Source organism: Parapontixanthobacter aurantiacus, from assembly GCF_009827635.1.
In the GTDB taxonomy this organism is placed as follows: domain Bacteria; phylum Pseudomonadota; class Alphaproteobacteria; order Sphingomonadales; family Sphingomonadaceae; genus Parapontixanthobacter; species Parapontixanthobacter aurantiacus.
The window spans coordinates 1,435,648-1,493,074 of sequence record NZ_WTYW01000001.1 but is presented as its reverse complement, the minus strand read 5'-3'; the positions used below and the strand labels follow the sequence as shown (position 1 = coordinate 1,493,074).

Genomic DNA, 57,427 nt, shown 5'->3' with positions numbered 1-57,427 from the left:
AAACCGCATAACCATCGAAAGAAGCCGTGGGTTCGTCTGGCCCAAACGCTCCATCTGCAAAGGGAAAGTCTTCACACCAAATACCCCGTTGGGCGATGTGCGCGATGCGACCGCGTGCTGCCATAAGTCGATCTGAGCGTCAGGCGATTTGCTGGCCGCTCCGAGTGGACCGGTCGGTTCGAAATTGAGATATTCGAGCGGAGCCCCGAGGCAGCCGGTGCGCCACAGAAGATGGCTAAGATACGTACTGCCGGTGCGCGGGACCGTTGCAAGAATGTAGGTCTGCCTCGCGCCGTCGAAGGGAGGCCAGTCGAACCTGCGTTCGTGGCCTGTTGTAATACCCTCGATAGACACGCGCAGCCTCCAGATGGCTTCGGAAGTTGTAGTCGTCCGGCAAAGCACGCAAATCGGTCACGTGGAAACTTGAGGTTGGGCGCTTCGCCGGACGCGAATAGTCTTCTGTTGCTTAGATGACAGATCCTGTCGGGGCAAACACACGTAGGTCACCAGTATGGGAAACAGGCCGGCGCGAACGTGTTTGCCGCTTGTAAGATTTTTACCGGTCGGGCTGGAATTTTCCGGCCGAGGCGATAGTTTGCCGCAACCATCTTAATGTTGCGAAGGGGGTTAAATCATGGAGTCGAACGAACGCCTGTTACGGCATGAGTTGAAGAACGCGCAGCAGGAAACCACGGCACTGAAGGGGCTGGTCAAACGAGCCGCCGACAAGCTGGATCAGGTCGTCGAGGAAGACTGCTCGGACGCTTCCGTCATCGATGCTCACCGGACGGCGGAAAGGCTGCGGCGGGCAGTCGATCAGCCGTAATCGTCCTTTTGATAAGGAATTGTCTCTCCATTCTTGAAACGATCGTCGAGACCTTGCCAGTGCCGACGGCGCGCGCGATAACACGCCAAGCCAAACGGAGAGACAGGCATGTGCGAAGAAGGCGAATTCCAACCGAACCTTGTTGACCAGGCAACCGGATGGAGCCGGCGGCAATTCAGCGCGTTAGGCGGGGCGGCTGCGCTCGCTGCCTGCACGAACGGGATGGGAGATGCCGCAAGCGCCGATACGACCGGCGACGAACTGATCGAAAACACGGTTACTTTTCAGACCGCCGACGGGACGCTCGATGGCTTCTTCGTTCGCCCGGCATCGGGCGAGCATCCGGGCGTCATCTTTTGGCCCGATATTGCCGGTCTTCGCGAGGCCAAACGCATGATGGCGCGCCGCCTTGCAGGGCAGGGTTATGCCGTTTTGGTGGTCAATCCCTACTACCGCGACGTCTCTGGCGAACAGTTTGCCGACTTCGCTGCGTTCCGCGAAAGCGGAGGCTTCCAGAAGGTCGGACCGTGGCGTGAGAAACTCACTGCCGAGGCGATCATGCGCGATGCCAGCGCCATCGTGCCTTGGCTCGATGCGCAGCAGGGTGTGGACGAAACGCAGGGGATCGGGACGCAAGGATATTGCATGGGTGGACCGTTCACGGTGTGGACTGCCGCCGCCGTTCCCTCGCGGGTCGAAGCCGCAGCAAGTTTTCATGGCGGGGGTCTCGTCGTCGAAGGCGATCCGATGAGCCCGCATAATCTGCTCGATCGCACGCCCGATACCGACTACCTTTTCGCAATCGCGCAAAATGACGACGAAAAGGACCCGAACGCCAAGACCCTGTTGCGTGAGGCCGCCGACGAGGCAGGAGTGGACGCCGAGGTCGAGGTTTACGGGGCGGACCACGGCTGGACCGTTCCCGACAGCCCCGCTTACGAGCGCGTCGCTGCTGAGCGCGCGTGGTCCGCTTTGACGAGGCTCTATGACAGCGCGCTCCGAGACTGACGCGAAGGTCAGGTTGCAAGCCGTGTAAACATCAATAAGGGTACTGCTCGTTCAGCCTGATTAGGAGCGCGAAATGTCAGAGACCCCCGATAGAATGGATTTCGTCAGTCGGCGCGGTCTGATGAAAGGAGGGGTCGCCGGGGCTGCGATCCTTCCGGCAAGCGCTCGCGCACAGACGGCAAGCTCGTCCGAAGATGCGGACGGCACGGTTCCGCTCCAGCGCATGAACGTCACGCTCGACGTCAACGGGCAGGCGCGGCAACTGACCATCGACACGCGTTCGACGCTGCTCGACGTCTTGCGCCATGACCTCGACCTGACCGGTTCGAAGAAAGGCTGCGACCACGGACAGTGCGGGGCCTGCACGGTTCATATCGATGGAGAACGGCGCCTGTCTTGCCTGACCTTGGCAGCACAAGCCGAAGGCCATGAGATCGTCACGATCGAGGGGCTGGGAAGCGAAAACGCCCTTCACCCGATGCAGCAGGCTTTCGTCGACAACGACGCGTTTCAATGCGGTTACTGCACACCGGGGCAAATCATGTCGGCCGTCGCCTGCATCAGGGAAGGGCATGCCGGAAGCGATGCCGAAATCCGGGAGTACATGTCCGGCAATCTTTGCCGCTGCGCCGCTTATCCGAACATCGTCGCTGCCGTGAAGCAGGCGAAATCCGGCATGGAGGGCTGACCATGAGACCGTTTCGCTACGAACGCCCTGCAACCGCCGCCCGTGCCGTTGCCGCCGCCGGAGGGGAAGCGCATTTTCTCGCAGGCGGCACGACGATGGTCGACCTGATGAAGCTAGACGTCATGCGGCCCGAACGACTGCTCGACATCACCCAACTGGAAGACGGGCGATACGATTTCATCGATTGGGATGGCAAAAGCCTACGGATCGGAGCGCTTACCGCCATGGCAACGCTCGCAGATGACGACGAGGTTCGTCGGCGCGTGCCGATGCTGTCCGATGCTCTCTGGCTGGCCGCAAGCCCTCAGATACGCAAGGCGGCGAGGATCGGAGGGAATGTTCTTCAGCGGACGCGCTGCGCCTATTTCCGCGATACGAGCTATGCGCAATGCAACAAGCGCGAACCGGGTTCGGGCTGTGCGGCGCTCGACGGCGGGGTCACGCGGGGGCATGCCGTCCTTGGGACATCCTCGGCTTGCATCGCGACCTATCCGGGAGATTTCGCGCAGAGCCTCATCGCGCTCGACGCGGTCGTTGAAATCCTTGGCAAGGATGGACCTCGGGCGGTCCGATTTGCCGAACTGCATCGTCAACCGCACTCGCGGCCCGATATCGAGACGACGCTCGAAGAGGGCGACCTCATCGTTGCGTTCTCCATTCCCGACGCCGACTTCCCGCGCTCGCGCTATCTGAAAGTGCGCGACCGCGAATCCTATGCCTATGCCCTCGCATCGACCGCCGGTGCCCTGCGCATGGACGGCGACGTTGTTGCCGACATCCGCATCGCTCTCGGAGGAGTAGCGACAGTTCCTTGGCGGGCCCGAGAGGCCGAAGAGATGCTGAAGGGTTCGTCGATCAGCGAAGACGGCCTCGAACGCGCCGCAGAGGCGGCTTTCGCCGGAGCATCGACGACCGAGGACAATGCCTACAAGGTCGATCTCGGGAAGCGCACGATGGTTCGCACGTTCCTCGAACTCGCTCGGATGGAAGGCTAGAGATATGGCACAAAATTACGATCCGGCCCCCGAAGCGAAGTCCAATATGGGGCAACCGATTCCGCGCTACGAGGCGGTTCAAAAGGTAACCGGCGCGAAGATCTACGCCGACGACCTTCCGGTACCTGGTCGTGCAGCCTATGGGTGGATGGTCACGAGCGCGATAGCGAAGGGTCGCATCACCAGCATCGACTATACTGCCGCGAAAAGCGTGCCGGGCGTGCAGCTCATCTTGACGCACGAAAACCGACCGTCGCTTGCCGACATCAAGACCTTTGCGGGCGGTGGTCTCGGCATCACGGACGTCCAGCCATTGTCCGGACCGGAAGTCCATCATGACGGACAACCGGTTGCCCTGATCGTTGCCGATACGTTCGAGGCCGCGCGAGAAGCATCCTTCAAGCTCGCGATTTCCTATGCTGAAAGCAGTCCGACCGCGACGTTCGGGGACGAGGGAACGGTCGAGAAGAACCTGTCCGAAGTCAATCCACGCTACGAACCGATCCGCTTCAACGATGCCGATGCCGCGATCACCAATTCGGCTCATTCGATCGACGTCGAATATTATACGCCGACGCAGCATCACAATGCGATCGAGCTGTTCTCGACAACGGCTTACTGGGACGGCCCGCGCCTCGTCCTGCATGAGCCGAGCCAGTATGTCTGGGGTCTGCGCAACGCATCCGCAAGCATGATGGAAGTCGATGCCGAGAATGTCCGGGTGAAGTCGCCCTTCGTCGGCGGCGCTTTCGGCTCGAAAGCGGCATTGACCCATCGCACGGCGCTCGCCGCGATGGCCGCGAAGCAACTCGGTCGGCCGGTCAAGCTCGTCGCGATGCGTGACCAGGGGTTCACCCATTCGGGGCACCGGCAGGAAACGCGCCAGCGTGTCCGGCTGGGTTGCGATGCGAACGGCAAGCTTACCGGCTACGATCATCGCCAGTGGGAATTTACGGCCCGCACGACCCCATATTCGAACGGCGGGCTCGAAAAGACGGTCGCAATGTACGATTTCAAAGCCGCACGGACCGACAATTACGTCGTGCAGGGGGACCGTAACGTCCCGACCTTCATGCGCTCTCCCGCAGAGGTACCGACGGTCTATGCGCTGGAAGCGGCGATGAACGAACTGGCGGCGAAAGCTGGCATTGACCCCGTCGAATTCCGCAAGATGAACGATACGCGGGTCAATCCCGTCAATGGCGTTCCATATACCAGTCGCAGCCTCAACGAGTGTCTGGATGCTGCCGCCGAACGGTTCGGCTGGACGGGACGCAACCCGGAAGCGCGCAGTATGCGCGACGGGGACTGGCTGATCGGCTGGGGCTGCTCGATAGCGATGTATCCGACGCAGATGATGCCTTCGACGGCTCGTCTGACCGTACGACGCAACGGTACGGCGTTCATCGAAGTGGCCGCCCATGATGTGGGAACGGGCTGCTACACGATTGCCGCGCAGGCGGCGGGCGAGCGGCTCGGCATCGACCCGCGCCGGATCGACGTGCGCATGGGTGACAGCCGTCTGCCTCCCGGACCGATCTCAGGTGGCTCGATCTCTACGGCCAGCGTAACAAGCGCGATCGCGAAAGCGTGCGATCTGGTGGACGAGCGGCTCGGTGTGGCAAAGGATGCCTCTGCTGAGGAGCGCAGCGCCGCCTTGTCCGGAATGGCAATGCCCGAACTCGAGGTCGTGGGCAGCTGGGTGCCTGCCGGGATGGACGAAAGTGCCATCGAATCCCTCTACAAGGGCGGGGTGCGCATCAGCGGCGGCGCGGGCGAAGAACGCACGATGTTCGCCTTCGGCGCGGAAATGGTAGAGGTTCGTGTTAACGAGCGCACCCGCGAAGTGCGCGTCCCACGCATTGTCGGTGCTTTTGCGGCAGGACGAATCATGAACCCGCGCACGGCGCATAGCCAATATCTGGGCGGCCTCATCTGGGGCATCGGTTCGGCGCTGCACGAGGCGACGGAGATCGATCACAAGCGCGCACGCTACGTCAACGACAACATCGCCGAATATCTCATACCGGTGAATGCGGATATCGAACAGGTCGACATCATCATGGTGCCGGAGGTCGACGAGGAAGTGAATATTCTCGGCGTGAAGGGGATCGGCGAACTTGCGAATGTCGGCACGCCCGCGGCGATCACCGATGCGATCTGGCATGCCACGGGCATCCGCATAAGGGACTTGCCCGTCCGGATCGAGAAGCTGCTCTAGCGCGCTTCGTTTCAGAAGCGAAAAAGCGACAAAAGCGACGCGTTGTCGTCGGTTATCGGCGGCGCGTTCGGTTCTGCTAGTTCGGTCCACTCCTCTTCGGAGTTCGCCGATAGGCGCGTCAGTCGTTCTTCATCGGCAGCGAGCACGATCCAGTCGGATGCGGTCAGTCCGGCGTCGCCTTCGGGTTCGTCCGAGCGCAATCTTGCGCTCCAGCCCATCGCCCCGGCAATTGCGGAGATCGTCGGCTCCAGGTCGATGAAGCGGTTGGATATATGCACGAGCAACAACCCGTCAGGTTCGAGGACGCGTCGATAGCCGGCAAACGCTTCGCGCGTGAGCAAATGAAGCGGAATGGCGTCGGAACTGAAGGCGTCGACCACGAGAACGTCGAATGTGTCATCCGGTTCTTCGCCGAGGCGGATGCGGGCGTCACCGATCACGATGCGACTGTTCGGGGCGCAATCCTCAACGAAGGTGAACACGCCCTCGCGTGAGTAGCGCGCAATTTCCGGATCGATCTCGTAGAACGTCCATTCCTGTCCGGGCTTGCGATAGCAGGCGAGCGTACCGACGCCGAGGCCCACCACTCCGACTCGCGCATCGCTGCCCGCTGCCTCGAGCGCGAGGCCAACCCCGGCGCTGCGTCCGTAGTAGGCGGTCGGCTCGTATTCGCGCCCCTCGACCAGCCATTGTTCGCCATGCATCGTGGTGCCATGGGTCAGCTGCCGCAGGCGGCCGCCCTCCGTTCGCTCGACCGAGTAAACGCCGAAATAGCTGCGTGAGCGGTTTCCTTCGAAGCTCGCCTGAAGGGTCAGGAACCCGCCCAGACCCAGCATGAGCATCGCTAGCGTCGCCGTATAGGCCGCGCGCCGTCCGATGAGGAACAGGCCGACGACCATGATCGCCATTGCCATCCAGAAGATGTCGGCGATGCGCCCTGCCGCTACTGCGCGACCGAGAAACCATGCGAGGACGGCCACTGTCGTAAGGGCGACGAGGATCAGCGCGCTCGATTGCCACCGCTGCAATCGTATGCGCGAAAGAAAGGGAAGAAGCGGGCGATGCGCGCAAAGCGCTCCTGCCATCAAAAGAAGCAGGGCGTGCTCGTACACCCAGTCGAACAGGACAGGCGCGATAAGGGCGACGAAGATACCGCCGCTCGCTCCGCCCACTGCCACCATCAGGTAGAAGAACGTCAGGCGGCGCGGAGCCGGGCGAAGGGCGTAGAGCCTGGCGTGAAGTGCGACGGACAGGACGAAAAGGAGCGCCACCATGGCGAGCGCGATGGCCGGGTTCGACTGCCCTCCCGAGATCATCGCAAGACCTCCGACAAGCAGCAGCAGGATGGGCGCGTAGATGCTCAGGATGCGATGCCAGTGTCCGGAGTCGGTGAAGGCAATGGAAAAGCTCAGCAAATACAGCGACAAAGGAATGACCCATAGCAGCGGCATCGCCATAAGGTCGGTCGTCAGCAGCGTCGTGGTCGAAAGGGTCAGCCCCGACGGGACGGCAGCGAGCGTGATCCACAGGGCGATGCGCCGCTTCGCGAGGCGGGGTGCGCGGACAGCTACTTGCGGCGCTTCGATCGCGTCGGGAAGGCGCCAGCGCAGGACTGCGATCGCTCCGACAAGACAACCGACGAGCGCGAAACCGATCGCCCACAGCACGCCTTGGGTCGCGAGGTTCAGGCGCGGTTCGATGAGGAAGGGATAGGCGATAAGCCCCGCAAAACTGCCGATATTCGAGATTGCATAGAGCCGGTAGGGATCGCCCGCCGCCTCGATACCGCCATACCAGCGCTGGATGAGGGAGGATTGCGCGGACAGCAAAAAGAACACGGGTCCGATGGTCGCCGTGATGAGCGCGGGCACCCACAAGATCTGCCATCCCGGCGCCGGTTCGGGCAGCTCGGCAAGCGCGATCGGCAGGGTGAATGCGGACAGCAGCAGCAACGCAAGATGTACGGAAAACTGCCGTTTTACAGGCATTCTCGCAAGCAGATGCGCGTAGAGATAACCCGCCAGGAGCAGGATCTGAAAGACCACCATCGCGCTGTTCCAGACCGCCGGAGCACCGCCCAAAAGCGGCAAGGCGAGCCGCGCAACGAAGGGCTGGATGACGAACAGGAGGAAGCTGCCGCCGAAGATGGCAGCAGCGAAAAGGAGGCGCAGATACAGCGGAGGTTGGCGGAAAACGGGCACTTGCAGGCTCTTTCAGCGCAGTTTTCGGCACTTTGCAATGAATAGTGCACACTGATGCCAAGAAGGGGTCTAAGCGCACCGAGCATTCATTTTCGGTCGGCTAGAAAAGGGCGAAGCGCATGCGTCGCAACCGCCCCCTGTCACGGTTGAAGACATGCATTCGAGCCCTTAAATTTAACCCGAACGAGGAGTTTTCTTGCACATGTTTCGACCCGACCTGTCCCGACGGACCCTGCTGAAGGGCGCGATGCTTTCGGGCGGCGTCCTGGCCGTTCCCGCATGGGCGCGCGGCCAGTCGATCGGCATGGGCGACGTGCGCCGCGGCTTCGACGAAGCGAGCGGCCCGGCTATCGACCTCCATGTCGCGGAAGGGATGCATACCGTCGGAAAGCGGCGCGGCCATGCGATCGCGGTTAATGGCAGCGTGCCCGGCCCCCTCCTGCGGCTGAAGGAGGGCACGAGCGTCCGCCTTGCCGTTCACAACGGGCTCGACGTCGATACCTCCGTCCACTGGCACGGTCTGCTCCTGCCGTTCCAGCTCGACGGCGTGCCGGGCGTGAGCTTCCCCGGTATCCCCGCCGGCGAAACTTTCGTTGCCGAGTTCCCGGTTCGTCAGTCCGGGACCTATTGGTGGCACAGCCATTCCGATTTGCAGGAACAGTCCGGCCATTACGGCCCGATCGTCGTCGATCCCGCCGGCCCCGACCCGGTTGCGGCAGACCGCGACTACGTCCTTCTCCTGAGCGAGTTCACCCCGATGCACCCGCACGACGTGATGCGGAAACTGAAGACGGGTGAGGAGTATTTCAACTACAAGAAGACGAGCTGGACGGACGACTATCCCATGTCGGGCGAACAGCGCCGGATGTGGGCGCGGATGCGGATGATGCCGACCGACATCCTCGACGTGACGGCGCCTGCCTATACCTATCTCGCCAATGGTCATGGCCCCGACGATGGCCTCGAATACGCGTTCCGCCCCGGCGAGCGCATTCGCCTGAGGATCATTAACGGCAGCGCGATGACGTTCTTCAACATCCGCATCCCGGGCCTCAAGCTGACGGTCGTTGCGGCGGACGGGCAGAATGTCCACCCGGTCGAGGTGGACGAGTTCCAGATCGGCACGGCGGAGACATACGACATCGTCATCGAACCGCAGACCGCCGAAGCATATTCCATCGTCGCGGAAAGCATGGGCCGGTCGGGCATGGCGCTCGCCACGTTGGCGAGCCGTCCGGGGGCACGCGCCGCCGTGCCGCCGCTGCGCGATGCGCCGCTACTGACGATGGCCGACATGGGCATGAACCACGATCTGCCGGGGATGGATCACGGCACCGGCTCTGGTTCGGCAATGGATCACGGTTCGATGGATCATTCCGCGATGGGACACGGGCCGGCGGCTTCGGACACCGGCGGCATGGGCGCGATGGATCATGGCGACATGAACATGCGCGACGTGTCGAAACTTCCGCCCGACGTGAAGGTCTCGCCGGGGCTCGACATGGTCTCGTCCAATCCGGCGGACCGGATGGGCGATCCGGGCGTAGGTCTCGACAATGTCGAGGGGCGGGTGCTGAACTATCGGGACCTTGTCGCGCTGGCGCGGAACGACGATCCGCGCACCCCGTCGCGGCAGATGGAAATTCACCTGACCGGCAACATGGAACGCTATATGTGGTCGTTCGACGGGACGAAGTTCTCCGCCGTCAGCGACGAGCCGATCCGCTTCGCCTATAACGAGCGGGTGCGGGTGAAGCTCGTCAACGACACGATGATGGCGCACCCCATCCACCTGCACGGCCATTTCTTCGAGCTGGTGAACGGCGCGCCCGAAGGTTTCCAGCCGCAAAAACACACGATGATCGTGCAGCCAGGGGGCAGTGCCACCTTCGATCTGACGGCGGACGAGCCGGGGGATTGGGCGTTCCACTGTCACCTGCTCTATCACATGCATTCGGGCATGTTCCAGATCGTCACGGTCGCCTCGCCGGAGGATGCGGCATGAGGCGCTCGGCAATCGCTGTTGCCGCTTCGCTGATCGTGCTCGCTGCGACGCCCGCGCTGGCTCAGCATGAGGGGCATGAGGGGCATGGGGGGGCTCACGCCGGAACGAGCACGGTTGAACAGCCCGAGGCGGACGAGCAGCAACCGATGGACCATTCGGCCCATGGAGCGATGGACCATTCGCAACATCAAGCGATGGATCATTCGCAGATGGACCACTCGCAGATGGACCACTCGCAGATGGACCACTCGCAGATGGACCATTCGCAGCATGCGCAGCCTGCTGACCGACCCGCGCACGACCATTCGCAGATGGATCATTCACAGCACGAAGCGATGGACCACTCGCAGCACGCGCAGCCTGCTAACCAACCCGCGCACGACCATTCGCAGATGGACCACTCGCAGCATCAAGCGATGGATCATTCGCAACACGGTCAGACCGCCGCCCAGCCGACGCATGACCACTCCCAGATGGACCATTCCCAAATGGACCATTCGCAGCACGCTCAGCCCTCTGCTCCGCAGGACATACCTTACGCCCCGCCGCCGCCATCGGCCGGAAGCGGACCCGCCCGCGCGGCCGAAGCGATCTGGGGCGTCGAGGCCATGCGGGAAAGCCGGGAAGAATTGCGCAAGAACCAGGGCGGGCAGTCCTACGGCGCGGTGCGCTTCGACCGCTTCGAATATCGCGCGCGCGAGGGCGAGGACGGTTATCTCTGGGATGCGGACGCCTGGTATGGCGGCGACATCGACAAGCTCTGGCTGAAATCCGAAGGCGAGGGCAGCTTCGGCGAGGATATCGAGCAGGCGGAGGTGCAGGCGCTCTACAGCCGCGCCATCGGACCGTGGTTCGACTTGCAGGCCGGCATCCGGCAGGACTTCGCCGGAGCCGAGCGGACCCATGCCGTTCTCGGCGTGCAGGGACTTGCGCCCTATCTCTTCGAAGTCGACGGGGCGTTGTTCCTGTCGACCGAAGGCGAACTGACTGCCAGCGCCGAGGCCGAACTCGATCAGCGCATCACGCAGCGGTTGATCCTGCAACCGCGCGCCGAGATCTCCCTGTCAGCGCAGGACATTCCTGAAGCAGGGATCGGGGCGGGCATCGACACAATCGAGGCGGGCATTCGCCTGCGCTACGAATTCGTCCGTGAATTCGCGCCCTATGTCGGCATCGAACAGGAATGGAAACTCGGCGACAGCGCCGATTATGCGCGCGCGGCGGGCGAAGATCCCAGCGTCACCAATTTCGTCGTCGGACTACGCTTCTGGTTCTGAGTTCTCGGGCGAGCGCGTCTCGCCCCGTTGCATGACCGGCACGACCCGCGCCGGATCGCGCTCGAACCCCTCCGATCCGACAGCGACGTGAAATGCGACGAAGGAACTGGCGAGCGCGGCTTCGCTGTCGATCAGCGACTGGCGGCTGGCGATGAGCTGGCGCTGCGCGTCGAGGACGTCGAACAGCGATGCCAGCCCCTCGCGATACAGCGCGTTCGACTGGCCGAGTGCCGTCTCGCTTTCCTCGATCGCTTCGCGCAGCGCCTCGTTGCGCTGACGATAGGCCTCGATCGAGACGAGCGCATTCTCCACCTCGCCCAGCGCATCGAGGAAGGTCGCGCGATATTCGGCGAGCCGCGCTTCGGCCTCGAACCGTGCGGCATTCACCTCCGCGCGCCGGCGTCCGCCGTCGAACAGCGGCAGGTCGAGTGCTGCGCCGAGACCGAGCAGGAAGTCGTTGAACAGCCCGCCCAGCGTGCCGTCGCCCGCTGCCAGCGTTCCTGGAATGGTGAGGGAGGGGCGCAAATCCGCGCGCTCGATGCCAATGGTGGCGGCTGCCTGCGCCAGCCTTGCTTCGGCGGCGAGAATGTCGGTCCGTCGCCGCAAAAGGTCGGCGGGAACGCCCGCAACCGGTCCGGCGGCGTAGTCGGGAATGCTCGCCGTCTCGCCGAAGGATGGCGGGACATAGGCTCCGGGTGGTTCTGCCAGCAGGGCGGCCAGCGCATTGGCGGAATTGGCGCGGGCAATGGCTATCAGACCCTGGCGCGCCCGCGTCTGGGCGAGATCGGCGGCAGCGCGGCGGACATCGAGATTGGCCGCCAGACCCGCCTCGAAGCGCAACTGCACGATGCGCAGCGTCTGGCGCTGAAGGTCGGTCGATTCCTCGAGCAGGGCAAGCTGCGCGCCGCTGCGCCGGTATTCGATATACTGATTGGCGATGGCTCCCGCGACGATCCGGCGTCGATCGGCTAGGATATAATCAGCCTCCGCGTAGTCGGCCACTGCGGCGCGGATTTCGGCGGCCAGCCGGCCATTGAGGTCCGGATTGAACAGGCCGAACAGCCCGGCGGCCAAGGTGATCTCGCTGTCGGAGCGCAAGTCCACACCCCCTTCCACCGTGCCATCGACGGACGGCAGGCGGTCTGCCCGCTCGGCCCTTAGCAGCGCGTCCGCCGCGCCGAGCCGGTCGCCAGCGGCGTCGATGTCGAGATTGGCGGCAAGTCCCTGCTCGATAAGCGCGTCCATCACCGGATCGTCGAACCCGCGCCACCATTCTCCTTCGAGCCCGGCGGGCGGCAGGTCAGTCGCATAGGCGAGGGGGCCGGACGTGTCGGGAACGAGGATATCGGGCTCGATGCTCGCGCAGCCCGCGACGCCGAGAGCGCCGGACAGGATCAGCATTTGGCGGATCATGCAGGAGCGACCGTCATGTCTTCGTCGACGTCGTCGATCTCCTCGCGCAGGCGCGACAGGTCGACACTGCGCGGATTGCCGAACCGGGCGACCGCGAGATAGATGACCGGGGTGAGGAACAGGGTGAAGACCCCGGCGATGCCCAGTCCGCCGAAGATGACCCAGCCGATCGATTGGCGCGCTTCCGAGCCTGCCCCGCTTGCAAGGATCAGCGGGACCGCACCGAGAACGGTGGAGATCAGCGTCATGGCGATGGGGCGGAGGCGGATGGCGGCGGCTTCCTCCACCGCTTCGCGCAGTTCGCGGCCCTGATGGCGCAGCTGGTCCGCGAATTCGACGATGAGGATGCCGTTCTTCGCCATCAGTCCGATCAGCATGACGAGGCCGATCTGCGAATAGATGTTGAGCGAGGTGCCCGAAAGGAATAGCGCGAAGATCGCGGCAGCCAGCGCGAAAGGCACGGTCAGCACGACGACGAGGGCGCTGGTCAAACTCTCGAACTGCGCGACGAGCACGAGGAGCACGATTACGAGCGCAAAGGCATAGGTCAGGAGCAAATCGTTCGAAGTCTCCTCGAGGCTTTCCGCTTCGCCCTGCAGCAGCATGTCGACGTCTTCCGCCACGGTCTCTTCCGCCAGCCGCTCGATCTCGTCGACCGCATCGCGCAGCGGCGTGCCGGCGGCGATGTTCGCCTCGACCTCGATCGCGCGGCGTTGTTCCGTCCGGTCGAGTTCGGCGGCGATCCCTTGTTCCTCGATCACTGTGACGGAAGATAGCGGGACGAGCGCACCGTCGCGGCCTCTCACGTTCAGATTGCGCAGGTCCGACGGATTGGTGACGGTTACGGCCTGCGCGGTCAGGAAGATCGGGACCGCCTGATCGCCGACATTGAGATCGATGAGATCGTCGCCGCCCACCATCGCGCGCAGGGTCTGCGCCAGGTCAGCGAGGTCCACCCCGAGATCGGCGGCGCGCTGCCGGTCGATCCTGATCGAGAGCTGCGGCTGCGTCGGCTGATAGGAAATGTCGGGATTGGACAGGATGTCCGAATTCGTGTCGATCGCCTCCGCGAGTGCCTGGGCGGACTGGTAGATCGTATCGTATTCCGCCCCCGTCAGGGCGACCTCGATCCCGTTGCCGCCCCCGCCGAAGCTCAGGGTTCCGCGGCCACGCGCGTTGATCCGCGAACCGGGTATCTCCTGAAGCGGCTCGTTCAGTTCGTCGACGATCTCCGTCTGGCTTTGCGAACGCTCGCTCCAGTCGGCAAGCTGCGCGGTCACGCGCACGCGGTTGGGATCGTAGCGACCGACGATCGAAAAGGTGCTCTCGATGACGCCGCTGTCGAGATAGGGCTGGAGGACGTATTCGATCTCGTCGAGTTCGCCGTCCATGAAATCGATGCCCACCCCGTCCGGGCCGGATGCGTCGACATTGATGACGCCGCGATCCTCGTCCGGAACGAGTTCGTTGTCGAGCTGCGAATAAAGAAGGCCGGCAGCACCCGCGAGCACGACCGAGACGATGCCGACGATGCGCGGGCGGTCGAGGCAGCGTTTGAGCAGGCTCTCGTAGCGGTTGTTGGCATATCCCCCCCAGCGCGACAGGCGGCCTTGCTCCTCGTCCTGGCTCGTCAGGTCGAACTTCGCGGCCAGGGCGGGGACGAGCGAGAGGGCGACGAAGGAGGAGATGATGACCGCGACGGCCAGCGTGAAGCCGAATTCGCGGAACAGGCGTCCGGCTTCGGAAGGCAGGAAGCTGATCGGCACGAATACCGAAATGAGGACGGCGGTGGTCGCGATGATGGCGAAGAACACCTGCCGCGTCCCGACGACCGCGGCGGCGCGCTGTCCCAGTCCCTTGTTCTGCAAGCGCTGGGCGTTTTCGAGGACCACGATCGCATCGTCGACGATGAGGCCCGTCGCCAGCACGAGGGCGAGGAGGGTGAGCAGGTTGATCGAGAAACCCATCAGCCAGATACCGGCGACGACGCCGACGAGTGCGACGGGGATCGTTGCGCTCGGCACCAATGTCGCGCGCCACGAGCGGAAGAAGACGAGCATCGTCGCGATCACGACAGCGATCGTAAAGCCCAGCGTTATCAGCACTTCGCGCACGGAAATGCGGATGAACTCCGCATCGTCGGACACGACCTCGATCCGCAATCCGTCGAACCGCTGGTTGATGCGCTCCACGCCGTCGCGGATCGAACTGGAAATCTCGATCGTGTTCGAACTTGCCTGCCGCACGACGCCGAGGCCGATGATCGGCTGCCCGTCCAGCCGCACGAAATTCGTCGCGTTCGCCGGTGCGAAGCCCGCTTCGGCCACGTCGCCGATGCGTGTCGTCCCGTCGATTACGACATCCTCGATACGCTGCGGATCGGTTGCGCTCGCCTCGGCACGCACGACCAGTTCCTGCGCGTCGGACCGGAACGAGCCCACCGGCACGTCGTAGGGCGCGCTTTCGAGCGCATCCGCCACATCGGTCAGCGTCAGTCCGAAGCGATTGAGCCGCGCCGGATCGACCGACACGCGCATCTGGCGTGGGCGCGTGCCGAACTCCTCGATGCTCGCGACGCCTTCCGCCGTCAGCAATTCGGGCACGATGTCGTTCTCGACGATCCGGGTAAGCTCCGCCTGATCGTAGCGGGTGGAGACGACGGCCAGCGTCATGATCGGCTGCGCGTCCTGATCGGCCTTGACCACGGTTACCTGTTCGACCCGTTCCGGCAATTCGCGCGTCACCCGGCTGACCGCTTCACGCACGTCCGATGCCGCCGTGTCGAGGTCGATGCCGGGATTGAACTCGACCCGGATGCGGGAATTGTTCTCCTCGCTCGAGGCGCTGATCTGCCGCACGCCAGAGACGCGGGCAACGGCATCTTCGAGGACGCTCGTCACTTCGGCATCCATCGTTTCGGGGGCTGCGCCGGGCAGGTTGGCCGTGACCGAGACGATCGGCCGGTCGACATTGGGCAATTCGCGAACTTCCACGCCGAGCAGGGCGGCAATCCCCGCTATGACGATCAGCAGGTTGATAACACCGATCGTCAGCGGTCGCTTGACCGCCAGCATGGGAAGATCGGTTTTGTTATTCATTCGCGTTCTGCGCGTCCGATGCTCTCGCTGCGGAAGCGGTCCCGGCGGGGGCCGGGGTCGCTGCGTTTCGCAGGCGGACATTCTGTTCTCCCGCGCCGCGCTGGCGAACGAGCCTGATGTCCTGCCCCTCGCGAACTTTTTGAACGCCTTCCACGATTACGCGGTCGTCGCGTTCCAACGCGCCGTCGACGAAGACGAGGCCTTCGCGGCGCGACGTGATCGTTACCGGGATCTGGCGAGCCTGTCCCCCGCGAACGACGAAGAGATGCGAACCCTCGCCGCCCCAGACGATGGCTTCCTCGGGCACGGCAGGGCGAACCTCGTCATTGCGGGTAAATTGTACGCGGAAGCTCATTCCCGGTCGCAACTGGTCGTCCCGGTTCGGAATGGCGGCGCGCGCGATGAAATCACGGCTGTCCTGAGAGATGCGGTTGTCGGTCGTCACGATCCGCGCATCGATCGTGCGCGACGGGTCCGAGAAGGGCGTGACCTGCACGACCTGCCCCGGCCTCAGGGCGTTGAACACCGCCTCCGGTGCGGGGAAGTCGACATAGAGCGTGCCGCGCTGGTCGATCTGCGTAATCGGCGTGGCGTCATTGACACGGTCGCCGGGATCGATCTCGGTCAGGCCCACATGGCCAGAAAAAGGAGCCCTGACGGTGCGGTCGGCGAGCGCCGTTTCGGCCTGCTGAAGGGCTACGCGCGCCGAGGCCAGCGCAGTCTCGCCTGCTTCGATCTGGCTTTCGGAGAGGGCGCCGGTATCCTCGATCCGGCGATAGCGGGAGAGGAGCTGGTCGGCTTCTCGCACGTCAACACGCGCCGCTTCCACGGCCAGCCGCTCCTGCCGCGCATCGAGCTGCACGAGCGGCTCTCCCTCCCGGACGAAGTCGCCTGCACTGAACAGGACGCGAGTGACGCGTCCCTCTGTCTCGGCAAAGATTTCGGCTGAGGTTGCGGCCCTGGCAGACCCGATCGCTTCGACCTGCGTCTGTTCGGGAAGAACGCGAATTTCCTGGGCGACGACGGGGACGGGGTCGCGTTCGGGTTCGGGTTCGCTGCTCGCGCAACCGCTGAAGATAAGGCAGCACGCGATGGCAGCGCTGCGAACGGACCAGATTGCCATGATAAACACCTATCGGATTAGCGGTAGGTGTAAAAGGCCTATATCGGCAGCTAACAAACTCTATTCGAACCGGTTGGAGCGCGCGAAAGAGCGCCCTAACAAAGAAACGCCGCCGACCCCGAAAGGCCGACGGCGCTGCTTGTTTCGTTTCATGAAGCGGTCAGGCGAACTTGACGACCGGCTGCTTCTGCTTGCGGGCGCGCATCGCACCGCCGACGAAGCCGAAGCCCAGGAGCATCAATGCCCAGGTGGACGGCTCGGGAACGGCGCCGGTGGGCGTCGTCGCAATGCCGCCGAGGCGAAGCTGGCGGAAGGAATCGATGCCGTTACCGCCCGGAAGGGTGGTGAAGCTGATGCCGGTCAGCGCTTCTCCAGGATCAGCCGTGACGCCGAAGAAATTGTTGCCGTTTCCGGAAAGAGCGAACTCCTGCATCTCACCGGTCGAGAAGGTGAAAATGACCGAAGTCGCTTCGTTCGCATTGTTGCCCGTCAGCGGAGCAAGGTTGAAGGACGCCGTCTGGAACGTCGCACCGTCTTCCAGCTGGAATGACAGGCTGTTGAGGAGGCCATCGGTCGCCGTAAGCGAGGACTGGCCGTTATTGACGTCGAGAAGATCGGTCGAACTCGTGAACGTCACGCCAGTGGCGCTCTGGTTCGTTTCGCCGGTGACTACGGTCTGATCGGTGCCGTCGTTGAGAATGACGTTCTCGTCGGTATTGACGCAGGACGTTCCCGTGCAGTCAATAATCGTGGCAGCGGACGCTGCGCTGGCGAGGCCGGTCGCGGCAAGCAATGCCGGTACGGCAAGAATTTTTAGGCTTTTCATGCTCTCTCCCTGCGGTGGAGTGTTACGGTTAATTCGTTCGTAACCATGCAATAGGTGAGAGTCTCTATCGTTCCGAGGCTTAACTAAAGTGTGTCCCGAAGTGATACTCTTTTCGTAAACCGCAGAATTCTCACGAATTTTCGCGAAAAACATCGAAAAAGCCGCCAGCGAGCGGGTCGCAGGCGGCTTTTCTTACGTCGAAGCGTGGCAAATAAAGGGTCGCTTTATTCCTTGGCGTCTTCTTTTTTCTCGGGTGTGACCTCTGCTTCGGCCATTTCCTCCTCTTTCCGGCGGTCGAACACCGACTGCATGTGGTCGCGATCGTCGTCCGTCAGATACTTCTCGAAATCGGGGAAGTGATCCTCTTCTTCCTCATTGATGTGATGGCGATAATCATGGTCGAGCTGCTTGAACTTCGTCATCCAGTCAGAGGAGGACATGTCGGTCGCGGCGAGATCGTTCAGCGCCTCGTTCAATTCGTGATGCTCGGCCACCGAATGGCGCGTTTCGTCCGTCGTCGGCGGCTTGCGCAACATGGTAGAATAGAGCGCCTGTTCCTCGGCGGCGGCGTGGCTCTTCACTTCCTTCGTGAATTGCTCGAGCAGCTTCTTGCGCTCTTCGCTTTCGCCGGTCGTATCCGCCATCTTGTCGAGCAGTTCGCGGTGATCTTCGTGGTCGCGCTTCAGCCGCGCGAAAATGTCCTGGTCATTGGCCATCGGGCAATCTCCTTGGGTTTCGATAGACAAACCGAAGGATGAAAATCTTGTTCCGCCGCGCGGTAGCCGACAGCAAAGGCCAGATCGTCAGCCGATGATTTCGTAATCGATCGGTCGGAAGCTTCCGCCGTTCGACGCGTAAGCCGAACACGCCGTCAGCCCGATGACGAGGTCCATTTCCGCCTCTAGGACGATGTGGTCGCCGGCCTTGCTCGGTGGCGGCAGGACTTCGAGCTTGCCGCTCGACCCGTCGACCGGAACGTTCATGAAGACGTTGAACGCGGTCGGGATCGTGTCCTCGGTGACGCCATAGGGCGCGAGCGCCTCCGCCAGATTGCCGAAGCAGCCGCGATGAACCGGCTTGTCGGGATAGAAATGGCGGAACGTGTCCTTGCTGCACGGCGTGAGCAGGAAATCATGGCAGCCGACCGTATCCTCGACGATCCGCAGCATCCGGTTCGACCGGTTCGACCAGAGCGTGTTCCCCTCGGTCAGCTTGATCGTCTCTTCGTAATCGAAGGTCCGCCCGTTCGAGACGACTTCGCCGACATCGCCGCGGCGAAAGGCGAGCAGGTCCGAAACCTGGCAGCCTTCGGGGTCGATGACCTTCAACCTCTGCCCCTTGCCGAGTTCGAACGCTGCGCCGGAGCGCGGAGAAATGCGCGTCGTGCCGGTCATGAGCCCCTCGGGTCGGTGAAGGGGCACTTCCATTCTTCATCCACCTGCCGGCCGCTATATTGCGCGGCCTCGCTCGCTTCGCCGTGCCGGGCGAGCATCGGATTGATGTCGCCGGCCAGCGCCTTGTCGCGATCGAGGATGGCTTCGCGCATTCGCTCGTAGCGCCCTTCCTCGCGCAGTTTCTCGAACTGGTCGTGAAGGTTGAAGACCATGGTGGGGTAAGGGGTCCGCCGGGCTGGGCGAGACGCATTAGGATGCAGTCCGACGACGAAAAACGCTTCTCCGCCGAAACTCAGCGAGAAATGGGGATCGTCGGGATCTGCGCTGACCCGGTGGTCGTAGGGCTGGCCGAGCCAGGCGTCCTTGTCGGAGATCGACTGGATGCGGTCCCACATGTTCTTTTCGAACTGCGCTTCGTCGAGGCCAGCATCGCTGCGAAAAATAACGGCGAGACTGCGCAGTCCTTCCGGGTCGGCGCGATAGTCCTCCGCCCAGTCGAGCAAAGCCTTGTGAATACGCAGATCGTCCCATCCGCTCGAGACATCGTGGCAGACGAGGATTTCAAGCGTGCCCCGTGCGAGCGCGCTTTTCGCGCCGACACAGGGAAATCCCTTTTCGGAAATGAAATCCCGCAGACTGTCGGCCACGGCGGCATCGTGTTCGAGGTCGACGGTACCGCTCGGAGTAGGGCTGACTTTCTTCATGCAACGCCAGATAGGCTTTCTTAACAAAAATGCAGCCTGCTTAAATTATTGATTTTGTTTACGAGGCGCGAAAAACGAAGGCGCTTCAGGGGAATGGGAGGCTTATGTCGAAAATTCGTTCGTCATTGCGAGCAGTCCTTCGCCGTAGAGGTAGTCGGGCGAGAACCTGCCAAGAGCGTGAAGTTTGTCGAGACTTTCGATCCGGACGTCGCCTCGGCGGAAATCGGCTGCTCCGCTTTCGCGCAGATCCTTCAGAACACGGTTGATGTGGACCGGTGTCGTTCCGCAGACATTGGCAACGTGCGCCTGAGTGAGCGGCGTCTGAAACCCGTGCCGCCCGGCTCGACCGACCATCTGCAAGCGGTAATTTATTTCCGAGAAGAAATGCGCCGCACGGCCAAGCGCGCGCAGCTGGCCGATCTTCATGATCCATTCGCGGTGAATGGCGGCATCGAGCAGGGTGGAGAACCAGAGGATCCGTGCAAGGTGCGGCTCCTCCGCCATCAGTCGTTCGAGTTTCTCATGCGCGATTTTCGCGATCTTCGCCGAGTTGAGAGTAACTAGGTTGTGATCCAGACGCTTCAGGGCGAAAGCGTGAAGATCCATGAAATCGCCCGGTACCTGGAACCCGACGATCCGCTCCTCTTCCTCGTCGTCGATCGTGCGCAAGACGAACCCGTCGATCAACATCGTTGAATAGTCGGACACTTCGCCGCGCCGCATCAGCACCTGGTTCGTTTCGGTGACGATGGCGTCGTCGAAAAGGCTTTCCAGAAGATCCTGTTCGCGTTCGGAAAGCGCATGGCGCAAACGACCGCGCAGGAAATTGCCGGTGATCGGATGACGCTGATCATTCATTCCCGTTTGTCTTTCCCTGTTTTCCGCGTCCGGCGGGCGGCTCTTTCGCTCGCGAACGGAATAAGTCTTGCGCCCACCGCGCTTTCACCAAGAAAAGCGTAAGAAATCAACAGGCGCAACGGTTCCTTCGAACGTCGATCGTTTCGGGTTCCTCCAGTCCTAGCGCAATTCGCGGCGCAAGGCTTCATCGATCGTGCGGATGGCCGCTTCGTAGCGACGGCTATCGATCGTTCCGTAGGTCGCCACAAACTCGCCTTCCGACAATCCTTCCGGCGCGCGCATCAGGGATATCGGCAGAAGTCCTTCCTGTCTTATACGCGACAGCCTGACTGCCGCCGAATGAGCCTCGTTCGGGTCCAGTGCCATGCGGGCATGGAGTAGGCCGGACCGATCGGCTGCGAGATCGACGAAGGAAAATCCCGATCCGCCATCGAGGCTGTCCTTCAGTTCCTTCCACTGACCAAGGCCGAGCGCCGCGTCGTCCCCGAACGTCGCGAGAAGCTGCGCGGAGAGCGCCCAGTGCTTGGCAAGATCGTCGCGGCCACGCAGCGTTATCGATGCAGCAGGTCTCCCGCAATCGTCCAGCATCGGCGTCAGTGCGGGCGAAATCGTTTGCGCCTCTCCCGGGACGACGAACAGGGCGAGAGCCGCGAGGGCCGCCCGGTTGTGTGCGACATCGCCGGAGGTTCTTTCGCTTTGTGTGAAGACGACCCGCACCAGTTCGGGGAGAGTAGCAAAACCTTCCCGCTTTTGTGCTTCGATCGCCCGGCAATACAGGGCCTGGGTCAGGCGCGGATCGGCGGACGTGCCGCTCGCCTGCACATATTCCTGAACGAGCCCGGTGCTCGAAGGGATCGCCAGGCTGGCGACGACCGTTTCTCGTTCGATGGCAATATGCTGCACTAGATCATCGAAAGGTCGAAGGTTGGCGCCTCTTCGACGGAGCAGGTGATAGGCCGTGCGTGCACCCAGTTCGACGAGGAAGGAGGGGATCGGCAAGCTGCCGACCTGCGCGTCCACTTCCGGAAAGCCTCGATGTTCGCCAGTCAGGCCCGCCGATCCGTTGAGCCACAGGCCGAAGGGCAGGGCGATGCTCGCCGTTCCGCGCGCCACGCCGTCCTTCACCGAAAGCGAAGCGCGCTCGTATCCGGTTCCGTCGCTGATAAGGACGCCCGCCGCGGTCAGCATCGCATTGTCGAAGGCAATCTCGGGCGCCGCATCCTCGGCCTGGGCCGATTTCCAGGCTCGAAATGCCGACTGCGCTTTCTCCACGTCGCGCGCGGTCGGGGCTTGCTGGACCGGGGTGTCGGGACTGGCGTCGATCGCGAGGAACAAAGTCAGCACGAAGAGGCCAGCGAACGCCGCGAACGCCCGCTTCCATATGCGCGGCCTTGTCGATTGATCTGTCCGGGTCATTTGCGGTTCGAAGCGTCGGGTCGCGAACACGCAAACGGGATCGCGAGACTGGGCAGAAGGCGCGCAGGTCGTTCGTCCTGATACTCGTCGAGGCCGATCGTCATGCGCTCGTGCCCATCCTGCGGATCGTCTCGATAGGTTCCGAACAGGCGATCCCACGCGGAAGTCGAGAAACCGTAATTCGTGTTCGTCTCATGCTCTCTGGTCGAATGGTGGATGCGGTGCATGTCGGGCGTCACGAGTGCGAGCCGCAGGGCCCGGTCGAGCCGGGGGGGCAGGCGTAGGTTGGCGTGGCTGAACATCGAACCGGCGTTGAGTAGCAGCTCAAAGATGAACACCGCGACAATAGCCGGACCGAGCAGGGCGACAAGAGCGATCTTGAAGATCATCGAGCCGACGATCTCCAGCGGATGAAAGCGAAAGCCGCTGGTCGTGTCGAGGTCGCGGTCGACATGGTGCACCTTATGCAACCGCCAGAGCAAGGGCACGCGATGGGTCGCAACATGCTGCCAGTAGATCGCTATGTCGAGGATGACGACGCAAAGAATGATTTCGAGCCATACTGGCCAGTCGATCATGTTGAAGAGACCCCAGCCGCGCGCCTCCGCGATGCCTGCCATTCCGAGCGCCGCGACCGGCAGGATGAGGCGCAGGGCAAGCGTATCGATGACGATCAAAGCACCGTTCGTAACCCAGCGCTGCCGTCGCGGCTGGCTCCGGCTTCGGCGAGGGAACAGTTGCTCGAGCAAGACCAGCAACACGAACAGCCCTGCAAAGACTGCAAAGCGCATGAGACCGGCATCATCGAAGAGGTTTTCCACGCTCGGCAATCTAGGCATTTTGCGACCGCGCGCAAAGCAATCGCGATCAGGCCATGACCCAGCGTTGCAATCCGTCTGCGCCGCCGGCGATGATCGTTCCTCCTGTGCCGACCGGCTCGTGGTTCCCCTCGGTCAGAAAAGCGATCATCGTTTCATCGTTCGCCGGGACGATGGCCAGCGTTCGCCTGCCGTCGTTGGTGCGAGCGACGATGATGCCGTGCTCGACCGCCCCGCTTCGGTCGTAGAGGACGGTGTAAGTCTCAATGACTGCCGGTCCTGCGTAATCTTCGTTCAGTTCCGGTATTTCGCCGCGGAGTGCGTCGGCCTCCGCCTGAAAGTCGAAATTCTGCGGGAAACTGGCGGCGAGCAGGGGTTCTGCGGAAAGGACGATCGCATGGTTGTGAGTGGCGTAACCGCCATTCGCGAACAGCAATCCGGTTCCGCCTTCCCGGCGAAGCAAGTCGGTCATGCTGGCTGCGGCATGGCTCATGTAATTGCCGATCGGAGCGCCGCCGAAGGTGAGACCGCCGAAAACGGTGATAGGTCTTTCTTCATCGAAGCCAAGGACCCGTCTCGCCATTTTCGGAACGCAGGGAAAGCAGCTGTAGAGTTCGACGTGATCGAGGTCTTTCGCAGCGAGCCCGTTCAGCGCGGGCACCCGCTCCAGAGTAACCTTCATTCCTGCCGACGCCGCATAGCTGTCGCGCTTGAGATAGTCGTCGGCCTCATGTGCCGCGGCACCCAGCCCAATATGGATGATGCGCTTTTCCGGAATGTTGCGCCGCCGCGCTTCGGCCAAGCTCGTAACGATCATCGCCGCCCCCTGATTGACCGCGGCATTGGCGACGAGGAACTTGGTATAGGGAAATGCCATGCGGCGATTGGATGCTGACGGGCGGATGATCTCCTCGTGCGTCAGGCTTTCTCGCAGCCAAGCCTGTTCGTTGTCCGCGGCGACCTGCGACATCTTCGACCATAGCGTGCCGCTTTCCGCCTGACCCTCGGCCAGCGTCTGCCCGTAGGCGGCGCGTCCCGCATTCTCGTAAAGCGGATAAACGTCGGCCGGCATGACGAGACCGTAGCGATGCGCGAAAGGACGCTCGGGCCGCGGGGAATCCGAATTCAGCGGCTGCTCGCCTCCATCCTCGGATTTTGCGAAAGGGTTGCTCGGCCCCTTGCCCTCGCGTGCGAGTGCTGCCGCCGTGCGCAACGCTTCGCCTCCCGCGATCGCGGCAATGCGCGCTTCGCCAGCGCCGATGGCGTTCGCCGCTTCGTTCAGCAGGCGCATCGGGCTGTCGCCTTTCGGCATCCCGCTTTCGTAAAGCGTTGCGGGTCTGGCTCCGATGGCTTCGGCAACCTCTTTTGCTACGGGATTGAGCTGCCGGAACGACCACTGCGTCACCAGCGCAAGGCGGTCGCATTGAGCGAGCCAGCCGCCGCCCGCATCGCGTTCCGCCTCTTGCAGTGCCGCGATCATCAGTTCGCGCGCGTTCAGTCCCTCGGCATTGCGGGCGGGGCGATCGTTTATCTGTCCCACCCCGACCAGCACCGGGATGCGCTCCGGCTGCGGCAAGCTCATCCGAAATGAAGCCTGCGATACTTGCCCCTGAAATAGAGCAGCGGGTCGCGCTGCGGCGCATAGCGAACCCGTTCGACCTCGCCCACCAGGATGACGTGATCGCCTCCGTCATACTCGGCATATTTGCGACATTCGAAATTGGCGAGGGCGTTGTCGAGGATCGGAACGCCCCGGTCCCACAATTCGAACTCGGTTTCCGCGAACCGGTCCTCGCCCTTCATCGCAAACAGGTTCGAGACCGACTGCTGCCCGATATGAAGGACGTTGACGGCAAAATGTTCCGCCTGCTCCAGCGCGGCCATCGACCCGGCATTGCGTGCCGGACAGACGAGCAGGAGGGGCGGATCGAGGCTGACCGACGTGAAGCTGTTCGCGGTCAGCCCGACATGGCTGCCGTCGGGGGCAGTCGCCGTCACGATCGTCACTCCGGTCGCGAAAGTGCCCAGCGCATCGCGCAAGGTACGCGGATCGACACCGGTCACATATTCGTCCGCCGTCCGCGGAACGCGCCGCTCCAGAAACTCGACCAGCATAGCGTGGAAGTGCTCTTCGTGATCGGGATGCGAGGGGGCGAGCATGGCTTCCGCCTCGATATCCGTTCTGGCGGAAGCAAATCGGTCGAACCGTGCCTCGCTGTCATTCGCGCTTACCTGCAGGATAGGCGTCGTGATACGTTCGAGAGCCTGTCTCGTGCGCTCGTCCAGCGCGCCGCTCGCTGGCGCATCGTCCGGGACGGAAGACGAATAAGCGCCATATCGTTCGACGAGGACGAGGCCGCTGGCGAGGTCCGGACCAGCTTCTCCCAAGGCGATCGCGGCAAGACGTGCGGAACGGCCCGCTCCGACGACGACTGGGCGGGACGACAACTGGCCGAGGACGGCATAGAGGTCGCCGATGAATGCGTCCGCATCATAGCGCCGGTCGCCCGGTTCCTCGCTTGCGCCTGAACCGCGCAGATCGACGGCAATGACATGGCGTCCGGCCCCCGCGAGCGCGGCGGCGGCGTCGTGCCAGATCCCGCGAACCTGGCCGATGTCGGGCAGAAAGAGGACCGTGGGCGAATGGCGGGTTCCCCATTCGTCCGCCGACAGTCTGACGCCGCCAAATCCTTCGAAATGGGTCTCTGCGATGGTCGGGGCTCCCGGCGGTGGCTTTCGTTATTGCTGAGGCCACCGCCTAGCTTTGCCGTCGCTGCTTGGCAATCGCGCGCGCGATCGGGCGCATCTCGGTGTCACCGACGAGCGATGAGGAGGGCTTGCCATGCCGCAATCGAGCGGGCATGTTCGGTTGCAAATTGAAATGGGGATGCCGATGAGTGACGTTACGACGCGCGATGAAGACGGAATACTGGTCATCACGATCGACCGTCCAGAAGCGAAGAACGCGATGACCAAGGCCGCTGCCGAAGCGATCGCAGAGGCACTCGACCGGCTCGACAGCGATGATGCGCTGCGGGTCGGCATCATAACCGGCGCTGGCGGAACGTTCTGCTCGGGCATGGACCTCAAGGGTTTCCTTCGCGGCGAGAGCCCGGTCGTCGAAGGTCGCGGCTTCGGCGGACTGGTTCAGCAGCCGCCGAAGAAACCGCTGATCGCGGCAGTCGACGGATATGCGCTGGCGGGCGGTCTTGAACTGATGATCGCCTGCGATCTGGTAGTCGCCAATAGCGGCGCGAAGTTCGGTATCCCGGAGGTCAAGCGCGGCCTTGCTGCCGCCGCCGGAGGGCTGATGATGCTGCCCGACCTCATTCCGCACAAGATCGCCATGGAACTGGCCCTGACCGGCGATTTCATCGATGCGCAGCGCGCCTTCGAGATCGGTCTGGTCAACCGCGTCTGCGAAGGCCAGGCCTTGACCGCGGCGATGGAACTTGCACGCACGATCAACGAGAATGGCCCGCTCGCCGTACAGGTTTCGAAACAGGTCATCGAGGAATCGCGGGGCTGGAACCGTGACGAACGGTGGGACCGGCAGGCGCAGATCGTGCCCAAGGTGTTCATGAGCGAAGATGCGCGCGAAGGCGCAGCAGCCTTTGCCGAGAAGCGCAAGCCCAACTGGAAAGGCAAGTAGGCGCCTCGAGCAACTCAATAAACAAAGACGAGAGGATGAAGAGCAAATGCCCGTAATCGACGTTTCCCGGCCGGAATTCATGGAAGACGAGGAAATCTCGATCTTTGCCGACGCCGTGGGCAAGTTCTACGAGCAGCACGCGCCGCAAAAGCGCGTCGCCAAGTGGCGCGAAGACGGGCAGGTCGAACGCGAATTCTGGAGCGAGGCCGGCGAGGCCGGGCTCCTCGGCGTTTCCGTGCCGGAGGAGTATGGCGGCCACGGGGGCGATTTCCGGCACGATCTCGTCGTCATCGACCAGCAGGCAAAGCATGGTGTCGAAGGGTTCGCGGCGAGCCTGCACAACGTCATCATCCTGCCCTATCTCGTCCGCCACGGTACGGAGGAGCAGAAGAAGAAGTATCTTCCGCGCCTCGTATCGGGCGAACTCGTCAGCGCCATCGCGATGAGCGAACCGGGCGCAGGCTCCGACCTGCAAAGCATCACGACGACCGCCTTGAAGGACGGCAACGGCTATCGGCTGAATGGCTCCAAGACCTATATCTCCAACGGCCAGATCGCGGATTTCGTGATCGTCGTCGCGAAGACCGATCCCAAGGAAGGGCACAAGGGCATCAGTCTCGTTCTCATGGAAACCGAAGGCGCCGAAGGTTTCGAACGCGGCAAGAAGCTCGACAAGATCGGGCTCGATGCGCAGGACACGTCCGAGCTGTTCTTCGACGACGTTTTCGTGCCGGGCGATGCGATCCTCGGCGGGGTCGAGGGCAAGGGCTTCTACCAGCTGATGGGCGAGTTGCCGCAGGAGCGGCTGATCATCGCGGTTCAGGCAATGGACGGCATCGAGCGTGCACTCGACACGACGGTCGAGTTCGTGAAGCAGCGCAAGGCATTCGGCCAGACCGTCTGGGACTTTCAGAACACCCAGTTCGTCCTTGCCGATCTGAAAGCGAAGGGCACGGCTGCCCGTGTGTTCGTGAACGATTGCATCGCCAAGCTGCTGGACGGAAAGCTCGACGTTCCGACCGCGAGCATGGCGAAATACTGGGTTACCGAATTGCAGAGCGAGGTGGTCGACAAGTGCCTGCAGCTTCACGGCGGTTCGGGCTACATCAACGACTATCCTATCGCTCGCATGTATCGCGATACCCGGATTGCCCGGATTTTCGGCGGATCGAACGAGATCATGAAGATGTTGATCGCCCGCTCCATGTAGTTTTAGTTGCGCGCCGGCGCGCGTAAGCTGGACTGCATGAACAAGGGTGGGATCAGGGACGGGTCGCGTCAACTCGCATGGTGCGTCGCAGCCTATCTCTTCGCTGCGATCTGGCTCGGCGGTGGCGGCACGCCCAATCCCGCTTCAGAAGTTGTTTTGCAAGGCATCGCGGTGGTGCTGGTGCTCGTCTTTCTGGCGCTTCGCCCGGGGTTTGATGATGCGCGCCGCGTTCCGAAAGAAGCATGGCTGATCGCGGGTGGGGTTCTCGTCCTTCCGCTCGTCCAGCTCGTTCCGCTCCCTCCATCGGTCTGGCAGGCTTTGCCGGGCCGAGCAATCGAGCAGGACATTCTTACGCAGATTGGGGCCGAGGGCGACTGGCGCCCCTGGACGATCGCACCGGCGCGAACCCTGGCGAGCTTTCTCGCGATAATTCCTCCCATCCTCCTGATGATAGCCGTTACGATCCTTCCGACGGTTTATCAACGCAAGTTGCTGCTGGTCGTCGTCTTGAGCGGCATAGCGATGGCGGTGCTCGGAACGTTGCAGCTTGCGACGGACGACCGCGCCTTCCGCTTTTACTCCGAGACCCATCTCGGCTGGATCACGGGAAGTTTCGCCAATCGCAACGCGGCGGTCGATTTCTTCCTGATCAGCAGCCTCGCAGCGAGTGCGATTTTTGCGCAAGCGCGTTTTGGCGCGCGAGGGGTGGCGGGATTTGTGGCGGTCCAGGGAGTACTACTGGCGGCTGCCTTGTTAACGGGGTCGCGTGCCGGCATCCTGCTCCTAGCGGTCGCTCTTCCCTTGCACGTAGCGATCCTCGCTGAAGCCTATCCGGCGACAAGGCGGCGCGGTTTTACCGTATCTATCGTGCTGACGTTAAGCCTCGTTTTCGTAATTATCATAGGATGGGGGCGCGGCGGCGACATTCTGGCGCGCTTTACTGGGGACGGGGACCTTCGGTCGTTGTTGTGGTGCGACGCATGGCAAGCCATGCTCGCATACTGGCCGTGGGGAAGCGGGATCGGGACGTTCCAGCCAGCCTTCCTGCCTTATGAGCGACTCGACGCGGTCGATTACTCCTTCCCCAACCGGGCGCATAACGACTGGCTCGAATTGCTGATGGAAGCAGGCTTGTTCGGCATCGTGCTGGTGAGCGCCATACTCGTCTTGCTGATCGGAAGCCTGCGTCGCGCCTGGCAAAAGGCGCCGCTCGATCGACCGATCCTGCTCCTCGCTGCCGGATCATTGCTGTTGATGGGACTGCACAGCATGGTTGATTATCCGTTTCGCACTATGGCATTGGCGAGTATCGGCGCTTTGGCGGCAGGATTGATCCTCTCGATCGGTCGCCGCGAGGCATTGGCCGAGGGGTCGGATGAAGAGATCGGTCGATGAGGGTTAGTCGGTCATTATCATTGGAATGGCGCGGTGTGGCACGCGGCGTCATTGTGGCATGGGCCGCCCTGGCACTTGCCGGGTGCATGAGCGCGAACGAACCCGTCGGACCGAGCGGCGAGGCGGCCTACAGCGCGCTCGCTACCCCGGTCGAACCCGTGGATTTCGCCAGTGGCTATGCGCTGCAACCGGGCGACACCGTCAGCGTCAACGTATTCGGCGAACCGGACCTTACGGTCGAGGAAACGCTGCTCGACAATTCGGGGAATATCGGGCTGCCGCTGATCGGCGACGTCGCTGCGGCGGGGCTGACGGCACGCGAACTCGGTGAGCGCATCGAGACGCTCTATGGGGCACGTTACCTGCGCGATCCGCGCGTCAGCGTAACGGTAGAGGAAGCGCGCGAACCCTTCATCACGGTCGAGGGCGAAGTAGAGCAGCCGGGCAACTATCCCTATGCTCCGGGTCAGTCGCTCCTGATCGCATTGGCCCAGGCACGCAGCCCGACCGAAGTCGCGGCGCTCGGCGACGTGTTCGTCTTTCGCAACGTCGAGGGCGAACGCCTCGGCGGACGGTTCGACGTGAAGGCGATCAGGGCCGGCCGCATGCCTGATTTCGCGCTGCTACCTGGCGACGTGGTCGTCGTGGGTCACAGCGCCCGCCGGGCTGCCTTGCGCGACGTGCTGAGAGTGACGCCAATCCTCGGAGTGTTGCGACCGATATGAACGCCCAGCCATTCAACGCCCCTTCTTCGGTTCCGGCTACGCCTTATTTCGGGGCCTATCCGGCGGCAGGGGAGAACTTCATCAGCCGCAACTTGCGCTACATCTTCGCCGCCATTCGCCGCCATTTGTGGCTGGCCCTCGGCGTCTTCGTCGCCTGTGTTGCACTTTCATTCGTCCTGACGATGCTGGCGACCCCGCGCTTTACCGCCGTGTCCACGGTCCAGATCAACGATCAGCGCGACGAGGTTCTGGGCGAGGAACTGGAGACGAACTTCACGGCCGTGTCAGACTGGGATGTCGACCGGTTCCTGAACACGCAGCTCGACGTCCTGCAAAGCGAGGGCCTGGCCGAACGCGTGGCGAACGCCCTCTCGCTCTACGACGATCCGCGTTTCTACGCCGCAATGGGCAGCGAGATGCCCGAGGGTGCGGCTCGCTCGACGGGGGCAGTCGATCCCGTCATACGCGGGACCGTCATTCCCCTGCTGCAGGAGGGATTGGAAGTCGATCTTCCCGCCTCGACCCGCATCGCGCGGATCGGCTTCACCAGTCTCGATGCGGAGATGTCGGCGCGCATCGCCAACGCGTTTGCCGAGGAATTCATCCAGGCGAACCTCCAGAGAAGCTACAATTCGAGCGCCTATGCACGCAATTTCGTCGCCGATCAGCTGGAGGAGGCGCGAGCAAATCTCGAACAGTCGGAAAACGACCTCAACGATTACGCCAAGTCGGCGGGTCTGATAAGGACGCGCGACGCGCTGGCAACGGATCCCCGCGCGGCGGCGGCAGGGACCGTTACGGCTTCGAGCCTCTTGCAGATCAACGACGCGGCCATTCGCGCACAGGCGGACCGGATCGCCGCCGAGGCGCGGTGGCAGGCAGTCCGCAACGCGCCGCTGCTTTCCTCGCAACCCGTTCTTGCCAGCCCGACCGTGCAGGCGCTGATGACGCGGCAATCGAATGTAGAGGCCGAGTTGCAGACGGCGCGTGGTCGCTATCTGCCCGATCATCCGACGATCGGCCGACTGGAAACGGAACTTGCGGCAGTCACCAGGCAGACCGACGAGGCTGCGCGTAATGTCGTCAATTCGATCCGCAGCGATTACCGCGCGGCGGTTACCGCAGAGAGCAAACTCAACGGACAGGTCGCGCGGCTGCGGGGCGAGACGCTGGCGGAGCAGGACCGCTCCGTCAGGTACAACACCCTCGCGCGCGAGGCCGATACCGCTCGCTCGATCTATGAGGGGCTGTTGCAGCGCTTCCGCGAACTCAACGCCTCTGCCGGCATTGCGAGCAGCAATATCGCGATCATCGACCGCGCGACGATACCCGGCGCGCGTTCCTCGCCGAGCCTGACGACGAACCTTTCACTGGGGTTGCTGTTCGGGCTGTTCCTCGCGGGCGGCATCGTCTTCGTGCGCGATCAGATGGACGATGTGGTGCACGTTCCCGAAGACATCGAGAGCAAGCTCGAAATGCCGCTTCTGGGAGTCATCCCGCGTTCGGAGCGCGAAAACCCGCTCGAAGAACTGGCGGACTTCAAGTCGCCGGTCGCCGAAGCGCATAACTCGATGCGCGGCGCGCTTCTTTATTCGACTCGCGAAGGCCTGCCCAAATTGATGGCGGTGACGAGCGCGCAGGCCGGAGAGGGCAAGAGCACGACGAGCGTCGCCATGGCGGTCGGCTTCGCCCGCATGGGTATGCGGACCTTGCTGATCGATGCCGATTTGCGCCGCCCGTCCCTGCATCGGCTTGCCGGCCTCGCGAATGTGCGAGGACTGACCGATCTGCTGACGTCGCGAGAACCGATCGCGAGCGCCATCGTCACCGCGCCGGAGCATGGCTTCGATCTCGTCACTTCCGGGCCGATACCGCCGAGCCCGTCAGAACTGCTGTCCTCGCCGCGCATGGCGCAAATCCTGAACTTGGCCGGTGAAGAATATGACGTCGTGATCCTCGACAGCCCGCCCGTTCTCGGTTTGGCGGATGCTCCGATGCTTTCCGCACTCGTTGATGGCACGATCTTCGTCGTCGAAGCCGATCGCGGTCGCAGCGGCCAGTTGAAGACGGCGCTCCGCCGCCTGCGCGCCATGCACCCGGTCCTGATCGGAGCCGTTCTGACAAAGTTCGATCCGGCGAAGGCGGGTAACCGTTATTCGGCTTACTACGGCTACGACTATTATCGCTATGACGGCGATCCGCGGCCGCGCCGCCGCCGGTCCGCCGCGAAGGACGTATCGGATGGGGAAGCGGAAGCTGCGGCGAGGGCGCGCGAACTGGTCCCGTGAAACGTGCGGCATCGATTGCTGCGATTCTTGTTTACGCCGTGGCGGTCCTGGCGAGCGGAGCCGACCGCATCGGCCTGTCGAACCCGCTTTTGCAAGCAGTCACTCCCTTCGCTTTCAGAAGCGAAGGGCTGGGGCGCGACGCGGCCAGTGCCATGCAGACCGGCGACCATGATGCAGCTGTGGCAAGCGCAACGGCTGCCGTCAGGAGCGCCCCCAATGATGCAGAAGGTGTTGCCCGGCTAGCCTATGTCCTCGATCTTGTCGGCCAGCGGGACGCAAGCGTCGGACTGTTGCAGAGCGGGGCGAGGCTGGGCTGGCGCGAGCCGCTTACGCAATTCGCGTTGTTCGCCATGGATATGGGGGAGGGCAACTTCGCACGGGCTGCCCGTCACGCGGACGCGCTGTTGCGGATCGATGAGCGCGGAACCCCAGCTCAGACCGCGCTGGTAGCGCTCGAGGCCCGCTCGGAAGGGCGCATCGCGCTCCGTGATCGACTTCGCCGCGACCCGCTTTGGGCCGAGCGGTTCTATGCCCCCGACGAGAAAGACGCGCTTTTGCGCCGGGCGACCTATCTCGGCAGTTCCGGGAGGGATGCGCAAGGGTGGGGCTGCGCTCGCACCAGACCGCTCGTGCAGGCGGCTCTCGAACGCGAATGGCGGCGCGAAGCGCAAGCGGTCTATCGCCGCCAGTGCAAGACAGAAGGTCCCAACAGGATCGCCGACGCTAACTTCGACGCTGTCGCGCAAAACGATCCGGGCCTTTTCGGTTGGACCGTCCAACCTTCGGGCGATGTGTCGATCTCTTCGGTAAGAGACGGCACACGCACGAAGCTGGCCATCACCAATCGCAGCAGCGCAGCGCGCATGGTGCTTTCGCAACCGGTCGCCCTCGGACCGGGTCGCCACAGGATTACCGTCGCCGGCGGCGTTAGGTCGACGTTTGCGGCCACGCTGAGTTGTGGCGCGCAAACCGCTACGCGTCCCGCATTTTCGAAGAACGCCAACATCGTCGAAGCGCTGCCTTGCCGCAGCCAGACATTGTCCATCTGGGTGCGCGGCAATGCGGAAGAAGCGATACTGGAAACGGTCGCCATCGAACCCGCCCTCTAGCCGCGCCATTGCCGCTCTTTCAGAGCGGTTGCCGGGTTGCCGCGATAGATCGTCATCGGCTCGGCATCCTCGAACAGAACCGCGCGCGCTCCGAGCACCGCACCATCACCCATCGTGACGCCAGGCCCGACAAACGCCTCGGCAGCTATCCAGCATCCCGATCCGACAGCGATCTCGCGTTCCACGAGGCCGAAGCCGGGATCGCGGACGTTGTGGCTCGATGCGCAAAGATGTGCGCCCTGGCTGACGACGCTGCGCTCTCCGATCGAAATGCGACCTTGGTTGTAGAGGGTTACTCGCGGACCGATGAGTGCGTTCCGCCCGATGGCGAGGCGCGCGGGAAGCCAGATGCGGACGCTTGCGTGAACCTGCGCGCCGCGGCCGACTTGCGCTCCGAACAGCCGCAGGAGGGACCGCCGCCAAGCCCAGAGGGGCGGGGGCGTCCAGCGCGCCAGCACGGTCCATGCAAAGACCCAGATAATCCGGGCGAGTTTGTTGCCGAGGCCATAAGAAGCCGCGCTCTTCTCTGTACGAAATCGTGCGGGATCGTCAGTCACGATTGCGCCCCCCCGCCAAGAAGTGTCCGATAAACCTCGACCCATTCCTCCTGCACCGTTTCGGCGGCGAATTCCCCTCTGGCCAACGCGAGGGCCGCTTCGCCGCGCTCTTGCCATTCCTGCTCCTCCCAACCGAAAGCGGCGGTGAGGGCACGCCCAATATCCGCGGGTTCGGTCCCGCAGTCGACTGCCGCGCCCGTAGCGAAGCCTTGCGGAAGATGGCAGTGTCGGCTCATCAGGACGGGCCGACCCGCCGCCCATGCTTCGAGCACGACCATGGGCAATCCTTCGCTCAGCGAGGGCAGGATGACCGCCCGTGATGTCGCCAGCAAGTCGCGCTTCGCGGCGCCCTCGACCGTGCCGACAAAGCGTATGGAAGCGTTTCCAGCGATAGCTTTTTCCAGCGCATCGGTTTCGCCGTCCGTTCCCCAGCCGGCGATGACGAGTTGCGCGCCCTTCGGAAGATTGCCCAGCTTTACCGCTTTTGCCCAACCGTCTATCAGCGCAGCAAGGTTCTTCTTCGCGTGCAACCGTCCCAGATAAAGGAGGGTGGGCAGCGGCATGGGGCCGACGCCAGCATTGGCGGGCGGGGAGGCGTTCGGGATGACGCAGCGCGGCTTGTCTAGAGCATGGAGGCCGATGTCCTCCGCCTCCTTTTCAGTCAGCGCATGAAAGGCATTTGCGGCGGCCCAGCTGCGCCGCTCGAAGGCCAGTTCGCCCAAATGCTTCTTCCACCGGTTCCGGCGCACGATCCAGGGATCGAGCATTCCGTGCGGCGACACGAGATAGGGTTTCCCGGTTTCTTCGGCCCATTTCGCAGCGGCAAGGCTGGGATAATGCCAGATGCCGTGCAGATGAAGGAGATCGAAGTTCGCTTCATGCAACACGCGCGTCAGCCGCGGAGCGAAACCAATGCTCTCCGGTCCGATAACCGGAACGCGCAGACATTCGAAGTCGCAGGCCTCATCGTCTCGCCCCGCAAGATCCGCAAGGCCGACAAGCACCGGCGTCGCGCCTGCCGAACGCAACATCGCTGCCTGCGCCAGAACCGCCGTCCAGACGCCTCCGTTGCGCGGGGAAAGCCAGCTCGAGAGAAGGGCGATACGCTTCCCCGCCAAACGCATCGTCTCTGTCCCCCGCGCGCAAGGTTGTTATCAGACGGAGACGACTTTCTGCTCGATCGTCCCGAAGATCGAATGACCGTCCTTGTCGTTCATCGAGATCGCCACGGTATCGCCTGCGCTCATGAAGGGCGTCGAGGGACTGCCGTTCGCGATCGTCTCGATCATGCGGATTTCTGCGATGCAGCTATAGCCTGCGCCGCCTTGCGATACTGGCTTGCCCGGACCGCCATCTTCGCCCTTGTTGCTGATTGTGCCGGAGCCGATGATGGTCCCCGCACCGAGCGGGCGCGTCTTCGCGGCATGGGCGACGAGATCGGCAAGGCTGAACGTCGCGTCCTGTCCGACATCAGCTCGCCCGAACGGCTCGCCATTGTAATCGACATTGAGCGGGAGGTGGATGACGCTGTCCTTCCACGCATCGCCCAACTCGTCGGGCGTGACGCAGACGGGGGAGAAAGCGCTCGACGGCTTCGCCTGGAAGAAGCCGAAACCCTTGGCGAGTTCGCCGGGAATGAGCCCGCGAAGCGAGACGTCGTTGACCAGCATCAGCAGCTTGATGTGATCCGCCGCATCGGCGACGCTGACGCCCATCGGCACGTCGTCGGTGATGCAGGCGACTTCGCCTTCCATGTCGCAGCCCCATTCGGGATTGCCCAGAGGAATGTCGGCACGCGGCGGCAGGAAGTTGTCGGAGCCGCCCTGATACATCAGCGGGTCGTGATAGAAGCTTTCGGGAACTTCGGCATCGCGCGCTTTGCGAACAAGTTCGACGTGATTGATATAGGCGCTGCCATCCGCCCATTGATATGCGCGCGGCAGGGGCGAATGCGCCTCACGCTCGTGAAAGCGTTCGCATGGAACCGCCTGATGTTCGACGTCGCGATAGAGCGCCTCCAGCTTCGGCGCGCAATGCTCCCAGTCGTCGAGTGCCGCCTGCAGGGTGGGGGCGATATTGTCGGCCGCGCAATAGCGCGTAATGTCCTTCGATACGACGACGAGCTTGCCGTCGCGGGTTCCGTCATTGAGCGTCGCGAGTTTCATGGGGGGATTTCCTCTCTCGTTTCTTATTAAGCCTGTGGGGCGTCGGGTTGTCTGTCGGGATGGGCGGCGGCAATCTGAGGCAGCGCGTTGCACGCTTCCTCGATCCGCGCCATGCGGGGGAACGGGGCCATGTCGAAGTTCCAGCGCCGCGCGTTGTAAAGCTGCGGCAAGAGAACGCATTCGAACATTCCCGGCGCATCGAGCAGGAAGTCGCCCGTATCGAGTTCGGCTAGCCGTTCCTCCAGCGGTCCGAGCGTTTCGCCGAGCCAGTGGCGATACCAGCGGTCGATTTCGTCCTGCTCGTGACCGAGCGGATCATTCAGATATTTGAGAACGCGCAGGTTCAGTGGCGCATGCAATTCCGTCGCGATCGCATAGGCGAGTTCGCGCACCGTGAAGCGCTGCTCGACGTCCTGCGGCAGCAGGCGCATCTTGGTGTCATAGGCTTCGTCGAGCCATTCGAGCTGCGCCATCGACTGGCTGCGGTCGCGGCCTTTCGCTTCCAGAATGGGGACGGTCGCGAAACTGTTGCGGCGCCTGAAGCTGTCGGACTTCTGTTCGGACTTCAGCAGGTTCACCGGGACGTAGTCGTAGTCGAGACCCTTCAAATTGAGCGCAATCCGCAGGCGATAGGTCGTCGAACTGCGGTAGTAGCCGTGCAGCTTCATGCGTGAAATTCCCTTTTGCGGACCGCAGCCGTCGCAAACCTGCCGGCGTCTCGTTTCCTACGCGATGGAACACATGGAACACGGTCCTGAGGTTTGAAAACGCCCCGGTTTCCGCGAAGTTTCATGCAATCGGCGGAAAAAGCGGAGCGGTCGAGCATCCGGCCACCATGCCACGCCGCGACGCGGTAGGACAGGTCCGCAATCAAAAGCGGATAAGTACTAAGCGCAAGCGGCACGTGCGGCCGCTCCGCAGACCTCAAAACGCGGCGATCCCGGTGATGGCGCGACCCAGGATAAGCGCATGGACGTCATGCGTTCCCTCGTAGGTGTTGACCGTTTCGAGATTGATCATGTGGCGGATTACCTGGTATTCTTCGGAAATACCGTTGCCGCCATGCATGTCGCGCGCGACGCGGGCGATATCGAGCGCCTTGCCGACATTGTTGCGCTTCACGATGGAAATCATTTCCGGCGCGAACTTGCCTTCGTCCATCAGGCGGCCGACGCGCAGCGAGGCTTGAAGGCCGAGGGAAATCTCGCTCATCATGTCGGCCAGCTTCAACTGGAAGAGCTGCTTGGACGCGAGCGGAACGCCGAATTGCTCGCGATCGAGGCCGTATTGCCGCGCCGCGTGATAGCAGAATTCCGCCGCACCCATGCTGCCCCAGCTGATGCCGTAGCGGGCGCGGTTGAGGCAGCCGAACGGTCCCTTAAGCCCCTGAACGTCGGGCAGCAGCGCGTCGGCACCGACCTTCACGTCTTCCATCACGATGCCGCCGGTCGTCGAAGCGCGCAGGGACATCTTGCCGCCGATCTTGGGTGCGGAAAGGCCTTCCATTCCCTTTTCGAGGATGAAGCCGCGAATGCCCCCGCCATGCTCTTCCGACTTCGCCCAGACGACGAAGACATCGGCGAAGGGCGAGTTGGAAATCCAGGTCTTCGCCCCGTTCAGCGCGTATCCGTCGCCGTTCTTCTTCGCGACGGTGCGCATGCCGCCCGGATCGGACCCGGCGTCGGGCTCGGTGAGGCCGAAGCAGCCGATCAGTTCGCCGCTCGCGAGACCGGGCAGGTACTTCTTCTTCTGCTCTTCCGAACCGTAGGCATGGATCGGATACATGACGAGGCTCGACTGGACGCTCGCCATGGACCGATAGCCGCTATCGACCCGCTCGATTTCCCGCGCGATGAGGCCGTAAGCGACGTAACTTGCCCCGGCGCCGCCATATTCCTCGGGAACGGTCGCGCCGAGCAGCCCCGCTTTGCCCATCAGGGGGAACAGTTCGGGCGCGTCGGCCTCGCCGCTGAACGCCTCGATCACGCGCGGTTGCAATTCGCTCTGGGCAAAAGCGTGCGCCGTGTCGCGGATCATCCGCTCGTCTTCGCTCAACTGTTCGTCGAGGTTGAAGGGGTCTTCCCAGGAAAAAGGTACCATGCCGGCCATCGTCTATCCAATCGCTGAGGTTTGCCCCGGGAATAGCCGCGCAGCCGCGCCGGGCAAGGGGTAAGTTTAGGGTTTTTCGGGTGCGACGAGCTGGCAGTAGCTGGCTTCGTCGCAATCGCCGGTCACGAAGCGGTCATGAGCGACGAGCCAGGCATGGAAGGCGCGGGGCGCATCCCCTGCCGAAGCCTCGTCAGGGCGTTCGACGCCGATCCGCAGGTCGCTTACGATGCCACGCCGGACGAGCATCCGCTGCGCTGCGAGGGCCTGTGGCAGGCACAGCAATTCGAGCGGAAGATTGCGCGCTGCGCGAGCGACGGCTCGCCGTATCAGACGGATGTCATGCTCTGCATCCGCCCTGCCAGCACGTTGCGCTTCGGGCGCAAAGCGGATGTGCTGCGGCCAGCGCGTCGGTGCAATCCTGCCGACCTGCCATCTGGCGATGAGCAGCGACAGCGCCGCTTCGAGCGTAGCCGTGAGTTCGCGCCGGGACAGCTTCGCCGCGCTCGCCCATTTGCGCAGAGCGACAGGCGGGTCTGCAGAGCCGGGTAAACGTCCGGCAGATCGCGCACGAAAAACCACGAAAGGTCCGATCAAGCGTTACCGACGGCCTTCTGCACGGTCTCGATCATCCGGTCGGGCGGGCAGGGCTTTGCCAGCGTCTGCGTTTGCGGGAATTTCTCCTGCATTTCTTCCGGCGACCAGATGCCAGAGTGGAAGATGACCGGAATATCCTCCGCCATCAGCTTTTCCGCGAGCGGAAAGACGATTCCGTCGTCGAGCTGGATGTCGAGGATCGCCGCAGCGGGCCTCGTTTTCTGGCAGGCAAGCATGGCCGACGTCATGTCCGTATGCGGTCCCTCGACAGCAAAGCCCGCTTCCCCCACCGTCTCGCACAGGTCATATCCGATGATCGCTTCGTCTTCGGCAACGAGAATTAGGGGCTGGGTCATGCGCGAAAGTCCTTCCGGTTTAACTTTCCATACTTACCACAGCGAGACCGAATCACGAAACGGTCAGGAAGTGCCTGAAGTCTTTCCGTATTTCGCTTCATAGGCGGCGGTGTCCCCGGCATTGAGGAGCCGTGCCTGCTCGATCCAACCGTCGCGCTCGATGCGTCCCTGGAAGCGTCCGAGTTCGGAGTCGATCCGCGCGACGTCTGCTTGGGTCCAGTTCGCGATCTGCTCAAGCGAGGTGACGCCCAGCTCATGCAGCGTGCCGACCAGTTTCGGGCCGATACCCTTGATGCGCGTGAGATCGTCGGCCCCTTTCGTCGGCGTGGGTCCCGTTACCTTCGTTTCGTTCTGGTTCTGGGGCGCGGCGTCGTCGGGATCGGGTTCGGGCGGAACCTGCTTCATCGCTTCGCGCATCGGTATGCCGTCGCCCGTTTCGGCATCCGTCCCGAGCGGCGAGGCGGCGGTGCTGTCGGCATTGGCGGCCGCCGACGTCGGACCGGGGGAAGCGGCGGTGCGGGCGGCTTCCGCGTCTTCCTTGTCCGTCGCCGCATTGCGGGCGATGGTTTCTTCCGAGATTTCCTCGGACCTCGCCTCCGTCGTTCCCGCGGGGGTGCGCGGGCTTGCTTCGTCAACCCTGACGGTTTGGGGTGCGGCGGCCTTCGGCGAGGACATGCCCGGCTGGCCGTCCTTGACCGCCACCGGGGGCGAATCGATCAGCGCCTGATTGCGTTTCGTGCGTTCCGCGCCTTCATCGAGCGGATCGTGGGTTGCGCCGGTCACCCGGGTCTTGCGGGTCGTGCGAAAGACATACCAGGCGATGGCGATGCCGATGACCAGCGCCAACAGCAGCAGCAGCCAGTTTTCTTCGATAAGTTGCAACATGTGTGTCCTTCTCCCGGAAAATCCGTAGGTGTCCGCGTCACTCGCTGTCCGACCGGCCCCACAGCGCCCAGCCGATGCCCAGTCCGATCGCATAGGCAACGAGCGACATGATGATGAGTTCTAGCCACAAGGCCATGTCAGCGCGGCCCCGGCTTGTCGACCGGCGTCGGGACGAGCGGCGCGACCGACAGAACGGTGAATTCAATGCGGCGATTGGCCGGATCGCCCGGCTCCAGCCCGTCGATCGGCATGGCGGAGCCTTCGCCGCTCGCTTTCAGTATCTCGCCCGGAATGCCGCGCTCGATCAGTTCGGAGCGGACCGCGGCAGCACGCTCTCGCGACAGAGCGAGGTTTTCCGGCTCCGGCCCGCTGGAATCGGTATGTCCGACGATCGCCACCTGTGCGCCGAGGCATGGGCGCAGCGCTTCGGCAACTTCGTCGAGCAACATTTCGCTCGAGGGATCGACGGTGGCGGAGGATTCCTCGAACCGCAGCGTCCGGGCCCGCAGCAAGCCGCGCACGTCGTCCTGACAGCCGGGTGGGCGCAGCGGCTGTTCTTCCGGCTCGGCCAGCATCGTGCCGTCGGACCAGTGAACCCCGCCGACCCCGTCGATCGCGCCGACGCGGGTCGCGACATCGGCGCGCAATTGTTCGGTAAGGCCTTCGCCCCCGCTCAGCAGGACGTGGCGTGAGGGCGCACCGAAGCGATCGGCGAAGCGGGCTTCCACCGGGTCTGCTCCGAGTTCCGCGATGATCGCATCGGCCTCGTTCGACAGCTGTGCGATGAAGGCAGGACCGCGGATCTGGGCGGCGAAATTCGCTCCCGCGGCGACAAGTGCGCCGCCGGCGATGATTATGAGCGGAGGTGCGATCCGGGCCACCACCCAGCCTTTAGGCAAAGCGCGCGGTATTGAAAAGCGCCGGTCTCGCTAAATCCTTCCGCCCGCTCGGCTGTTGCGCTTGGGCAAAGTCAGGATTGCGCTTCGGCCGCCTTGACCAGTTCGAGGAATTCCTGCCGCCAGTAATTGCTCTGCTCGCCCGCCGTCGCGACGATATCGTCATAGTCGAAGCCGTTGAGCAGCGTATCTCCGCGCAGGCGTTGTCCGAACGCGGCGACCGCTGTCGCAAAGGCGAAATCGCCAGTCGGTCTCGCCGCATTGCGGAGCGCGCTCGCGGGCAGCGTGTATTCGACGAGGCGCGAGGTTTCGCCATCGGGCAGCTTGTAGCGCAGCTTCACATGAGCGGCCTCGGCAAGCTTGTCCTGCGCGCGTTCCGGCACCTCGCCGTAGCGGCGCGGAGCGACCCAGCCCTTCGCGCCGGTCGGCACGACCTCGTAGATGGCCGTCACCTGATGCCCTGCGCCGATGTCGCCGGCATCGACCGCGTCGTTGTCGAAATCTTCCTCCCGCAGGGCGCGGTTCTCGTAACCGATGAGGCGATACTGGCTGACGACGGCGGGGTTGAATTCGACCTGGATCTTCACATCCTTGGCGATGGTGAACAGGGTCGACGACATCTCGTCGCCCAGCACCTTCTTCGCTTCCAGCGCGGTGTCGATATAGGCGTAGTTGCCGTTCCCGTGATTGGCGATTTGCTCCATCATCGCCTCGTTGTAATTGCCGGCGCCGAAGCCGAGCGTGGTCAGCGTCACGCCGCTGTCGCGCTGCTTCTCGACCATTTCGACGAGCGCGTCCCTGTCCGGCACGCCGACGTTGAAATCACCGTCCGTCGCGAGGATTACGCGGTTGACGCCGCCTTCGATGAAGTTGTCGCGCGCGATGTTGTAGGCCAGCTGGAGGCCCGCGCCCCCGGCGGTCGAGCCGCCCGCCTGAAGCTGGTCGAGAGCGTCCCTGATCTTGCGCGTGTCGTTGGTCGGTTCGAGAACAAGTCCAGCAGCCCCGGCATAGACGACGATGGAAACGCGATCGTTCTCGCCCAGTTCGCCAGCGAGGCCGGCGAGCGCGGTCTTCACCAGCGGCAGCTTGTCCGGCTCGTCCATCGAGCCTGAAACGTCCATCAGAAAGACGAGATTGGCGGGAGGCCGGTTCTCGCGGGCGATGTCGTAGCCGCGCAAGCCGATCCGCACGAGACGCGTTTCCTTGTTCCACGGAGAAGCGGCAGCGGCGAGATCGACGCTGAACGGCTGCTCGACCGTATCGGGCCGATCGTAATCGTAGCGAAAATAGTTGATCATTTCCTCGGTCCGCACCGCATCCTGCGGCGGCATCTGTCCGAGCGTCAGGAACCGGCGCGCATTGGCATAGGCTCCTGTATCGACATCGACCGAGAAGGTGGAGACCGGCTCCGCCATGGTCAGTTTGACGGGCGAAACCTCTTCCCCGTCATAGCGTTCGCGGCCCGGATCCTGCGCAACCCAGACCGGCGGGACATAGCGCAGTGCGGCGGACTGCGCTTCGACGGCGGTAACGGGAGGCGCGGCATTCGGAGTCGTCCGCACGACCGAACTGCCGGTCACGACGATGTTCGCCGCCTCGCTCGCCTGTCCGGGAGCCGGGGGAGGGGGCGGCGGAGGAGGAGGAGGGGCTGGAGGCGGGGGCGGGGAAACGCTTGCCTGATCGCCGCTCGTATCGGCTCTGCTGCCGGTCGTAACGACCTCGCCGTTCTGACTGGCGGCGCACCCGGCCATGAGTGCTAGCAGCGAAATCGCGAATACGGGTTTCGTGACGGACATCGATCATCTCCCCTTTTTGACGGAAATGAAATAATGTCTCGCGGGTTGAACGGCGTCTGAACGTGCCAGGCGCGCGACGAATGGTTCAGCCAGGCAGGGTCGGCTTGGGTGGCAGGGCGTCGGCGCCGGCATTGCCCCCGCCCATGTCGCGCTTGAACAGGACGCGATCCTCCGGCCCGAAACCGCGCCGCCAAATGACCCAGCCATAGGCAAGCAGGATCGCCGGAATGCCGAAGGCGAGTTCGGCCCACTCGGGAAGATAGGTTGCAAGATAACCCACGACCACGGCCGGTGCGGCGGCATAGACCAGCGCCCAGCGCCAGTTATTGACCCCGTGCCCGAGGATCCGCGACAGCAGCCGCGCCTTGACGAGCGAGGCGATGCCCAGTGAAATCGCCAGCGCGATGGCCGCCCCTGCCGCCTTGAACTCGTCGCCATAGGGCGAACGTTCGACGATCATCATGGCCGCGACCGTCAACGATGCCTGCAGCGCGATCGTGCCGAGCGAGATCCACAGGTTCTTGACCCGCGCGACATAGACGAGCGCCGCCTCCGAAACGACGGCAGTCGCGGCGACCACCTCTGCGGCAAGGAGGAAGGCGAGCGCGCCCGTCCCGCCGACGAAGGCCGGACCGACGAGGCCCATCACCGCCTCGCCCGGTATGCCGAGCGCTAGTGCGATGCCTGCCTGCGCGGCGATGATCCAGAAACCGACCTGGCGAACCTGGCTGGCAATGGCTGCGTAATTCTTCGTCTTGAGGTTCTTGGTGATGACGGGACCGAGGATCGGCTCGAAACTGGTCTTCAGCTTCTGCGGCAGGCTCGCGACCTGCTGCGCGACGTAATAGACGCCGACGGCGGCGGGCGAAGCGAAGAACCCGAGGATGAGGATGTCGACGCGGCGCGTTCCCCATTCCACCGCATCGGCCGTGGCGAGCGGCAGGGCGCGGATTGTCTGGCGTGCGAGCTTGACCGGCTGCGGGCGCCACTGGGCAGGCTTGCCGTAGGAGCGAAAGAACGACCAGAAGCCGGTCGCGAGCCCAGCGAAGATCGACGCGATGTAAGCCAGCGACAGGCCCGCTTCGGGAATGACGTAATAGAGGACGCCCGCCATGATCGAGATTGTCCACGGCTCCACGATGGCGCGGGCCCGCACGGTCGTCGCGATGTCGTATTTATAGGCCTGTGCGGCGAGGACGATTTCGGTCAGCGCATAGGCCGGGATGGCCGTCACCAGCAGCTTGTCGAGCGTCGTATATTCGCCGCTTGGAAACATCGGAGCAGGCACGAACCACAGGAACACCGCCGCCAAGGTGCTGAAGAACAGGGCGAGGAGCATCCCGTCGAAGACGAGGTTGGTCGGGTGTTCCTGTCCTTCCGACAGGCGCTGGGCAAGGCCGCGCTTCTCGCCCAGCGAACAGATCAGGGCAACGAGTTCGACGACGACGAGCGCGCTGGCGAACCGGCCGAGCGCGTCGGCCCCGTAGAGGCGCCCGGCAATGAAAAGGAACGGGATGCGCGCCGCAAGCCGCAACAGGAAGCCGAAGAAATTGGTCCGCCCACCCTTTGCGAGGGCGTTCATGTCGTCCTCTTGCTGCGGCTGCGGCTGCGTGAGGGGCTGCCCGTGGGGCGGGACGGGATCGCTCATGCGCGGTTTTCGCTGGTCAGCGGGCGTGCCAGCAACCCGGCGACGATCTCCCGCGCGTCGCTTCCGCCGAGCAGGTCGCGGACCGCTTCGGCAATGGGCATGGAAAGATCGTGCTCATGCGCCAGATCGACGAGGATCGGGGCGGTATGTGCGCCTTCCGCAACGGTGTGCCGGTCGTGCATGAGCTCGGCAAGCTCGCGCCCTTCGCCGAGCGCCTTGCCGAGCGAGAAGTTGCGGCTCGCCGTGCTGGTGCAGGTCAGCACGAGATCGCCCATGCCGCACAATCCGGCCAGCGTTTCGCGCCGTGCGCCGAGCGCATCGCCGAACCGCTGCATTTCGGCATAGCCGCGCGCGATAAGCGCCGCGCGCGCATTCTGGCCGAGCGCCAGCCCGTCGACCACGCCGCAGGCGATGGCGAGCACGTTCTTCATGGCGCCCGCGACTTCGGCACCGATCACGTCCTCGCTGTAATAGGGGCGAAAGGCCGGGCGGGCGATCGTCGCGGCAAGGCGTTGCCACTGTGTGCGTCCGCCGCTGCAGGCAAGCGTAACCGCGGTGGGCAGTCCTGCGGCGACCTCATGCGCGAAAGTCGGTCCCGACAGCACGGCGATCGCGCTGTCGGGCGCGATGTCGCGCGCCACGTCGTGCATCATCCGGCCCGTCCCCGCCTCGATCCCCTTGGAACACAGCACCAGATCGCGCGGAAAGACGCTCATGCGCTGCATCACCTCGGCCATGTGCTGCGCCGGTGTGACGAGCAGCAGGACGTCCAATGCCGTCATGCGGGGCAAGGCATCGGTCGCCTCGATCGTGTCCGACAGCGTAATGTCTGGCAGATAGAGGGGATTGTGCCTCTCGGTATTGATGGTCGCGGCAAGCTCAGGATCGCGCGTCCACAACAGGACGTCGCGTCCGTCGCTCGCCAGCATCTGCGCAAGGGCCGTGCCCCACGCGCCGCTGCCCAGCACGCCGATATTGCTCACGCCTTTACTCCTGCGCCGCGCGCCGCCTCGGCTTCGGGATCGAGCGGCCAGCGGGGGCGGGCGGCGATGTCGAGCGGATCGCTTTGCCCCAGCGGCAGACGTTCGCAGCCCGCCCAGGCGATCATCGCGGCATTGTCCGTGCACAGGGCGAGCGGGGGCGCAGTAAAGGTCAGGTCGCGCTGCCTTGCAAGCTGCTCGAGCGCCGACCGTATGGGTCCGTTCGCCGCGACGCCCCCGGCAACCACCAATGTTGAGACTTCGCCGCACCGTGCCAGCGCATGGTCGAGCCGGTCGAGGATGCAGTCGATCGCGGCCGCCTGGAAACTCGCCGCGATGTCGGCCAGACTATGCTCGCCGGATTGGTGCGCGCGCAGGACTGCGCTCTTCAGTCCTGCAAAGGAGAAATGGGGTTCCGCGCTGCCTTTCATCGGGCGGGGCAGGGGGACCGCCGTCGCATTGCCCGAGCGCGCCAGTCGCTCGACCGCCGGGCCGCCGGGATAGCCGAGGCCAAGGATTTTTGCGGTCTTGTCGAACGCTTCTCCGAGCGCATCATCGATAGTCGTCGCGAGGCGGCGATACTTGCCGACGCCCTCGACCAGCACGATCTGGCAATGTCCGCCCGATACGAGCAGCAAGAGGTACGGGAAGACGACGTTTTCATCGGCGAGGCGCGGGGACAGAGCGTGTCCCTCGAGATGGTTGATCGCCATCAGCGGCACGCCGCTCGCCATTGCGAGTGCCTTGGCGCTGACGAGCCCGACCATGACGCCGCCGATCAGGCCCGGTCCGGCAGTGGCCGCGATCGCATCGCATTCAAATAGTTCAATGTCGGCATCGGCCAGCACTGCCTCGATCATCGGGGCAAGGCGTTCGGCATGAGCGCGCGCGGCGATCTCGGGAACGACGCCGCCATAGGGCGCGTGGGCTTCGTCCTGCGAAGCGATCCGCTGGGCAAGGATGCGCCGGTCGCTGGCCACGATTGCGACCGCCGTCTCGTCGCAACTCGATTCTATTCCAAGGACGATCCCCATACGGCTTCCCCTGAACCAGATGCGCGGCTAGGGCAAGCATCCGCCATGACCGACACGCCCGCATCCCGCCCGAAACTCAGGCTCGGCACGCGCCGCTCTCCGCTTGCGATGGCGCAGGCGGAAGAGGCTGCCCGCCGACTGTGCGAGGCGCATGGCTGGTTGGAGGAAGCGGTCGAACTCGTGCCCGTCATCGCCAGCGGCGACAGGATACAGGACCGCCCCCTCGCAGAGATCGGCGGCAAGGCGTTGTGGACCCGCGAACTCGATATCTGGCTCGATGAAGGGCAGATCGACGCCGCGGTCCATTCGATGAAGGACGTTGAGACGATCCGGCCCGACAGCCTCGTCATCGCAGCGATCCTGCCGCGCGCCGATGTCGCGGACCGGCTGCTCGGTGCGGCGTCCGTCGCACAGCTCGAACCGGGAGCGGTCGTCGGCACGAGCGCACCCCGCCGTGCGGCGCAGCTGCTCCACCACCGGCCCGACTGCAAGGTCGTCACCTTCCGCGGGAACGTCGCGACGCGCATGGCGAAGCTGGCGAGCGGAGAGGTCGACGCGACCTTCCTTGCCGCAGCCGGCCTCGATCGGCTGGGCGAAAGCGGCGTGGGCACGCGCCTCGATCCCGAAGACTGGCTGCCTGCCCCGGCGCAGGGCGCGATCGGTCTCGAATGCCGCGCTGATGATGCAGAGACGCGCCGCCTGCTCGATGCAATCGACGATGCGGCCAGCCATGTGCGCGTATCCGCCGAGCGGGCGCTGCTCGAAGGCCTGGGCGGCACCTGCCATAGCCCGGTCGCCGCGCTCACTCTCAAATCGGGCAGCGAATGGACACTGCGTGCCGCGATCTTCAGCGAGAACGGTGCGTCGCGGATCGACGGCGAATGTCGTTTCGCCACAGACAACTTTGACGAGGTCCGCGCTCTGGCCGCCGACATGCTCGCGCGCGCACCGGCCAATATCGCCGCCTTGTTCGCCGGGCGATTGTGAGCCTTCCCTGCTTCGTCATTCGCGGTGAGCCGGGCGCGACAGCGACCGTGAAACTGGCGGCGCGATCCGGCCTCGAACTGCGCGCCTTCCCGATGTTCGAAGCGCGCAGCGTGCAATGGGACGTTCCCGAGCTCGCCGCTTTCGACGGGCTGCTCGTCGGTAGCGCCAATGTCTTTCGCCACGGCGGCGATGGATTGCGCGAACTCGTTCGGCTGCCCGTCCATGCAGTGGGCGAAGCGACTGCCGCCGCCGCCAGCTCTGCCGGGTTTGTCGTCGAGACCTGCGGCATGGGGGGCTTGCAATCGGTGGTCGACGGGCTTGCCGGAAAAAGTCCGCAACACCTGCTGCGACTGGCCGGCGAAAGCCACCTGTCGCTCGACCTGCCGCGCGGCATCACCATTGAGACCCGCGTCGTCTATCGCATCGCGGCCCTGCCCATGCCGAGCAGCCTGCGGGATGGGTTGCGCGATGGCGGCGTCGTCATGCTTCATTCGGCGGATGCGGCAGTTCATTTCGCGCAAGAATGCGACCGGCTCGGCCTTGATCGGGGTGCAATCACGCTCGCCGCCCTCGGACCGCGCATCGCCGACGCGGCGGGTTCAGGTTGGCGCAAGGTGGAAAGCGCAGGGGATCCCCGTGACGCCGCATTGCTGGAATTGTGCGTCCGAATGTGCGAAACCAACGATTGATCGAACACGAGCCACGCGCAGGGGCGGTGGCCGAACGGGAATTGCATGGAATACGAACACGACAATTTTGTGAAGAAGACGGCGAAAAAGCCTTCCTTGAGGCCGGTGATCTATGCCGTCCTCGTCGCATTCCTGTTCGGGCTGATCATCGCTGCCTACGCCGTGCAGTATTACAACGACAATCCGGAAAAGTTCGGCCTTGCGCAGACCGATACGACGACTGCGCCGGCCAGCGAGGGACAGACGTCGGAAGAAAGCGGCATTCTTGCCGATCTCGTCGGTTCGGACGAGGACGAAGCGCAGCCGAGCGGCGTTTACGAAGACGTTCCGAGCGAGGCGATCGACCGGGTGGAGGAGCAGCAGGGCGGCATCGACCAGCGGCTCGCCGCGGCGGAGCAGCGACTGGCCCGGCTCGATCTGCAATCGCAGGCGGCTGCCGGGAATGCCGCGCGCGCCGAAGGGCTCCTGATCGCTTTCGCGGCGCGTCGTTCGCTGGAGCGCGGCGCGGAACTCGGCTTTCTAGCGGATCAGCTGCGCCTGAGGTTTGGCGATGCATTGCCCAATGCGGTTTCGACAGTCATCTCCTTCAGCCGCGACCCGGTGACGATGGACGAGCTTATCGCCCGGCTCGAAATGATGGGTCCCCAGCTTTCCGAAAGCGATGCGCCGCCCTCATTCGCGAGGATGCGGCGCGAACTCGCCTCGCTCTTCGTTATCCGCCGCGACGACACCCCCAGCTCGCGTCCCCAACGTCGGTTGGAACGCGCCCGCCTGTTCCTCGAAAGCGGCCGGGTCGAACCGGCAATCGCGGAAGTGCGCAACCTTCCCGGTGCGGAGCGCGGACGCGGCTGGATCGAGGCGGCGAGCCGCTATGCCGAGGCGCACCGGGCGCTCGATCTGATCGAGACCTCCGCCGTCCTCGAACCCCGCCGCCTGCGCGACGGAGAGGGCAACAGGGTAGAGCAGCCGAGCCCAGTCGAGGCCGACAACGCGGGCTGAACGCCTCAGGCGACGAGCAGGTCGGGCATGTCGCCGCTGACGCCGCGGGCCTCGTCCATGAACCAGTCCTTGAGCACGGGCAGCCGCTGAACCCCGGCCATGCCGAAGCGCCGCACCGCCGAGGCCGTCTCGCCCGGAACGCCGAACAGCCGCGTCAGACCGTCCGTAGCGAGCGCGACCATGAACGCGTCGAGGCCGCGCCAGCGCTCGTAACGCGCCAGCCCCTGTGCTTCGCCCGGTTCGAGGCCGAGGCGCAGATTGTCGTCGAGCACCTGTACCAGTGCACCGACATCGCGCAGACCGAGGTTGAGCCCCTGACCCGCGATCGGATGAATGCCGTGAGCCGCATCGCCGACCAGCGCCAGCCGCTCTGCCGTGATGGTCGCGGTATGATGGAAGCCGAGGGGATAGGACGAGCGCGGTCCGACCCCGGTGATGGCGCCGAACAGCCTGCCCATGCGCTTTTCCACTTCGGCGGTGAACGCCCGGTCGCCCAGCTTGAGGACACCGGCCGCATCGCGTTCCGCAACCGTCCAGACGAGCGCGCTGCGATGCGTGCCGTCGGCATCGTCCTTGAGCGGGAGCAGTGCGAAAGGCCCGGCGGGGTAGAAGATCTCCCACGCGACCTGCCCGTGCGGCTTCTCATGCGTCAGTCCGGCGATGATGGCGCGATGGTCGTATTGCCAGTTGGCCATCGCGATGCCGGCATCTTCCCGCGTGGGCGAGCCGCGTCCCTCCGCGCCGATCATCAGGCTCGCTTCGAGCTCTTTGCCATCAGCGAGCCGAACCGAAACGCCATGTTCGCCGCGGCGGCGTTCGATGACGCCGGCCCTCGCATGCCAGTGGATGAGCGGCTCGTCCTTCGCCGCTTCGAACAGCGCGAGGCGCAAGGTGCGATTGGCGAACATCCGGCCAAGCGTGTCGGCGGGATCGTCGGGGACGAAGTCGAGCTGTCCCGGCTTCAGCTGATCGCTCACCGCGATCTTCGAAATGGGCGAGGCGTCGGCTTCGAGCCGCTGCGCCAGTCCGATATTGGTGAAGAGGTTCCAGCTTGCGGTCGATATGGCGGAGGCGCGTCCGTCGAAACCTTCTGCGGTCAGATCGGCGGGATCGGCGCGATCGACGACATGGCTCGTCATGCCCTTCTTCGCCGCAGCGAGAGCGAGTGTCATGCCCACCAATCCGCCGCCGAGGATCAGGAGATCGCGTCTGTCCGATGTGTCGCTCATGACTGCCTCATTGTCGCTTAATGTGTTCCGCCCTAAAGGGTGCGCCATGCAGCTGGCAAGGCAATTACGGGCGCAACGGTTCTGGGCCGTCTGGCTGGCCTGCTGGCTCGTCCTGCTGGCCGCGCTGGCCCCTTCGCCCGCGAACGCACAGGCCGGGCGAGCCAACAACATCACGGTCGAACTGGTGCCCGCCGAAGTGCCGCGAGCGGGCGAAACCTTCCTCGTCGCATTGCATTTTCAGCCCGTCTCCGAAGAATGGCACGGCTACTGGTCCAATCCGGGCGATGCTGGCATCGGCATGGAACTCGACTGGGACTTGCCGCCCGGCTGGCAGGCGGGCGTGCCGCAATATCCCGTGCCGCAGCTGCTCGAGATTTCGGGGCTGATCAATCATATCTACGAAGGCGACTACGCCGTGCTCGTGCCGATTTCCGTGCCGGAAGGAGCGCGAGCACCGGCGAGCCAGACCATTCGCCTCGCGGCGGATTACCTCGCTTGCACGGACAAGATCTGCGTGCCCGAATCCGCGCAGCTCGCGACGTCCTTCGACGAGCTGGCCGAGCCTGACCGCTTCGCCGAGTGGCAGGGTGCGATCGCCCCGCTGATAGACAGCACTGCGCGGTTCGAGACGGCGCGCGGAAGGCTGCGCCTCGCCATACCGCTGCCCGCCTCGCTGAGGCTCGATGCGCCGCATGTTTTCGTCGGCAACCGCGAACTCGTACAATATGGGGCGCGACAGGACTTCTATCGTGAGGGCGACCTGCTGGTGGCCGAGATCCCTCTCGCCGACAGCGCGGTTTCACAAAATGGCGCGGTCGAAGGCATCCTGTCTTTCGGCAGCGGGCAGGAAAGCGGCGTGCGCTTCATCGCAGAGCCGGGCGAGGTGCCGGGCGATCTGCCACCTCTCGATCCGGCGCGCGAGCAGACGGGCGGGGCGCTCGCTCTTCTGCTGCTGGCGGCAATGGCCGGCGGTCTCGTTCTCAACGTCATGCCCTGCGTATTCCCGATCCTCAGCCTGAAGGCGCTGTCGCTCGCTCGGTCCGGCGGCGCAGCAGGCGAGGCGCGCGGAGAGGCGCTCGCCTATACGGCGGGGGCCGTCCTCGCCTGCGTGGCTCTCGGCGGATTGCTGCTCCTTCTGCGCGCGGGGGGAGAAGAAGTCGGCTGGGCCTTCCAGTTGCAGGAACCCGGCGTCGTCGTCGCGCTCCTCGTCTTGGCGAGCGTCCTTACCGCCAATTTCGCCGGGCTGTTCGAGTTTCCCGGCCTGCCGATCCGTGGCAGCGGCAAGCCTGCCAACGCCTTCGTGACCGGGCTGCTCGCCGCTTTCGTCGCGACGCCGTGCACCGGTCCGTTCATGGCCGCCGCGCTGGGCGCGGCACTGCTCCTGCCGCCGGCATCCGCCCTGTTGCTGTTCGCGAGCCTGGGGCTGGGACTAGCGCTTCCCTTCCTCCTGCTGGGCTTCGTGCCCGCGTTGCGCCGCCGCCTGCCTGCACCGGGTCCGTGGATGGAGCGGTTCCGCCGCTGGATGGCATTGCCGATGGGGTTGACGGCGCTCGCCCTCGTCTGGCTGACGACCCGCATCGGCGGACAGGGCTTTGCGTTGATCGCGATGGTGCTGCTGTTCGGCGTCCTGCTGGCCTTTGCCGTCTTCGGACGGCTGCAACGCGCGGGTAAGCTCGCCTGGCCTGCGCTAGCCCTGATCGCCGCGCCGTTCCTTATCTTCGCGGGATTCGCCTTTCCGGCAAGCTATTCGCAGCAAGCCATCGCCGGCGAAGCGTCACTCCTATCTCCGCAGGATTTTGGAACCGAACGGCTGGCCGAAGCACGCGCTTCGGGCAGGCCCGTCTTCGTATGGTTCACCGCCGACTGGTGCCTCACCTGCAAGGTCAACGAGCGGGTCGCGATCGAGCGCGAGGCGACGCGCGCGGCGTTCGAAGCGGCGGGCGTCGTTGCGATAAGGGGCGACTGGACCCGGCGCGATCCGGAGATCACGCGCTTTCTTGCAGAGCGCGGGGCGGCGGGCGTGCCGCTCTATCTGTGGTATCCGGCGGGCGGCGGCGAGCCAGAGCAACTGCCGCAGATACTGACGCCGGACATGCTGCCCGAACTCGCCGAAAGTGCTGCGCCGCCGCGCAACTAGTCGCGCACTGCGATATCCTGTTCAATGCCGGCTTCTTCCTCGCCGACGCCTTGCGCCTTTTCATTCGCGATGCACCGCGCGATCAGGCGGGCCGGCAGAGGATCGGCGGGCAGTTCGAGCGAACCGCCGCCCGGTACGGTCGCCTCGATCCGGCGCGGCCCGGCGAACATCTCGAGATCCTCGTCCTCGAGCGGGACATCGCCTTCCCACACGTTGCGCGCACCGCGAGGGGTGGCATCGACCTTCCACCGTGCGATATGGCCGTTGCCGATAACCGCGATGAGCGCTTGCGCGCCGTCCTCCACGGTGTTGAACCGCGTCAGGCGAATGACCGGCCCGTCTTCGTTCTCGCTGCAGGCAAGCGCGAACAGCGGCGGCGTGCCCGGCTCGCCGAACACCACCCGCTCAGGGGCTTCGGCGTCGCCTTGCGTGGGCACCCAGACGGCGTTCGTCGTATCGGGCGAGGCGATGGGCGGCAGCACCGTATCGGTCTGTGCAACCTCGCGGTCGCGCGCGGCGTATTTGTCGGTGGCGGGGGGACTGCAGGCGGCCAGCAAGGCGCAGCACAGCAGGGCGACCCGGAAACGTGCATTCATGCAGCGCTCAATGCGCGTTGCGATGCCCGCGCGCAAGAGGTTCGGAGGGACGAACCCATGGACTGAGTGGGTGCGGCCAGTTTTGACCGTTTGCCTACGCCGCTCTTACCTCTTCCATTTCCGCTGCGTCTTGCCGTAGCGGGTCTTGCGCGTACCGGGCCGCCCTTCGGTCGACTTGCCCCGGACGGGCGCTTTCTTCTCCGTATCGGGCAGGCCGAGTTCGTCGTCCTCCAGCCGGCGGATCTCGTCGCGCAACCGTCCGGCTTCCTCGAAATTCAGGTCCGCCGCTGCATTACGCATCCGCTTTTCCAGATCCTCGATATAGGCGCGCAGATTGTGCCCGACGAAGTTGTTCACTTCCTCGTCGCCGGTATCGACCGTCACCCCGTCGCCCGCCGCCGAATGAGCGACGATGTCGGCGATCTGGCGCTTGATGGTCTGCGGCGTGATGCCGTGTTCCTCGTTGAAAGCGCGCTGTTTCTCCCGCCGACGCTCGGTCTCCGCCATCGCGCGTTCCATGCTGCCCGTTATGCGGTCGGCATACAGGATGACCTTGCCGTCGACATTGCGGGCTGCGCGCCCGATCGTCTGGATGAGCGAGGTCTCGGAGCGGAGGAAGCCTTCCTTGTCGGCATCGAGGATGCAGACGAGGCCACATTCGGGAATGTCGAGCCCCTCGCGCAGCAGGTTGATCCCGACGAGCACGTCATAGACGCCGAGCCGCAGGTCGCGGATCAGTTCGATACGCTCCAGCGTCTCCACGTCGGAATGCATGTAGCGGACCTTCACGCCCGCCTCGTGCATGAATTCGGTGAGGTCCTCCGCCATGCGCTTGGTGAGCGTGGTGACGAGCGTGCGATAGCCTTTCTTCGCGGTTGCGAGACATTCCTGGATGCAGTCCTGTACCTGATCCTCGACCGGGCGGATCTCGACCGGCGGGTCGATGAGGCCGGTCGGGCGGATGACCTGCTCCGCGAAGACGCCGCCCGTCTGCTCCATTTCCCAGCCGCCCGGCGTCGCGGAAACGCAGAAGGTCTGCGGGCGCATCGCGTCCCACTCGTTGAAGCGCAAGGGGCGGTTGTCGATGCAGGACGGCAGACGGAAGCCGTATTCCGCCAGCGTGATCTTGCGGCGGTGGTCCCCGCGCGCCATCGCGCCGATCTGCGGCACGGTCTGGTGGGATTCGTCGACAAAGAGCAATGCGTTTTCGGGCAGATATTCGAACAGGGTTGGCGGCGGCTCGCCCGGCAGACGGCCGGTAAGGAAGCGCGAATAGTTTTCGATCCCGTTGCAGCTGCCGGTCGCGGCGATCATTTCGAGATCGAAATTCGTGCGCTGCTCCAGCCGCTGGGCTTCGAGAAGCTGCCCTTCAGCGTGAAGTTCCTTCAGCCGTTCTTCCAGCTCGAACTTGATGGCCTGCGTCGCCTGCTTCATCGTCGGACCGGGCGTGACGTAATGCGAGTTGGCATAGACGCGCACGCGGTCGAGGACGGTGCCCTTCTTGCCGGTCAGCGGGTCGAACTCGCTGATTTCCTCGATCTCGTCGCCGAAGAAGCTGATGCGCCAGGCGGTGTCGTCGTAATGAGAGGGGAAGATTTCGAGATTGTCGCCGCGCACGCGGAAATTGCCGCGCTGGAAAGAGGCGTCGTTGCGCTTGTATTGCAGCGCGACGAGCTTGCGGATGAGTTCGCGCTGATCGACGCTTTCGTCCTTCTTGATGTCGAAGATCATGGCCGAATAGGTCTCGACCGAACCGATGCCGTAGAGGCAGGAAACCGAGGCGACGATGATGACGTCGTCGCGTTCGAGCAGCGCACGCGTGGCCGAATGGCGCATCCGGTCGATGGCCTCGTTCACCGAGCTTTCCTTCTCGATATAGGTGTCGGAGCGCGGGACATAGGCCTCGGGCTGGTAATAATCGTAATAGCTGACGAAATACTCGACGGCGTTGTTCGGAAAAAAGCTCTTGAACTCGCCGTAAAGCTGGGCGGCAAGGATCTTGTTCGGCGCGAGGATCAGCGCCGGGCGCTGCAATTCCTCGATGACCTTCGCCATCGTGAAGGTCTTGCCCGAACCCGTCACGCCGAGCAGCGTCTGCGTCTGTTCGCCTTCCCTCGCGGCGGCGACGAGTTCCTGGATCGCGCGCGGCTGGTCGCCGGCAGGCATGTAGTCGGAGACGATCTCGAACTTCCTGCCCGGCATCGATTTTTCGGGGCGGGCTGGCTTGTGAGGAGTGAATTCGCCGGTCGTGTCGGGTTCTTCGAGGCCGCGCCTGATGATGAGTTCGCTCATGCCGCCTTATATGGGCGCGGCGGGGCGCGCTGCAATGCTGCGGTGACAGTCCGGCGCGATGCTGTTACGCATTCACATGGCAGCGCAAGCAGACGAAACAGGGAGACGGACGTGATGAACAAGACGAACTCGCAAGCGAGGGGCAGCACGATGGCGCTGGCTACCGGCCTGGCGCTCGTCCTTGCCGCCTGCGGCTCGGCGGACGAGGCGGAGACCGATCCTGCGCTTGGCGGCGACACCGCCGCGGCCTCGGGCGAAGCGTTGAGCGATGACGAACTGATCGCCGCCGGGCGGGAAATTACGCGGCCCGAACCGGGGCAGTATCGCTCCGAAGTGGAACTCGTGAATGTCGATATTCCGGGCGCTCCGCAGGCGCAGGTCGACATGATGCGGCGCATGTTCGCAGACAGCGCCAGCACCACGACCGAATATTGCATCACGCCCGAGGATGCGGAGCGCGGCTTCGAGGAAATGGTGCGCGGCGGCCAGCGCGGCGATTGCGAGTTTCAGAAATTCGACACGGCGGGTGGCAATATCGATGCCGCGATGACCTGCCAGCACGGGCAGGGGACGGCCAACATCACCATGCAGGGCGAGGCGACCGCCACGACCTCCGACATGACGATGACGATGCGGCAGGATGGCGGTGAAATGGGCCGCGTCAGCATGACGATGAACGTCAAGCATCGCCGGATCGGCGATTGTCCCGCCTGACTGCTCTTCAGCAGGCATTCAAGCCTCGTTTGCGAGACGGGTTCGCATGACCGAGCCACGATCGCAGAACGAGGGCGTCACCGATTATCTGACCGCTGCCGAACTCACGCGGCGGCTGGCGCTGGCGCGCGAGCCGGTCGATACCGAGGCGACCGGTCCGCGACTGAAGCTGCTGATCGGCGAATTGTCCGCGCTCGCAGAACCGCTCGTCAGGCCCTTTCGCCAGATCGACATCCCGCCCGCCGTCTATCCGCAGACCGTCATGCTGCTACCCGGCTTTGCGACCCATCCGACCCGGATGCGCTACATGGCGCGGGCGCTGGAAACGGCAGGTCATCGCGTCAAGCGCTGGGGTACGGGGTTCAATCTGGGCGCCACGGCGGAAAAGCTGGCGATCGTCGAGGACCGCCTGCTCGACCTGCATCGCCGTTTCGGCAGGCGGGTCGTGCTCGTCGGCTGGAGCCTCGGCGGACTATATGCGCGCGAAGTCGCCTGCCGTCATCCCGGCGCCGTCGCGAAGGTCGTGACGATGGGCACGCCCTTTTCCGGCGACATCCGCGCGAACAACGCTTGGCGCGTCTATCAGGCGGTGGCGGGTCACAGCGTCGATGCGCCGCCGATCGACCGCAGCTGCGATCCCAAGCCTCCGGTCGAGACGGTCGCGCTGTGGAGCCCGCGCGACGGCGTCATCAGTCCGCGAAGCGCCTGCGGCCTGCCATCCGAGCGCGACCGGGCGATCGCTTTGCGCTGCACGCATATCGGCTTCGTGCAGAGCCGCGAGGCGATCGAGGCAGTTCTCGGGGAACTTGATAAAGAGTAGTTCTTTAAGTTCATGACGGGATTGTTTCGGACCGCCCAGCCGGGCCGGTCGCCAGCTTCCATATCCCGGTGCGAAAGGGCTCATGGACGGACCAGACGAACAATTCGACGAAATGCACGGACCAGCCGGCTCAGTGCGTGAGGCTTATACCGACTATGAGCAGTGGTATTCGCAGCAGGATGCCCACTTCCTTAATCGCAAGCACAAGGACGCCGAACACAGTTTCCGGCGGACCGGCATCACCTTCAACGTCTATGGCGAGGAAGCGGCCGAGGAACGGCTCATCCCCTTCGACATGGTGCCGCGGATCATCACGGCGGCGGAATGGCGGCGCCTGACGCGCGGCATCGAACAGCGCGTGCGCGCGCTCAACGCGTTTATGTACGACCTCTATCACCGGCAGGAGATCGTCCGCTCGGGACGCCTGCCGCAGCGCCTCCTCCAACAGAACGACGCGTGGCTGCCCAACATGGTCGGCTTCACCCCGCCGGGCGGCGTCTATACCCATATCGTCGGCATCGACCTCGTGCGGACCGGGCCTGACGAGTTCTATGTGCTGGAAGACAATGCCCGCACCCCCTCGGGCGTCTCCTACATGCTCGAGAATCGCGAGACGATGATGCAGATGTTCCCCGAGCTGTTCATGCAGGTCGGGGTGGAGCCGGTGTCGAACTATCCGCGCCGGCTGGCGACG

50 protein-coding genes (2 of these 50 running past the window's edge) are annotated in these 57,427 nt (G+C 63.9%); 20 read left to right on the top strand and 30 right to left on the bottom strand.

Features of this window, described 5'->3' with window-relative positions:
* Nucleotides 1-354, bottom strand: the start of a protein-coding gene (locus GRI38_RS07270; protein WP_160682188.1) for a Stf0 family sulfotransferase. It extends 417 nt beyond the left edge of the window; the window shows 354 of its 771 coding nt (coding positions 1-354); its start codon is at nt 352-354; its stop codon lies beyond the left edge, outside the window.
* Nucleotides 355-634: 280 nt separating this feature from the next.
* Here GRI38_RS07270 and GRI38_RS07265 point away from each other — a divergent pair, with 280 nt between their 5' ends.
* The 5 genes from GRI38_RS07265 to GRI38_RS07245 all read left to right on the top strand — a co-directional run bounded on the left by GRI38_RS07265 (nt 635) and on the right by GRI38_RS07245 (nt 5,738).
* Nucleotides 635-826 carry a hypothetical protein gene (locus GRI38_RS07265; protein WP_160682187.1) on the top strand — a complete coding sequence of 64 codons (192 nt, stop codon included), beginning with the start codon at nt 635-637 and terminating at the stop codon, nt 824-826.
* A gap of 108 nt (nt 827-934) precedes the next feature.
* Nucleotides 935-1,834 (top strand): dienelactone hydrolase family protein, encoded by a 900-nt coding sequence (locus tag GRI38_RS07260; RefSeq protein ID WP_160682186.1) that lies wholly within the window; start codon nt 935-937, stop codon nt 1,832-1,834.
* Nucleotides 1,835-1,907: 73 nt separating this feature from the next.
* Nucleotides 1,908-2,522, top strand: a complete 615-nt coding sequence (locus tag GRI38_RS07255; protein ID WP_160682185.1) for a (2Fe-2S)-binding protein — start codon at nt 1,908-1,910, stop codon at nt 2,520-2,522.
* Nucleotides 2,523-2,524: 2 nt separating this feature from the next.
* Nucleotides 2,525-3,517, top strand: coding sequence for an FAD binding domain-containing protein (locus tag GRI38_RS07250; RefSeq protein WP_160682184.1), 993 nt, complete (start codon nt 2,525-2,527; stop codon nt 3,515-3,517).
* A gap of 4 nt (nt 3,518-3,521) precedes the next feature.
* The gene (locus GRI38_RS07245) at nt 3,522-5,738 is read left to right on the top strand and encodes a xanthine dehydrogenase family protein molybdopterin-binding subunit (protein ID WP_160682183.1); all 2,217 of its coding nucleotides are present in this window, start codon (nt 3,522-3,524) and stop codon (nt 5,736-5,738) included.
* Between the two features lie 11 nt (nt 5,739-5,749).
* On the opposite strand, the gene GRI38_RS07240 is transcribed toward GRI38_RS07245, so the two are convergent.
* A complete protein-coding gene (locus tag GRI38_RS07240; protein ID WP_337191252.1) occupies nt 5,750-7,939 on the bottom strand; it encodes a fused MFS/spermidine synthase in 2,190 nt (729 codons plus the stop codon).
* A gap of 202 nt (nt 7,940-8,141) precedes the next feature.
* Here GRI38_RS07240 and GRI38_RS07235 point away from each other — a divergent pair, with 202 nt between their 5' ends.
* Together GRI38_RS07235 and GRI38_RS07230 are read left to right on the top strand one after the other, a co-directional pair.
* The gene (locus GRI38_RS07235) at nt 8,142-9,944 is read left to right on the top strand and encodes a copper resistance system multicopper oxidase (RefSeq protein WP_160682182.1); all 1,803 of its coding nucleotides are present in this window, start codon (nt 8,142-8,144) and stop codon (nt 9,942-9,944) included.
* Complete coding sequence (locus GRI38_RS07230; RefSeq protein WP_160682181.1) at nt 9,941-11,221, top strand: copper resistance protein B; 1,281 nt, start codon at nt 9,941-9,943, stop codon at nt 11,219-11,221. Before GRI38_RS07235 ends, GRI38_RS07230 begins: the two co-directional genes overlap by 4 nt.
* Here the strand turns inward: GRI38_RS07230 and GRI38_RS07225 are convergent.
* The 12 genes from GRI38_RS07225 to GRI38_RS07170 all read right to left on the bottom strand — a co-directional run bounded on the left by GRI38_RS07225 (nt 11,204) and on the right by GRI38_RS07170 (nt 25,544).
* Complete coding sequence (locus tag GRI38_RS07225; RefSeq protein ID WP_160682180.1) at nt 11,204-12,634, bottom strand: efflux transporter outer membrane subunit; 1,431 nt, start codon at nt 12,632-12,634, stop codon at nt 11,204-11,206. The genes GRI38_RS07230 and GRI38_RS07225 overlap by 18 nt on opposite strands.
* Nucleotides 12,631-15,732 (bottom strand): efflux RND transporter permease subunit, encoded by a 3,102-nt coding sequence (locus tag GRI38_RS07220; protein WP_160682179.1) that lies wholly within the window; start codon nt 15,730-15,732, stop codon nt 12,631-12,633. Before GRI38_RS07220 ends, GRI38_RS07225 begins: the two co-directional genes overlap by 4 nt.
* Nucleotides 15,725-16,855 (bottom strand): efflux RND transporter periplasmic adaptor subunit, encoded by a 1,131-nt coding sequence (locus GRI38_RS07215; protein ID WP_160682178.1) that lies wholly within the window; start codon nt 16,853-16,855, stop codon nt 15,725-15,727. The genes GRI38_RS07220 and GRI38_RS07215 overlap by 8 nt, the downstream gene beginning before the upstream one ends.
* A 160-nt stretch (nt 16,856-17,015) precedes the next feature.
* Complete coding sequence (locus GRI38_RS07210; protein WP_160682177.1) at nt 17,016-17,681, bottom strand: PEPxxWA-CTERM sorting domain-containing protein; 666 nt, start codon at nt 17,679-17,681, stop codon at nt 17,016-17,018.
* A 224-nt stretch (nt 17,682-17,905) separates the two neighbouring features.
* On the bottom strand, nt 17,906-18,397 hold the full coding sequence (locus tag GRI38_RS07205; RefSeq protein WP_160682176.1) for a hemerythrin domain-containing protein: 492 nt from the start codon (nt 18,395-18,397) through the stop codon (nt 17,906-17,908).
* An 87-nt stretch (nt 18,398-18,484) separates the two neighbouring features.
* A complete protein-coding gene (locus GRI38_RS07200; RefSeq protein WP_160682175.1) occupies nt 18,485-19,075 on the bottom strand; it encodes a DUF1989 domain-containing protein in 591 nt (196 codons plus the stop codon).
* Nucleotides 19,072-19,779 (bottom strand): guanitoxin biosynthesis heme-dependent pre-guanitoxin N-hydroxylase GntA, encoded by a 708-nt coding sequence (gene gntA / locus GRI38_RS07195; protein WP_160682174.1) that lies wholly within the window; start codon nt 19,777-19,779, stop codon nt 19,072-19,074. Before gntA ends, GRI38_RS07200 begins: the two co-directional genes overlap by 4 nt.
* 102 nt (nt 19,780-19,881) lie before the next feature.
* Nucleotides 19,882-20,637: a Crp/Fnr family transcriptional regulator gene (locus GRI38_RS07190; RefSeq protein WP_160682173.1), complete on the bottom strand. Its 756-nt coding sequence runs from the start codon at nt 20,635-20,637 to the stop codon at nt 19,882-19,884.
* 159 nt (nt 20,638-20,796) lie between these two features.
* On the bottom strand, nt 20,797-22,053 hold the full coding sequence (locus GRI38_RS07185; RefSeq protein ID WP_160682172.1) for a YfiM family lipoprotein: 1,257 nt from the start codon (nt 22,051-22,053) through the stop codon (nt 20,797-20,799).
* Complete coding sequence (locus GRI38_RS07180; protein WP_160682171.1) at nt 22,050-22,892, bottom strand: sterol desaturase family protein; 843 nt, start codon at nt 22,890-22,892, stop codon at nt 22,050-22,052. The genes GRI38_RS07185 and GRI38_RS07180 overlap by 4 nt, the downstream gene beginning before the upstream one ends.
* 28 nt (nt 22,893-22,920) lie before the next feature.
* Complete coding sequence (locus tag GRI38_RS07175; RefSeq protein ID WP_160682170.1) at nt 22,921-24,453, bottom strand: acetyl-CoA acetyltransferase; 1,533 nt, start codon at nt 24,451-24,453, stop codon at nt 22,921-22,923.
* Nucleotides 24,450-25,544 (bottom strand): alpha/beta fold hydrolase, encoded by a 1,095-nt coding sequence (locus tag GRI38_RS07170; protein WP_202389917.1) that lies wholly within the window; start codon nt 25,542-25,544, stop codon nt 24,450-24,452. The genes GRI38_RS07175 and GRI38_RS07170 overlap by 4 nt, the downstream gene beginning before the upstream one ends.
* A 220-nt stretch (nt 25,545-25,764) precedes the next feature.
* Between GRI38_RS07170 and GRI38_RS07165 the strand changes: the two genes are divergently transcribed.
* Genes GRI38_RS07165 through GRI38_RS07140 form a run of 6 tightly spaced genes read left to right on the top strand, consistent with a single transcriptional unit; the run spans nt 25,765 to nt 33,250 of the window.
* On the top strand, nt 25,765-26,523 hold the full coding sequence (locus GRI38_RS07165) for a crotonase/enoyl-CoA hydratase family protein (protein ID WP_160682169.1): 759 nt from the start codon (nt 25,765-25,767) through the stop codon (nt 26,521-26,523).
* A 46-nt stretch (nt 26,524-26,569) separates the two neighbouring features.
* Nucleotides 26,570-27,733, top strand: coding sequence for an acyl-CoA dehydrogenase family protein (locus GRI38_RS07160; RefSeq protein WP_160682168.1), 1,164 nt, complete (start codon nt 26,570-26,572; stop codon nt 27,731-27,733).
* A gap of 36 nt (nt 27,734-27,769) precedes the next feature.
* Nucleotides 27,770-29,128 (top strand): O-antigen ligase family protein, encoded by a 1,359-nt coding sequence (locus GRI38_RS07155; RefSeq protein WP_160682167.1) that lies wholly within the window; start codon nt 27,770-27,772, stop codon nt 29,126-29,128.
* A complete protein-coding gene (locus GRI38_RS07150; protein WP_160682166.1) occupies nt 29,125-29,853 on the top strand; it encodes a polysaccharide biosynthesis/export family protein in 729 nt (242 codons plus the stop codon). Before GRI38_RS07155 ends, GRI38_RS07150 begins: the two co-directional genes overlap by 4 nt.
* Nucleotides 29,850-32,141, top strand: coding sequence for a GumC family protein (locus GRI38_RS07145; RefSeq protein ID WP_160682165.1), 2,292 nt, complete (start codon nt 29,850-29,852; stop codon nt 32,139-32,141). Before GRI38_RS07150 ends, GRI38_RS07145 begins: the two co-directional genes overlap by 4 nt.
* On the top strand, nt 32,138-33,250 hold the full coding sequence (locus GRI38_RS07140; RefSeq protein WP_160682164.1) for a hypothetical protein: 1,113 nt from the start codon (nt 32,138-32,140) through the stop codon (nt 33,248-33,250). The genes GRI38_RS07145 and GRI38_RS07140 overlap by 4 nt, the downstream gene beginning before the upstream one ends.
* Here GRI38_RS07140 and GRI38_RS07135 read toward each other — a convergent pair.
* The 13 genes from GRI38_RS07135 to tsaD form a co-directional block, all read right to left on the bottom strand.
* Nucleotides 33,247-33,807, bottom strand: a complete 561-nt coding sequence (locus GRI38_RS07135) for a DapH/DapD/GlmU-related protein (RefSeq protein ID WP_337191251.1) — start codon at nt 33,805-33,807, stop codon at nt 33,247-33,249. The two genes, GRI38_RS07140 and GRI38_RS07135, sit on opposite strands and share 4 nt — an antisense overlap.
* Nucleotides 33,804-34,931 carry a glycosyltransferase gene (locus tag GRI38_RS07130; protein ID WP_160682162.1) on the bottom strand — a complete coding sequence of 376 codons (1,128 nt, stop codon included), beginning with the start codon at nt 34,929-34,931 and terminating at the stop codon, nt 33,804-33,806. Before GRI38_RS07130 ends, GRI38_RS07135 begins: the two co-directional genes overlap by 4 nt.
* A gap of 30 nt (nt 34,932-34,961) precedes the next feature.
* Nucleotides 34,962-35,972 carry a fumarylacetoacetate hydrolase family protein gene (locus GRI38_RS07125; RefSeq protein WP_160682161.1) on the bottom strand — a complete coding sequence of 337 codons (1,011 nt, stop codon included), beginning with the start codon at nt 35,970-35,972 and terminating at the stop codon, nt 34,962-34,964.
* Between the two features lie 26 nt (nt 35,973-35,998).
* The gene (gene maiA, locus GRI38_RS07120; RefSeq protein WP_160682160.1) at nt 35,999-36,640 is read right to left on the bottom strand and encodes a maleylacetoacetate isomerase; all 642 of its coding nucleotides are present in this window, start codon (nt 36,638-36,640) and stop codon (nt 35,999-36,001) included.
* Between the two features lie 256 nt (nt 36,641-36,896).
* A complete protein-coding gene (locus GRI38_RS07115; RefSeq protein WP_160682159.1) occupies nt 36,897-38,081 on the bottom strand; it encodes an acyl-CoA dehydrogenase in 1,185 nt (394 codons plus the stop codon).
* 66 nt (nt 38,082-38,147) lie between these two features.
* Nucleotides 38,148-38,660 (bottom strand): lasso peptide biosynthesis B2 protein, encoded by a 513-nt coding sequence (locus GRI38_RS07110; RefSeq protein ID WP_160682158.1) that lies wholly within the window; start codon nt 38,658-38,660, stop codon nt 38,148-38,150.
* Between the two features lie 11 nt (nt 38,661-38,671).
* Nucleotides 38,672-39,031: a response regulator gene (locus tag GRI38_RS07105; RefSeq protein ID WP_202389850.1), complete on the bottom strand. Its 360-nt coding sequence runs from the start codon at nt 39,029-39,031 to the stop codon at nt 38,672-38,674.
* Nucleotides 39,032-39,094: 63 nt separating this feature from the next.
* Nucleotides 39,095-39,916: a helix-hairpin-helix domain-containing protein gene (locus GRI38_RS14275; RefSeq protein WP_337191250.1), complete on the bottom strand. Its 822-nt coding sequence runs from the start codon at nt 39,914-39,916 to the stop codon at nt 39,095-39,097.
* A 137-nt stretch (nt 39,917-40,053) separates the two neighbouring features.
* Complete coding sequence (locus GRI38_RS14270; protein ID WP_337191249.1) at nt 40,054-40,797, bottom strand: OmpA family protein; 744 nt, start codon at nt 40,795-40,797, stop codon at nt 40,054-40,056.
* 89 nt (nt 40,798-40,886) lie between these two features.
* Nucleotides 40,887-42,608 (bottom strand): vWA domain-containing protein, encoded by a 1,722-nt coding sequence (locus tag GRI38_RS07090; protein ID WP_160682157.1) that lies wholly within the window; start codon nt 42,606-42,608, stop codon nt 40,887-40,889.
* Between the two features lie 85 nt (nt 42,609-42,693).
* Entirely contained in the window at nt 42,694-44,256 is a 1,563-nt protein-coding gene (locus tag GRI38_RS07085; RefSeq protein ID WP_237487374.1) for a lipopolysaccharide biosynthesis protein, read from the bottom strand.
* A complete protein-coding gene (locus GRI38_RS07080; protein ID WP_160682156.1) occupies nt 44,253-45,239 on the bottom strand; it encodes an NAD(P)H-dependent glycerol-3-phosphate dehydrogenase in 987 nt (328 codons plus the stop codon). The genes GRI38_RS07085 and GRI38_RS07080 overlap by 4 nt, the downstream gene beginning before the upstream one ends.
* Nucleotides 45,236-46,270 (bottom strand): tRNA (adenosine(37)-N6)-threonylcarbamoyltransferase complex transferase subunit TsaD, encoded by a 1,035-nt coding sequence (tsaD, locus tag GRI38_RS07075; protein ID WP_160682155.1) that lies wholly within the window; start codon nt 46,268-46,270, stop codon nt 45,236-45,238. The genes GRI38_RS07080 and tsaD overlap by 4 nt, the downstream gene beginning before the upstream one ends.
* Before the next feature lie 45 nt (nt 46,271-46,315).
* On the opposite strand from tsaD, the gene hemC reads away from it, so the two are divergent.
* Genes hemC through GRI38_RS07060 form a run of 3 tightly spaced genes read left to right on the top strand, consistent with a single transcriptional unit; the run spans nt 46,316 to nt 48,945 of the window.
* The gene (gene hemC / locus GRI38_RS07070; protein WP_160682154.1) at nt 46,316-47,257 is read left to right on the top strand and encodes a hydroxymethylbilane synthase; all 942 of its coding nucleotides are present in this window, start codon (nt 46,316-46,318) and stop codon (nt 47,255-47,257) included.
* Nucleotides 47,254-47,946: a uroporphyrinogen-III synthase gene (locus GRI38_RS07065; RefSeq protein ID WP_337191248.1), complete on the top strand. Its 693-nt coding sequence runs from the start codon at nt 47,254-47,256 to the stop codon at nt 47,944-47,946. The genes hemC and GRI38_RS07065 overlap by 4 nt, the downstream gene beginning before the upstream one ends.
* A gap of 45 nt (nt 47,947-47,991) precedes the next feature.
* The gene (locus GRI38_RS07060; protein WP_202389848.1) at nt 47,992-48,945 is read left to right on the top strand and encodes an MICOS complex subunit MIC60; all 954 of its coding nucleotides are present in this window, start codon (nt 47,992-47,994) and stop codon (nt 48,943-48,945) included.
* Between the two features lie 5 nt (nt 48,946-48,950).
* On the opposite strand, the gene GRI38_RS07055 is transcribed toward GRI38_RS07060, so the two are convergent.
* Nucleotides 48,951-50,174 carry an FAD-dependent monooxygenase gene (locus GRI38_RS07055; protein WP_160682153.1) on the bottom strand — a complete coding sequence of 408 codons (1,224 nt, stop codon included), beginning with the start codon at nt 50,172-50,174 and terminating at the stop codon, nt 48,951-48,953.
* A gap of 46 nt (nt 50,175-50,220) precedes the next feature.
* Here GRI38_RS07055 and GRI38_RS07050 point away from each other — a divergent pair, with 46 nt between their 5' ends.
* A complete protein-coding gene (locus tag GRI38_RS07050; RefSeq protein WP_160682152.1) occupies nt 50,221-52,311 on the top strand; it encodes a protein-disulfide reductase DsbD family protein in 2,091 nt (696 codons plus the stop codon).
* On the opposite strand, the gene GRI38_RS07045 is transcribed toward GRI38_RS07050, so the two are convergent.
* Nucleotides 52,308-52,907 (bottom strand): hypothetical protein, encoded by a 600-nt coding sequence (locus tag GRI38_RS07045; RefSeq protein ID WP_160682151.1) that lies wholly within the window; start codon nt 52,905-52,907, stop codon nt 52,308-52,310. The two genes, GRI38_RS07050 and GRI38_RS07045, sit on opposite strands and share 4 nt — an antisense overlap.
* Nucleotides 52,908-53,012: 105 nt before the next feature.
* A complete protein-coding gene (uvrB, locus tag GRI38_RS07040) occupies nt 53,013-55,199 on the bottom strand; it encodes an excinuclease ABC subunit UvrB (protein WP_160682150.1) in 2,187 nt (728 codons plus the stop codon).
* A 114-nt stretch (nt 55,200-55,313) separates the two neighbouring features.
* On the opposite strand from uvrB, the gene GRI38_RS07035 reads away from it, so the two are divergent.
* From GRI38_RS07035 to GRI38_RS07025, 3 genes are all read left to right on the top strand, one after another.
* The gene (locus GRI38_RS07035; protein WP_160682149.1) at nt 55,314-55,913 is read left to right on the top strand and encodes a DUF3617 family protein; all 600 of its coding nucleotides are present in this window, start codon (nt 55,314-55,316) and stop codon (nt 55,911-55,913) included.
* Between the two features lie 46 nt (nt 55,914-55,959).
* Nucleotides 55,960-56,733, top strand: a complete 774-nt coding sequence (locus GRI38_RS07030; protein ID WP_160682148.1) for an esterase/lipase family protein — start codon at nt 55,960-55,962, stop codon at nt 56,731-56,733.
* 82 nt (nt 56,734-56,815) lie between these two features.
* On the top strand, nt 56,816-57,427 hold the 5' end (the start) of the coding sequence (locus GRI38_RS07025) for a circularly permuted type 2 ATP-grasp protein (protein WP_160682147.1). The gene runs 816 nt beyond the window's last position; only the first 612 of its 1,428 coding nucleotides appear in the window; it begins with the start codon at nt 56,816-56,818; its stop codon lies off the right edge, out of view.

Excerpts from the sequence above, each read along its gene's own strand:
- hemC (WP_160682154.1), top strand. The coding sequence starts at position 46,316 with ATGACCGACACGCCCGCATCCCGCCCGAAACTCAGGCTCGGCACGCGC.
- GRI38_RS07115 (WP_160682159.1), bottom strand. The coding sequence starts at position 38,081 with ATGGCCGGCATGGTACCTTTTTCCTGGGAAGACCCCTTCAACCTCGAC.
- GRI38_RS07205 (WP_160682176.1), bottom strand. The coding sequence starts at position 18,397 with ATGGCCAATGACCAGGACATTTTCGCGCGGCTGAAGCGCGACCACGAA.
- GRI38_RS07265 (WP_160682187.1), top strand. The coding sequence starts at position 635 with ATGGAGTCGAACGAACGCCTGTTACGGCATGAGTTGAAGAACGCGCAG.
- GRI38_RS07220 (WP_160682179.1), bottom strand. The coding sequence starts at position 15,732 with ATGAATAACAAAACCGATCTTCCCATGCTGGCGGTCAAGCGACCGCTG.
- GRI38_RS07215 (WP_160682178.1), bottom strand. The coding sequence starts at position 16,855 with ATGGCAATCTGGTCCGTTCGCAGCGCTGCCATCGCGTGCTGCCTTATC.
- gntA (WP_160682174.1), bottom strand. The coding sequence starts at position 19,779 with ATGAAGAAAGTCAGCCCTACTCCGAGCGGTACCGTCGACCTCGAACAC.
- GRI38_RS14275 (WP_337191250.1), bottom strand. The coding sequence starts at position 39,916 with ATGTTGCAACTTATCGAAGAAAACTGGCTGCTGCTGCTGTTGGCGCTG.
- GRI38_RS07210 (WP_160682177.1), bottom strand. The coding sequence starts at position 17,681 with ATGAAAAGCCTAAAAATTCTTGCCGTACCGGCATTGCTTGCCGCGACC.
- uvrB (WP_160682150.1), bottom strand. The coding sequence starts at position 55,199 with ATGAGCGAACTCATCATCAGGCGCGGCCTCGAAGAACCCGACACGACC.
- GRI38_RS07030 (WP_160682148.1), top strand. The coding sequence starts at position 55,960 with ATGACCGAGCCACGATCGCAGAACGAGGGCGTCACCGATTATCTGACC.
- GRI38_RS07165 (WP_160682169.1), top strand. The coding sequence starts at position 25,765 with ATGAGTGACGTTACGACGCGCGATGAAGACGGAATACTGGTCATCACG.
- GRI38_RS07185 (WP_160682172.1), bottom strand. The coding sequence starts at position 22,053 with ATGACCCGGACAGATCAATCGACAAGGCCGCGCATATGGAAGCGGGCG.
- GRI38_RS07145 (WP_160682165.1), top strand. The coding sequence starts at position 29,850 with ATGAACGCCCAGCCATTCAACGCCCCTTCTTCGGTTCCGGCTACGCCT.
- GRI38_RS07060 (WP_202389848.1), top strand. The coding sequence starts at position 47,992 with ATGGAATACGAACACGACAATTTTGTGAAGAAGACGGCGAAAAAGCCT.
- GRI38_RS07250 (WP_160682184.1), top strand. The coding sequence starts at position 2,525 with ATGAGACCGTTTCGCTACGAACGCCCTGCAACCGCCGCCCGTGCCGTT.
- GRI38_RS07035 (WP_160682149.1), top strand. The coding sequence starts at position 55,314 with ATGAACAAGACGAACTCGCAAGCGAGGGGCAGCACGATGGCGCTGGCT.
- GRI38_RS07260 (WP_160682186.1), top strand. The coding sequence starts at position 935 with ATGTGCGAAGAAGGCGAATTCCAACCGAACCTTGTTGACCAGGCAACC.
- GRI38_RS07175 (WP_160682170.1), bottom strand. The coding sequence starts at position 24,453 with ATGAGCTTGCCGCAGCCGGAGCGCATCCCGGTGCTGGTCGGGGTGGGA.
- GRI38_RS07180 (WP_160682171.1), bottom strand. The coding sequence starts at position 22,892 with ATGCCTAGATTGCCGAGCGTGGAAAACCTCTTCGATGATGCCGGTCTC.
- GRI38_RS07155 (WP_160682167.1), top strand. The coding sequence starts at position 27,770 with ATGAACAAGGGTGGGATCAGGGACGGGTCGCGTCAACTCGCATGGTGC.
- GRI38_RS07235 (WP_160682182.1), top strand. The coding sequence starts at position 8,142 with ATGTTTCGACCCGACCTGTCCCGACGGACCCTGCTGAAGGGCGCGATG.
- GRI38_RS07045 (WP_160682151.1), bottom strand. The coding sequence starts at position 52,907 with ATGAATGCACGTTTCCGGGTCGCCCTGCTGTGCTGCGCCTTGCTGGCC.
- GRI38_RS07225 (WP_160682180.1), bottom strand. The coding sequence starts at position 12,634 with ATGATCCGCCAAATGCTGATCCTGTCCGGCGCTCTCGGCGTCGCGGGC.
- GRI38_RS07230 (WP_160682181.1), top strand. The coding sequence starts at position 9,941 with ATGAGGCGCTCGGCAATCGCTGTTGCCGCTTCGCTGATCGTGCTCGCT.
- GRI38_RS07130 (WP_160682162.1), bottom strand. The coding sequence starts at position 34,931 with ATGCGTTTGGCGGGGAAGCGTATCGCCCTTCTCTCGAGCTGGCTTTCC.
- GRI38_RS07245 (WP_160682183.1), top strand. The coding sequence starts at position 3,522 with ATGGCACAAAATTACGATCCGGCCCCCGAAGCGAAGTCCAATATGGGG.
- tsaD (WP_160682155.1), bottom strand. The coding sequence starts at position 46,270 with ATGGGGATCGTCCTTGGAATAGAATCGAGTTGCGACGAGACGGCGGTC.
- GRI38_RS07085 (WP_237487374.1), bottom strand. The coding sequence starts at position 44,256 with ATGAGCGATCCCGTCCCGCCCCACGGGCAGCCCCTCACGCAGCCGCAG.
- GRI38_RS07255 (WP_160682185.1), top strand. The coding sequence starts at position 1,908 with ATGTCAGAGACCCCCGATAGAATGGATTTCGTCAGTCGGCGCGGTCTG.
- GRI38_RS07160 (WP_160682168.1), top strand. The coding sequence starts at position 26,570 with ATGCCCGTAATCGACGTTTCCCGGCCGGAATTCATGGAAGACGAGGAA.
- GRI38_RS07125 (WP_160682161.1), bottom strand. The coding sequence starts at position 35,972 with ATGAAACTCGCGACGCTCAATGACGGAACCCGCGACGGCAAGCTCGTC.
- GRI38_RS07090 (WP_160682157.1), bottom strand. The coding sequence starts at position 42,608 with ATGTCCGTCACGAAACCCGTATTCGCGATTTCGCTGCTAGCACTCATG.
- GRI38_RS07105 (WP_202389850.1), bottom strand. The coding sequence starts at position 39,031 with ATGACCCAGCCCCTAATTCTCGTTGCCGAAGACGAAGCGATCATCGGA.
- GRI38_RS07050 (WP_160682152.1), top strand. The coding sequence starts at position 50,221 with ATGCAGCTGGCAAGGCAATTACGGGCGCAACGGTTCTGGGCCGTCTGG.
- maiA (WP_160682160.1), bottom strand. The coding sequence starts at position 36,640 with ATGAAGCTGCACGGCTACTACCGCAGTTCGACGACCTATCGCCTGCGG.
- GRI38_RS07055 (WP_160682153.1), bottom strand. The coding sequence starts at position 50,174 with ATGAGCGACACATCGGACAGACGCGATCTCCTGATCCTCGGCGGCGGA.
- GRI38_RS07150 (WP_160682166.1), top strand. The coding sequence starts at position 29,125 with ATGAGGGTTAGTCGGTCATTATCATTGGAATGGCGCGGTGTGGCACGC.
- GRI38_RS07200 (WP_160682175.1), bottom strand. The coding sequence starts at position 19,075 with ATGACCGGCACGACGCGCATTTCTCCGCGCTCCGGCGCAGCGTTCGAA.
- GRI38_RS07190 (WP_160682173.1), bottom strand. The coding sequence starts at position 20,637 with ATGAATGATCAGCGTCATCCGATCACCGGCAATTTCCTGCGCGGTCGT.